At 35.9% G+C, this 44,829-nt stretch carries 47 protein-coding genes, 11 tRNA genes and 1 rRNA gene (2 of these 59 only partly in view); 50 read left to right on the forward strand and 9 right to left on the reverse strand.

The annotated features are described in order from the left end of the window. Both NLJ82_RS01200 and NLJ82_RS01205 read left to right on the forward strand, forming a co-directional pair. Positions 1-677 carry the 3' portion of a DMT family transporter gene (locus NLJ82_RS01200; RefSeq protein ID WP_001225444.1) on the forward strand. 292 nt of this gene lie to the left of the window's left edge, so the window shows 677 of its 969 coding nt (coding positions 293-969); its start codon lies off the left edge, out of view; its stop codon occupies positions 675-677. 21 nt (positions 678-698) lie between these two features. Further along, complete coding sequence (locus NLJ82_RS01205; RefSeq protein WP_000894066.1) at positions 699-839, forward strand: YrzO family protein; 141 nt, start codon at positions 699-701, stop codon at positions 837-839. 60 nt (positions 840-899) lie between these two features. On the opposite strand, the gene NLJ82_RS01210 is transcribed toward NLJ82_RS01205, so the two are convergent. Next, complete coding sequence (locus tag NLJ82_RS01210; protein ID WP_001060007.1) at positions 900-995, reverse strand: DUF3948 family protein; 96 nt, start codon at positions 993-995, stop codon at positions 900-902. Positions 996-1,332: 337 nt separating this feature from the next. Here NLJ82_RS01210 and NLJ82_RS01215 point away from each other — a divergent pair, with 337 nt between their 5' ends. After that, positions 1,333-1,938, forward strand: coding sequence for a lysophospholipid acyltransferase family protein (locus NLJ82_RS01215; protein ID WP_000277774.1), 606 nt, complete (start codon positions 1,333-1,335; stop codon positions 1,936-1,938). A gap of 223 nt (positions 1,939-2,161) precedes the next feature. Here the strand turns inward: NLJ82_RS01215 and NLJ82_RS01220 are convergent, their stop codons facing one another. After that, positions 2,162-2,257 carry a DUF3948 family protein gene (locus NLJ82_RS01220; protein WP_001060001.1) on the reverse strand — a complete coding sequence of 32 codons (96 nt, stop codon included), beginning with the start codon at positions 2,255-2,257 and terminating at the stop codon, positions 2,162-2,164. Positions 2,258-2,562: 305 nt separating this feature from the next. Here NLJ82_RS01220 and NLJ82_RS01225 point away from each other — a divergent pair, with 305 nt between their 5' ends. The 5 genes from NLJ82_RS01225 (at position 2,563) to NLJ82_RS01245 (ending at position 6,979) form a co-directional block, all read left to right on the forward strand. Further along, positions 2,563-3,540 (forward strand): LacI family DNA-binding transcriptional regulator, encoded by a 978-nt coding sequence (locus NLJ82_RS01225; RefSeq protein WP_001273914.1) that lies wholly within the window; start codon positions 2,563-2,565, stop codon positions 3,538-3,540. Positions 3,541-3,688: 148 nt separating this feature from the next. Then, positions 3,689-4,018 carry a PH domain-containing protein gene (locus NLJ82_RS01230; RefSeq protein ID WP_001004211.1) on the forward strand — a complete coding sequence of 110 codons (330 nt, stop codon included), beginning with the start codon at positions 3,689-3,691 and terminating at the stop codon, positions 4,016-4,018. Between the two features lie 118 nt (positions 4,019-4,136). Further along, positions 4,137-4,973, forward strand: a complete 837-nt coding sequence (locus tag NLJ82_RS01235; RefSeq protein WP_000248047.1) for a YitT family protein — start codon at positions 4,137-4,139, stop codon at positions 4,971-4,973. Positions 4,974-5,112: 139 nt separating this feature from the next. After that, the gene (locus tag NLJ82_RS01240) at positions 5,113-5,469 is read left to right on the forward strand and encodes a YxeA family protein (protein ID WP_000728419.1); all 357 of its coding nucleotides are present in this window, start codon (positions 5,113-5,115) and stop codon (positions 5,467-5,469) included. A gap of 745 nt (positions 5,470-6,214) precedes the next feature. After that, a complete protein-coding gene (locus tag NLJ82_RS01245) occupies positions 6,215-6,979 on the forward strand; it encodes a TatD family hydrolase (protein ID WP_000871071.1) in 765 nt (254 codons plus the stop codon). A 140-nt stretch (positions 6,980-7,119) separates the two neighbouring features. Here the strand turns inward: NLJ82_RS01245 and NLJ82_RS01250 are convergent, their stop codons facing one another. Next, positions 7,120-8,769: a DUF2334 domain-containing protein gene (locus NLJ82_RS01250; protein WP_000759015.1), complete on the reverse strand. Its 1,650-nt coding sequence runs from the start codon at positions 8,767-8,769 to the stop codon at positions 7,120-7,122. A 251-nt stretch (positions 8,770-9,020) separates the two neighbouring features. Between NLJ82_RS01250 and NLJ82_RS01255 the strand changes: the two genes are divergently transcribed. Then, positions 9,021-9,554 carry a transglycosylase SLT domain-containing protein gene (locus tag NLJ82_RS01255; RefSeq protein ID WP_000713259.1) on the forward strand — a complete coding sequence of 178 codons (534 nt, stop codon included), beginning with the start codon at positions 9,021-9,023 and terminating at the stop codon, positions 9,552-9,554. Positions 9,555-9,565: 11 nt separating this feature from the next. Here the strand turns inward: NLJ82_RS01255 and NLJ82_RS01260 are convergent, their stop codons facing one another. Further along, positions 9,566-10,360 carry a DUF4931 domain-containing protein gene (locus tag NLJ82_RS01260; protein WP_000381034.1) on the reverse strand — a complete coding sequence of 265 codons (795 nt, stop codon included), beginning with the start codon at positions 10,358-10,360 and terminating at the stop codon, positions 9,566-9,568. Between the two features lie 134 nt (positions 10,361-10,494). Further along, positions 10,495-10,623, reverse strand: a complete 129-nt coding sequence (locus NLJ82_RS01265; RefSeq protein ID WP_002026849.1) for a hypothetical protein — start codon at positions 10,621-10,623, stop codon at positions 10,495-10,497. A 419-nt stretch (positions 10,624-11,042) separates the two neighbouring features. On the opposite strand from NLJ82_RS01265, the gene NLJ82_RS01270 reads away from it, so the two are divergent. After that, entirely contained in the window at positions 11,043-11,177 is a 135-nt protein-coding gene (locus NLJ82_RS01270; RefSeq protein WP_000830642.1) for an RAxF-45 family protein, read from the forward strand. A gap of 124 nt (positions 11,178-11,301) precedes the next feature. Next, complete coding sequence (gene abc-f / locus NLJ82_RS01275; RefSeq protein WP_000150892.1) at positions 11,302-13,182, forward strand: ribosomal protection-like ABC-F family protein; 1,881 nt, start codon at positions 11,302-11,304, stop codon at positions 13,180-13,182. 244 nt (positions 13,183-13,426) lie between these two features. Here abc-f and NLJ82_RS01280 read toward each other — a convergent pair whose 3' ends face one another. Beyond that, entirely contained in the window at positions 13,427-13,624 is a 198-nt protein-coding gene (locus tag NLJ82_RS01280) for a hypothetical protein (RefSeq protein ID WP_000369262.1), read from the reverse strand. Positions 13,625-13,861: 237 nt separating this feature from the next. Here NLJ82_RS01280 and NLJ82_RS01285 point away from each other — a divergent pair, with 237 nt between their 5' ends. The 6 genes from NLJ82_RS01285 to NLJ82_RS01310 all read left to right on the forward strand — a co-directional run bounded on the left by NLJ82_RS01285 (position 13,862) and on the right by NLJ82_RS01310 (position 21,481). After that, positions 13,862-15,562 (forward strand): ABC transporter substrate-binding protein, encoded by a 1,701-nt coding sequence (locus tag NLJ82_RS01285; protein ID WP_000799896.1) that lies wholly within the window; start codon positions 13,862-13,864, stop codon positions 15,560-15,562. 242 nt (positions 15,563-15,804) lie between these two features. Continuing rightward, on the forward strand, positions 15,805-17,532 hold the full coding sequence (locus NLJ82_RS01290; RefSeq protein WP_000730684.1) for an ABC transporter substrate-binding protein: 1,728 nt from the start codon (positions 15,805-15,807) through the stop codon (positions 17,530-17,532). A gap of 103 nt (positions 17,533-17,635) precedes the next feature. Continuing rightward, complete coding sequence (locus NLJ82_RS01295) at positions 17,636-18,592, forward strand: ABC transporter permease (protein WP_000860750.1); 957 nt, start codon at positions 17,636-17,638, stop codon at positions 18,590-18,592. 12 nt (positions 18,593-18,604) lie between these two features. Next, the gene (gene opp4C / locus NLJ82_RS01300; protein WP_000451073.1) at positions 18,605-19,528 is read left to right on the forward strand and encodes an oligopeptide ABC transporter permease; all 924 of its coding nucleotides are present in this window, start codon (positions 18,605-18,607) and stop codon (positions 19,526-19,528) included. Positions 19,529-19,538: 10 nt separating this feature from the next. After that, positions 19,539-20,519: an ABC transporter ATP-binding protein gene (locus tag NLJ82_RS01305; protein ID WP_000030788.1), complete on the forward strand. Its 981-nt coding sequence runs from the start codon at positions 19,539-19,541 to the stop codon at positions 20,517-20,519. Then, a complete protein-coding gene (locus NLJ82_RS01310; protein ID WP_001294512.1) occupies positions 20,516-21,481 on the forward strand; it encodes an ABC transporter ATP-binding protein in 966 nt (321 codons plus the stop codon). The genes NLJ82_RS01305 and NLJ82_RS01310 overlap by 4 nt, the downstream gene beginning before the upstream one ends. A gap of 37 nt (positions 21,482-21,518) precedes the next feature. Here NLJ82_RS01310 and NLJ82_RS01315 read toward each other — a convergent pair whose 3' ends face one another. Beyond that, complete coding sequence (locus tag NLJ82_RS01315) at positions 21,519-22,391, reverse strand: Cof-type HAD-IIB family hydrolase (protein WP_000766405.1); 873 nt, start codon at positions 22,389-22,391, stop codon at positions 21,519-21,521. A gap of 450 nt (positions 22,392-22,841) precedes the next feature. Between NLJ82_RS01315 and NLJ82_RS01320 the strand changes: the two genes are divergently transcribed. The 14 genes from NLJ82_RS01320 (at position 22,842) to uvsE (ending at position 36,014) form a co-directional block, all read left to right on the forward strand. Next, entirely contained in the window at positions 22,842-22,949 is a 108-nt protein-coding gene (locus NLJ82_RS01320; protein ID WP_000664237.1) for a DUF3948 family protein, read from the forward strand. Between the two features lie 42 nt (positions 22,950-22,991). Further along, positions 22,992-23,099: a DUF3948 family protein gene (locus tag NLJ82_RS01325; protein WP_000664237.1), complete on the forward strand. Its 108-nt coding sequence runs from the start codon at positions 22,992-22,994 to the stop codon at positions 23,097-23,099. Between the two features lie 42 nt (positions 23,100-23,141). Continuing rightward, entirely contained in the window at positions 23,142-23,249 is a 108-nt protein-coding gene (locus NLJ82_RS01330) for a DUF3948 family protein (RefSeq protein ID WP_000664237.1), read from the forward strand. Positions 23,250-23,288: 39 nt separating this feature from the next. Then, entirely contained in the window at positions 23,289-23,396 is a 108-nt protein-coding gene (locus NLJ82_RS01335; RefSeq protein ID WP_000664237.1) for a DUF3948 family protein, read from the forward strand. Between the two features lie 33 nt (positions 23,397-23,429). Further along, the gene (locus tag NLJ82_RS01340) at positions 23,430-23,549 is read left to right on the forward strand and encodes a DUF3948 family protein (protein WP_001993573.1); all 120 of its coding nucleotides are present in this window, start codon (positions 23,430-23,432) and stop codon (positions 23,547-23,549) included. Positions 23,550-23,858: 309 nt separating this feature from the next. Continuing rightward, entirely contained in the window at positions 23,859-24,977 is a 1,119-nt protein-coding gene (gene hppD, locus NLJ82_RS01345; protein WP_000810913.1) for a 4-hydroxyphenylpyruvate dioxygenase, read from the forward strand. Between the two features lie 66 nt (positions 24,978-25,043). Further along, positions 25,044-26,000 carry a fumarylacetoacetate hydrolase family protein gene (locus NLJ82_RS01350; protein WP_000674030.1) on the forward strand — a complete coding sequence of 319 codons (957 nt, stop codon included), beginning with the start codon at positions 25,044-25,046 and terminating at the stop codon, positions 25,998-26,000. Then, a complete protein-coding gene (locus tag NLJ82_RS01355; protein WP_000499916.1) occupies positions 25,966-27,138 on the forward strand; it encodes a homogentisate 1,2-dioxygenase in 1,173 nt (390 codons plus the stop codon). Before NLJ82_RS01350 ends, NLJ82_RS01355 begins: the two co-directional genes overlap by 35 nt. A 232-nt stretch (positions 27,139-27,370) precedes the next feature. Next, positions 27,371-28,786 (forward strand): branched-chain amino acid transporter BcaP, encoded by a 1,416-nt coding sequence (bcaP, locus tag NLJ82_RS01360; protein ID WP_000809368.1) that lies wholly within the window; start codon positions 27,371-27,373, stop codon positions 28,784-28,786. Between the two features lie 108 nt (positions 28,787-28,894). Next, on the forward strand, positions 28,895-30,166 hold the full coding sequence (locus NLJ82_RS01365) for an MDR family MFS transporter (protein WP_000799738.1): 1,272 nt from the start codon (positions 28,895-28,897) through the stop codon (positions 30,164-30,166). Between the two features lie 382 nt (positions 30,167-30,548). Beyond that, positions 30,549-31,634 carry a D-alanine--D-alanine ligase gene (locus NLJ82_RS01370; RefSeq protein ID WP_000161437.1) on the forward strand — a complete coding sequence of 362 codons (1,086 nt, stop codon included), beginning with the start codon at positions 30,549-30,551 and terminating at the stop codon, positions 31,632-31,634. Positions 31,635-31,695: 61 nt separating this feature from the next. After that, entirely contained in the window at positions 31,696-33,072 is a 1,377-nt protein-coding gene (gene murF / locus NLJ82_RS01375; protein WP_000610682.1) for a UDP-N-acetylmuramoyl-tripeptide--D-alanyl-D-alanine ligase, read from the forward strand. A gap of 305 nt (positions 33,073-33,377) precedes the next feature. Further along, complete coding sequence (gene cshA / locus NLJ82_RS01380) at positions 33,378-34,955, forward strand: degradosome RNA helicase CshA (RefSeq protein WP_000206582.1); 1,578 nt, start codon at positions 33,378-33,380, stop codon at positions 34,953-34,955. Between the two features lie 96 nt (positions 34,956-35,051). Then, a complete protein-coding gene (gene uvsE / locus NLJ82_RS01385) occupies positions 35,052-36,014 on the forward strand; it encodes a UV DNA damage repair endonuclease UvsE (protein WP_000961150.1) in 963 nt (320 codons plus the stop codon). Here uvsE and NLJ82_RS01390 read toward each other — a convergent pair. After that, positions 36,007-36,579 (reverse strand): rhomboid family intramembrane serine protease, encoded by a 573-nt coding sequence (locus tag NLJ82_RS01390; protein ID WP_001993582.1) that lies wholly within the window; start codon positions 36,577-36,579, stop codon positions 36,007-36,009. The genes uvsE and NLJ82_RS01390 overlap by 8 nt on opposite strands. A 92-nt stretch (positions 36,580-36,671) precedes the next feature. Between NLJ82_RS01390 and acpS the strand changes: the two genes are divergently transcribed. From acpS to NLJ82_RS01420, 6 genes are all read left to right on the forward strand, one after another. Next, complete coding sequence (acpS, locus tag NLJ82_RS01395) at positions 36,672-37,031, forward strand: holo-ACP synthase (protein ID WP_000635037.1); 360 nt, start codon at positions 36,672-36,674, stop codon at positions 37,029-37,031. Positions 37,032-37,124: 93 nt separating this feature from the next. Continuing rightward, entirely contained in the window at positions 37,125-38,138 is a 1,014-nt protein-coding gene (locus tag NLJ82_RS01400) for a LolA family protein (protein WP_000829109.1), read from the forward strand. Between the two features lie 118 nt (positions 38,139-38,256). Continuing rightward, on the forward strand, positions 38,257-39,426 hold the full coding sequence (gene alr / locus NLJ82_RS01405; protein ID WP_000390601.1) for an alanine racemase: 1,170 nt from the start codon (positions 38,257-38,259) through the stop codon (positions 39,424-39,426). Positions 39,427-39,725: 299 nt separating this feature from the next. Then, entirely contained in the window at positions 39,726-40,013 is a 288-nt protein-coding gene (locus tag NLJ82_RS01410) for an antitoxin EndoAI (protein ID WP_000004570.1), read from the forward strand. Between the two features lie 4 nt (positions 40,014-40,017). Further along, entirely contained in the window at positions 40,018-40,368 is a 351-nt protein-coding gene (ndoA, locus tag NLJ82_RS01415) for a type II toxin-antitoxin system endoribonuclease NdoA (RefSeq protein WP_000635963.1), read from the forward strand. A 67-nt stretch (positions 40,369-40,435) separates the two neighbouring features. Continuing rightward, positions 40,436-42,604, forward strand: a complete 2,169-nt coding sequence (locus tag NLJ82_RS01420) for a Tex family protein (RefSeq protein WP_000450602.1) — start codon at positions 40,436-40,438, stop codon at positions 42,602-42,604. A 57-nt stretch (positions 42,605-42,661) separates the two neighbouring features. On the opposite strand, the gene cmpA is transcribed toward NLJ82_RS01420, so the two are convergent. Further along, positions 42,662-42,778: a cortex morphogenetic protein CmpA gene (gene cmpA, locus NLJ82_RS01425; RefSeq protein ID WP_001143642.1), complete on the reverse strand. Its 117-nt coding sequence runs from the start codon at positions 42,776-42,778 to the stop codon at positions 42,662-42,664. A 195-nt stretch (positions 42,779-42,973) separates the two neighbouring features. Here cmpA and NLJ82_RS01430 point away from each other — a divergent pair, with 195 nt between their 5' ends. The 13 genes from NLJ82_RS01430 to NLJ82_RS01490 all read left to right on the forward strand — a co-directional run. Then, positions 42,974-43,432 carry a SprT family protein gene (locus NLJ82_RS01430; RefSeq protein ID WP_000344246.1) on the forward strand — a complete coding sequence of 153 codons (459 nt, stop codon included), beginning with the start codon at positions 42,974-42,976 and terminating at the stop codon, positions 43,430-43,432. A 114-nt stretch (positions 43,433-43,546) separates the two neighbouring features. Beyond that, positions 43,547-43,621, forward strand: a tRNA-Asn gene (locus NLJ82_RS01435). A gap of 3 nt (positions 43,622-43,624) precedes the next feature. Beyond that, positions 43,625-43,715 (forward strand) — tRNA-Ser (locus NLJ82_RS01440). 8 nt (positions 43,716-43,723) lie between these two features. Further along, positions 43,724-43,798: transfer RNA gene (locus NLJ82_RS01445), tRNA-Glu, on the forward strand. A gap of 4 nt (positions 43,799-43,802) precedes the next feature. Next, positions 43,803-43,878: transfer RNA gene (locus NLJ82_RS01450), tRNA-Val, on the forward strand. Between the two features lie 46 nt (positions 43,879-43,924). Continuing rightward, positions 43,925-44,000 (forward strand) — tRNA-Asp (locus NLJ82_RS01455). Between the two features lie 87 nt (positions 44,001-44,087). Beyond that, a tRNA-Gln gene (locus NLJ82_RS01460) sits at positions 44,088-44,162 on the forward strand. A gap of 5 nt (positions 44,163-44,167) precedes the next feature. Beyond that, positions 44,168-44,240, forward strand: a tRNA-Lys gene (locus tag NLJ82_RS01465). Between the two features lie 17 nt (positions 44,241-44,257). Then, positions 44,258-44,340 (forward strand) — tRNA-Leu (locus NLJ82_RS01470). 97 nt (positions 44,341-44,437) lie between these two features. After that, positions 44,438-44,514, forward strand: a tRNA-Arg gene (locus tag NLJ82_RS01475). A 4-nt stretch (positions 44,515-44,518) separates the two neighbouring features. Then, positions 44,519-44,595: transfer RNA gene (locus NLJ82_RS01480), tRNA-Pro, on the forward strand. A 1-nt stretch (position 44,596) separates the two neighbouring features. Continuing rightward, positions 44,597-44,667: transfer RNA gene (locus tag NLJ82_RS01485), tRNA-Gly, on the forward strand. A gap of 76 nt (positions 44,668-44,743) precedes the next feature. Next, positions 44,744-44,829 (forward strand): 16S ribosomal RNA (locus NLJ82_RS01490); it runs 1,465 nt beyond the window's last position.

The following is a 44,829-nucleotide window of genomic DNA, read 5'->3' on the forward strand; positions in this document are numbered from 1 at the left end:
CAGGCGTGATGGTAGCCTCCATTATGGAAGCACTTATGCCGATGATTTCTATTTGTATCCTATGGGGATATAAGCGTGTAAAACCGAAAAAGTATATGATAACGAGCATGATTATCGCTTTTATAGGGGCTGTATTTGTTATTACAAAAGGTGATATGAGTTTCTTTTTAACATTGAAAGATAACATGTTTTCACTAGCATGTATATTTGTTGGAGTTGTAGGTTGGGTTATTTATACGATGGGTGGTCAAACGTGTAGCGATTGGTCGACATTACGTTACTCTACATTGACGTGTGTATTCGGTACAACCGTTACAGGAATTATAACGATAATTATAACGGCGTTTGGATATGTTTCAGTTCCGAGTATGGGAACGATTTTTATTGTGAAATACGATTTATTATTTATGATGACATTACCAGGAATAGTAGCGTTACTAGCTTGGAACTATGGTGTGAAAATTTTATCGTCCATTAATGGGATTTTATTTATTAATTTTGTACCAATTACAACTTTAGTTATTATGATGATGCAAGGATATCAAATAACAATGTTTGATATTGTAGGGACTTTACTTGTTATTGCGGCACTTATTCGTAATAATGTTTGTCAGAGGAAAGAAGAAAATATAAATAAGAAGATTTTACAAGAAGAGCAATTACGTCAAGCTGTTTAATAGGCAATTGGAGGATTTCACATGTTAGAAAGTTTATTGTTTTTCTTTGCCGTCGGAGTTGCTTGTGAGCTTGCAGCAATTAATCGAAATGGTCGTAAGAAGATAAAACAACAAGCTGAAATGATAGAGCTTTTAAAAGAGTTAAAAGAAAGAAACATTTAAAAAGACGACCGGGCATAGACGGTCGTCTTTTTCTATATAAAGGGGAAAGGGGACACAAAGTTATACAAGCGTAGCAGCGTAAATAAAAGCAGTAAGAAGAAGAGAGCCGCTAGCTAATCCTAAAAAATCTAATTTGTTAAAAGTAATGTTATTCATGATGCATTCTCCTTACTTATTTAATGTAGAAGCAACAGCTTTTGCATCGATAAGAGCGGAAAATACCATGCCCATTGTATTTAAAAGATTGTTCGTTTTCAGCTTGTTCATCATATTGATCCGCTCCTTTTCGAATAATGGTTGCCCTGTTTCTGACTTAATTGTATGAAATATCGCAAGAAGTAACTATCGAATTAGCTTACAAGAAAATTACACTTTTGTAAGAATTGAAATTTAACAATTAATACTCATTTTTATTACCAACTCCTATAACTTAGTGTTATAATTGAGGTAAGAAAATGACTATACTTCGGATGTTCAGAAAGGAACGAAACCAATGTATAAACCAATTACATTTTTGTTGAAATATATATTTAAAACAGCTGGGAAAGTAGAAGTGCAAGGAAGAGAAAAGCTACCAGAAGGTGGCCCGTATGTTGTTGCGTGTACACATACAAGTTTTATGGATGTATTAATGTTAGCTACAGGGATGTACCCAACAGAGATTCATTACATGGCCAAAAAAGAATTATTTGAAGGGAAATTCAAAAATTGGTTCTTTAAAAATGTAAATGCATTCCCTGTAGATCGTGCAAATCCAGGACCGAGTACACTTAAAATTCCATCACGCTTATTAAAAGAAGGAAAAGTGGTAGGGATTTTCCCGAGTGGAACGAGATCGACAGAAGATGTTTCGTTAAAAGCTGGTGCTGTGACAATTGCGATGCGTTCTAACGTTCCATTAATACCAGCAGCTTATGTTGGTCCATCAAGTGTAAAAGAATTAATAAAGGGGAAAAAGGCACAATTGATTTTTGGAGATCCGATTCAAATTGATGCTGAAGAACAAATAGATCGGAAAACAGCTATGAAAATGATGACAGACCAATTAAATGAGAAATTTGAGGAGCTAAAGGAAGCTTTGGAATCAAATCAAAAGTAAGAAAAGACGACCGGGCATAGACGGTCGTCTTTTCTATTACTATTTATAATAAAGTGAAACTTTAATCAGTGGGGGGTCTTCATCCCCCACTGATTATTAGTTGAACCAATCGGACTTTAATGGGCAGCCCGACCCCTACCTAACTTCTTTGCTTTCGTTGAATTTTGAGGTGGGGGTCTTACTGCCCATTAAAGTGGGATAAAGGGGAAAGGGGACACAAAATTTATACAAGCGTAGTGGCGTAAATAAAAGCAGTAAGAAGAATCGAGCCACTAGCCAGTCCTAAAAAATCTAATTTGTTAAAAGTGATGTTATTCATAATATATTCTCCTTACTTGTTTAATGTAGAAGCAACAGCTTTTGCATCGATAAGAGCGGAAAATACCATGCTCATTGTATTTAAAAAATTGTTTGATTTCATTTTGTTCATCATATAAATCCGCTCCTTTTCGAATAATGGTTGCCCTGTTTCTGACTTAATTGTATGAAATATCGCAAGAAGTAACTATCGAATTAGCTTACAGGAAAATTACACTTTTGTAAGAAAAATGAATGAAGGTGTAATGATGAGAAGGTTTGACATATGTTCATGGAATTTATTAATTTAAAAGTAGAGGTGAATGTATGGCTAATATTAAAGATATTGCAAAGATGGCGGGAGTTTCAGTTACGACTGTTTCGAGAGTATTGAATGATCATCCGTATGTAAGTGAAGAAAAAAGGAAAGCGGTTATAGAGATAGTTGAGAAGTTGAATTACTCACAAAACGCAAATGCTGTTCATTTATCAAAAGGAAAGACGAATATTGTTGGTGTAATTCTCCCTTACATTAATCACCCGAGCTTCGATGCAATGGTAGGGGGAATGATGGAGGGAGCGTTAACTCATAACTACAGGGTGCTACTTTGCCAAACAAACTATAATAAAAAAGAAGAAATGAAAAGTTTACATATGTTAAAAACGAAACAATTAGATGGCCTTATTATTTGTTCACGTGCAAATGATTGGGAAATGATAGAACCGTATGCTTCATACGGCACAATCATTGCTTGTGAAGACAATGATATTTCAAATATCTCAAGTGTATATACAAATCATTCGGCAGCTTTCCAGCTAGGAATGAATCACCTTATTGAAAAAGGTTATAAAAAAATTGGTTATTGCACGGGGAGAAAGCTAGGACCGAGTAGTCAAAAGCGTTTTGATGTGTATAAGCGTCAATTGCAATCTATAGATGAAGAAGTGAATGAAGAATGGATTTTCACAGAATGTTTTACGTTAGAAGATGGTGTGAGAGTGGCTCATAAATTAAAGGAGATGCAGCATCTTCCTGAAGCATTAATAGTAGCAGGAGATGAAGTTGCGATTGGGGTTATGACAGAAGCTGAAAAATTAGGTATTCAAGTTCCTGAGGATTTAGCGATTATTGGCTTTGATAATCAACCTATCTCGCAAGTGTTACAACTTACAACTATTGATCAAAATTTAAAGGAAATAGGTAAAAAAGCCTTTGAAATGTTTTATCGGCAAACAAATGCTGAAAGTTCTAAACAAGAAAAGGTGGAAATTCCATATGAACTTGTGGAGCGATCTACAGTGTAGTTTTAATCCGTTATGTGTATAAGTGCATAACGGATTACTTTTTTGAAATACCTTTGACAGGAAACGCGTTTCATACTTTATAAAGGGGTTAAACCGGTTTGTAACAATCCATGGATTCTTTTCAAAAATAGTATTTGGAGGGAAATGCATGAATGAACTTTTATTAAGTATAAAAAAGTTTCTAGGGAATGACGAAAATGTTTTAGCCTTTGTGGTGGGGGTTTTTGAGAAGGATCATTTCACGTTATGTTATCAACATGGGATTTTTGTTGCGACTACTGGACGTCTCCTGTTTTACGGAAAATTTCCATACTATCCTTCAACATTTAAAGAGTACTCATATTTGCATATAGATAGCATAGTTTTTCGCCCGTATTTCGAATTTATTTGTAATCATGAAACCATCCGAGCTAAGTATATTCAGAAGGGGAATGTAGAGCAATTTGTCCGTATAGTTAGAGCATATGTGAATAATTAATCACCCCTCTGTTTAAACATAATATCCTGGTCTTTATGAGGAAAAATGCTGAATAAAAACAACTTCTAAACCTCTAGGAGATAGTGATACAATGTCAAATGGGGGGAGGGTATGAACTATGGTTAATCAACGTATAAAGGAAATAACACTAATTACAATTGGTTCATTATTATTCGCAATTGGTATTAATTACTTTGCAATTCCAAACCGTCTATCAGAGGGTGGAATTATTGGTTTAACGGTTGTTACGTACTATTTATTTGATTGGTCGCCGGGGATTGTGAATTTTGCTATAAATGCAATTTTACTAGCTGTTGGTTATAAATTTTTTGATAAGAAAACGATGGTTTATACAATTTTAGGGATTGTAGAAACATCTTTGTTTTTATATGTTACGGAACATATTGAGTATCATGTAAATAGTGATACGTTATTAGCGGCACTATTTGCTGGTGTATTTGTCGGTATCGGATTAGGCTGTATGTTCAAAGCTGGAGGTACATCAGGGGGATCGGCAATTTTAGCACGGTTAGCAAATCAATATTTAGGTTGGAGCGTCGGTAAAGGTGTACTTATTATTGATATCGTTGTAATTGCTGGTTCCGTATTTATAATAGGGCAAGAAAAAGCGATGTACACACTTGTTGCAGTATTCATCGGAGCGAAAGTAATTGATTTCATTGTAGAAGGAATGGACACAAAAACGGCTGTTACAATTATTTCAAATCAACCAGAGTTAATACGTGAGGCTATTACGAAAAACATGACACGCGGCGTTACTGTATTAGAAGGGCGCGGCGGATATACTGGTAAAAATAAAGAAGTTTTATATGTTGTTATTAATAAACAAGAGCTTGTTAAGTTAAAGCAAGTTATTAGTCGAGTAGATGACGATGCTTTCGTCGTTATCCATGATGTACGTGATGTACTTGGTGGGGGCTTTAAAGCGAGCTAAAAGGTGAACGAGTAAATTCGTTCACCTTTTTTTAATTCTTACAAAAATGTAAGTGTAATGTAATGAGATTCAATAGTAGATTGTATTCCTTCTTTTTAAAATGGATGTATATATATCCTGCAGAGGAGGAATGTTTATTATGAAGAAAAAAATGATCACTACTATAATAGCGATGATAGTCATAGTAATAATGTTACTACCTACGAAACTTGGACCGGTTATCGATAAATATAATCCATTTTATAAGACGAAAGAATACTATACGGTTGTGAATACAATTGGTCAGCATATTGGCGATGAGTGGTATGAATATGAATTTATTGCATTTGACGAACGTGGAAGAGAACAAAAAATAAAGAAGACTGTTAAGCATATGTTAAAGAGAGATGAAACATTAAAAGTGTACGCAAAAGGACGCTACGGCGAGTCAATTGAAGAAATTGAAGCTGTAAATATTCCTATTAATGCAAAGAGTAAACTTTTAGCGATGAGATAGCGAATTATACCCCCACCTATTTTTTGTCGAAAATAAAAATACTAGGTAGGGGTATTTTGGTGTGTGCAAAAAAAGCCTTAGTCCATATGGACTAAGGCTTTTTTTAATATATAAAGGGGAAGGGGGTACATTGTAGTAGCATGAGTGAAAGGTATAAGAAGAGTAGCTACTAGCAATGTAATTTGGTTATGTGAGTGTTCTTCTTATTTGGCCTACTTGCTAACTTTATTGTACGAGATGTCAGTAAGAGAAACTATCGAATTACATTACACATAGCTTACAAACATGTAAGTCTTCTGTAATGTAATTCGATGGTTAAAAGATAGTGAATTTTATATAGTGTAATTAGAAAGTCTCACTGTATTACTTTCTGTTTGTAATATGAATGAAGAATGAAAAACCAACTCCTTTTTAATAGCCTCATCTGTATGGAGATGAGGCCCTTTTTATAAACCTTACAACATTGTAAGGTTTACGTAAGTTAATTCGATAGTAAATTTGTCATATTTTTTGCATAATAAATACAAATAGATAAAAATAATTAGGGATATAGTAAGAAAGGAGAAGAATGGGATGCGTAAAGAAGAAGTAGTGAAGTTTCCAATTAAAGATTTCTGTAGCTACTTTACTGTTGCCGTAGTATGTATTGGGTTATTTGATATCATAACAAACTTAATTGTTAAATAATATAGATGACAAAACAAGAAGGGAGATCCTTTCTTGTTTTTTTTATGGGGGAATAAAGGTGAAGTGGATTGATAGTCATATACATGTTGATCAATATAAGGATGAAGAGAAAAGTAAATTACTTAAAGATGTGGAGCATAGTAAAGAGATAAAGGGGCTTATTGCAGTATCTATGAATTATCAATCATGTAAAGAAACTTTATCTTTAGCAAAACTATATCCTTTTGTACATCCAGCAATAGGTTTTCATCCGGAGCAACCGATTCATAAAGAAGAATGTGAGCAAATTTATAAATTAATTGAAGAGCATGTAGATGATATAGTTGCGATTGGTGAAGTTGGCTTACCGTATTATTTAAGAAAAGAAGATGAGCGCATTGCTATCAATTCGTATATATCAGTGTTACAACGGTTTGTTGAACTAGCTAGTAAATATGATTTACCAATTATATTGCATGCAGTGTATGAAGACGCTGATATTGTATGTGATTTACTGGAGAAATATAAAGTTTCACGTGCACACTTTCATTGGTTTAAAGGAAGTGAAACAACAATGAAACGGATGATAAGGAATGGGTATTACATTTCTATCACGCCAGATGTTTTACATAAGGATAAGATTAGAAAAATTGTTTCGTATTATCCTCTTGAATATATGATGGTAGAAACAGATGGACCGTGGGAATTTCAAGAGGGTGTTATGACACATCCGAGAATGATTCGAGAAGTATTAAAGGAAATTAGTGTTATAAAAAACGTAGCTGTTGATAAGGTTGCAGAAACGATATATGAAAATACGATTCAATTTTATTTGAAAGGATAGAATTGTTATTTTAGCCCTTCTTATTATAGAGAAATAGAAGTTGAATTTATTTATGAACATAATCAATGGGTTATTAATAATATGCCACGTTTTGGTTTAAGTTAAAAAAACCACCAAGCATTTTGCTTGGTGGTTTTGTATTAGGATTCTAATTTTTTCGCACGTCTTAATAATAAGAGAAAGACAATGACGAGGAAACCGAGTATAAGGAAGAATCCATATTGTTTTATATAATCTATTATGTCACTTGCGCTTGTTGGTTTTTCAACGTGAATGCCGTCTTTATTAGTAGTGATATGAATATCTTTCATTTTCACTTCATTCGTTTCTTTTTGTAAATCAATCCATTCTATATTTGGAATACTTTCTAGATCCTTTAGTACTTCTTTTAATGGTTTTACACCTAAGTAAGGATGATAGAATGCACCAATAACTCCATCGGATAATTTGGCAACAGATACAGCATTTGCTTTCATTTTAGCAATAGCGTGTGGTTTATCTTCTTCGATAAATCCAACTGTTTCAGGCATTAATTTCATGCCATGTAAAAATGATGGTGTACTTCTGTATGCCGGAGAGTGCATAGATTTCCAAGTTGTGTCACTTAACTGTAGTTGTCCTACATAAGTTGAAAAGTATCTTGATAATATTTCATATCCTTTTTGAGACATCGTGTAATGAGGTGCTTCAAATGCGACCGGATATAGTTTGGCATCTACAAGTTCTTGAATGCCTTTTTCAATATGATCAGTCGTATATTTTTCTTCAAATTCTTCCCCTTTTTTTACGTATGTATTATATGCCTCTATATTAGGGAAATCATCTTTTGTTTTTGGTTTTTCATGCTTCGGTTGACGAATTGGTTGGTCTGTTTTTACGTCCCAAAATTCAAAACCTTCACCAGTTTCACTATCATAAAATTGGTGAGTATAACCATGCATAATAATTGCTGCACCATCATCTTGCATAGAGCCTAAAAGATCGACTAGTTCGGGTTTATCTTTTAAATGTAGTGTTTTACCTGTTTCTGGATCCGTATATACAGGTATAACAGTGATCATGTATGGCATCTTTTTCTCTTTTAGTAATTCAGCAATTTCTTTTAATTGATTTATATCTGCGGCTGGATGAACGTCCTCCAGACGTAAATAAGCTTCCACTTTATTTGTCGTTGGTTTTTGTCCAAAGTAAGAAAATAGGCTTTCGCCAATATAATAAGATATCCAATCAAAGAGGTTAGAAGTTGCAATATAATAAGAATTATTTTGTTGCACAATTAATGGATAAGTAGTACTTCCTTTTAAAGCATTGGCAAGAATTTTTCCATTTGTATCAAGGTTTTTAATGGATCGTTCTTCTTCTAATGTATTCTTTAGTTTACGTGTTGGATATTCAATTGTATCAGAGTTTATATCTTCATTTTTTAGTGTGATAAATGAAAAACGATTGGATAATTGTTCTATATTTTGACCTAAAACTAGTAGTGGCCCTGAGAAACTTTCTAGAAATTCTTTTGTTTCAGTAGAAAGTTCTTCTTGTTTTTCACCTAAGTAAATAACATGTGTATATGAAGATTTATCAGTTATTTCAGCTAACTGTTTTATGTTTTTGATTGTTATGTTATTAGTAAAATGTCCTACTTGTGTATTAAGTATTTGGGTATCATTTGTAATTTGATCATCGTTCGAACTGTATAAAATAAGGACTTTTGGATTTTCGTTTTTTTGTGCGGAAATAGGGACAGGAATTAATAGTAGTAAACTGAATAAGAGTAGCAACCATTTTTTCATATTATTATTCTCCTAGTTTATATTTGGAATTCAGCTTACAATTATATACAAAAAATGCGTTTCAGTCTATGAAAGTTACATTTTTGCACGTATTTACCAGCTGTTTTTTCACAAAATCAGTCTAAAGCATGATGATAATATGTATAGTTATTTGCTATGATAAAAGAGTAAGAGAATGATAGAATGTGGGTAATTGTAAAGGGAAGAAGGCTGAAAGGGGACAAATTTCAGCGGAGAAAGAGGTAGAGGTAGTGAAGAAATTCTTTGTAGGATTTTTAGTTGTTCTTGGAGTGTACTTATACTTCCAAGGAAAGTCTGAAGGAATGGGGAAATTAGTAAATGAGACAAGCTATGTTGACTCAGAAGAAGCAAAACAGATGAAACAAATTATTATAGAGGAAGCAAAGAAAGTCAATCTTCCAGAATGGATACCTCTTACAATTGCCGAACATGAAAGTCGATTAAATCCAAGAAGTGTTGGAGATAACGGAACTTCATTCGGATTGTTTCAATTGCATCGCGGTGGTGGACTTGCACCGGATCATTTAACTGATGACGAGCTGAAAGATCCACGTACAAATGCGCAAATTGCAATGCCGCATTTAATGAAAGGATATAAGCGCGGGGTGCAAAAAGGTTTGACGGATTTTGCATTATTAAAATATATAGCAAATACATCTGGATGGCCAGGGAATTTAGGGCCAGAGTGGACGGATAATAATATGAAGTATAACATCGGATTAGAAGATGTGTACTATCGAAATAAAGGTGTAATTAAAGAGTAGGTTTTTGATACCTACTCTATTTTTTTGTGGATAATCGCGTCGTTTTGTTTTGTGAAATACGCTGCTAGTTGTATTTTTACGTCTTCTAGTTTGGTGGAAACTTGCGGTATTTTATATCCTACATATAACGGTGAAACGACAAATCTAGGAACAACTTTACAAATGATTTTTCCGTTTAAGTAATAGAAGAATAAGTTATAACTACTACATCCTTTATGGAAATCTGTCAGTATGTAACGTACAGTTTGCTGAATATAATTTGCTAGTTCATCTATGCATCCAATATCTTCAATGATGATATTAAATTCAGTAAAACCGATAATAGGACGATCTGAAATATTGAGTTCAATGTGCTCGTTTTTTTGAACAATTACGCCTTGGAAGTTGTCCTGTTCTACGTTATTGAGGTAGTCTACATATTTCATTCCAATAATCTGCATGTGCGCATGATGCAAACTTCCACCTGAGAATGGACCATGATTTTTGTATAAAATTACAGATGTGAATTCTTTATTTTTCTGTAAATCTAACCAATGTTTAATGGAGAAACGAATTAGCGATTTCATATGTTCTTCTGTATATGTCGCAATATGGTCTTCACAATTATCTGTTTCGATTAGCACCGTTTGAAATGTATCTTTTAATGTAGGAAATTTGTTTTTTAGCCAAATAATTGAGCCCTCAATTGCTAAAATATCCGTTAAATTTTCTCTGTCACAAAAAGGACATGCAGCGCTTCTATTCCGGATGCTTTCTGGTTTTTGTTTGCCAATATCGTTTAAAAAGTATAGTTGTTGTGTATCCATTTGTATATATGCCCCTTTAAAATATGTGTAAAAATCCCGCTTAATACATTCGGGATAAGGAGAAGAAAATCCTTTAAAGGGAATATAAAAAATAAAAGACAAGATATCCTCATTAAGATAGGGTACCTTGTCTTTTATTTTTTCTTTAATAATGTGTATGGATAATATAGATTGTTTTTATTATGCTTCTTTTCTCTATTTTTTATTGTGTATAAGGCAATTGCTGTACTTGCGATTACAAAAATGGCTTTCTTCATATTCACATACCCCTTTTTATTGTTGGTTTAATTCTTGGCTAACTGCTTTTGCATCAACTAGAGCGTGTAAAATCATTTTTACCATGTTCATCATATTCTTTCACTCCTTTTTATAGTTCATTTAGTTCTTTTACAACTGCTTGTCCGTTCACTAATACCTCAAAGATTGCTTTTACGATTTCTTTCATCATGATTGTTTCCTCCTTTTGTTGTCTCTCTTGTTTACATCTTTATTGTATAGGGAGGCATCTTTTCGTACTATCGCTTTCCATTACGTGAACATAACAGTTTTGTAAGATTTGATGTCACTTATTGAAATGTTTAGTCTATCTTCATTATTTTCAGAAAAATGACTATTCAAACATGAAATGGGAAAGTATAATAAAGAAGTAAGTATTAAATTCCGTACGAAAGAGGTGAATGAGATGAAACGTTCTTTAGCTGCACGTGCCAAATTTTTAGATTTTATCTATTTTTGTCGTGCGATTTTTCATGATGTAGTTGTTAACGGGATACGTCTGTCCTTTTTTAACAATTGCATAGTAGCTATAGAACGATAGAAATCTCTTCACCCATTTTTAATAAACGTGTGAAAAGGGAGCTATTTAGCTTCCTTTTTCTATGCCGAAAACCATGGGGAATGTTTCTTTCTCATGGTTTTTTATATTGAAAGGAGTACGGAAAATGACAATTTGTAGTGTAAATAATGTAACGAAATCTTTTGGTGGAAACATCATATTTGAAAATATATCGCTTGAAATAAAGAATGGTGAACGTGTTGGATTAGTTGGTCGTAACGGTAGTGGGAAGACAACAATCTTTCAGCTTTTAACTGGAATGGAAGGTTTGGATGCAGGGGCCATTCATATGAAGAAAGGTACACGTATTGGTCATGTGGCACAAATTCCGAAATTTGATGAGAGTATGACTGTATATGAAGTATTGAGTTCCGCTTTTAAAATAGAAAAGGAATTAGAAAGAGAAATGCGTACTTTAGAAAAACATATGGCGGAAGAACAGGAAACTTCTGTTTTACAAAAATTAATGGAGAGATACGGAATCATCCAAGAAAAGTTTGCGTTTCTTGGTGGTTATGAAATCGAAGCGAACATTATGAAGGTAGCAAATGGTTTACAGGTGACAGAACTATTCCCACGATCATTTGTGGAGATAAGTGGTGGGGAGCAAACAAAAGTAAGCCTTGCATACATGCTGTTGCAGAAACCAGATTTACTTTTATTAGATGAACCAACCAATCATTTAGATTTATTTGCAGTCGAATGGTTAGAGCAATTTTTAAAAGAATACAACGGAACAGTTATGGTTATTTCACATGATCGCTATTTCCTTGATGAAGTTGTAACGAAGATCTTTGATTTAGAAGATGGAGAGATTCACGTGTATCATACAAACTATTCTCGGTTTGTTGAAGAGAAGGAAGAAAGGTTGCTTCAGGAGTTTCAGGCTTATCAAGAACAGCAAAAGAAAATAAAGAAAATGAAAGAAGCAATTAAGCGACTGCGTGAATGGGCAAATCAGGCGAATCCTCCGAATGAAGGATTGCATAAGAGAGCGAGAAGTATGGAACGTGCACTGGAACGTATGGAAAAACTAAAGAAACCTATTTTAGAACGAAAACAAATGGGACTTCAGTTTGAAGGGCAAGAGAGAAGTGGAAAAGATGTTGTTGTAATGAAAGAAGTGAGTAAAGGGTTTGCGGAACATCTTTTATTTAACGAAGCAAACTTACATGTTCGTTTTCAAGAGCGTGCAGCTATCGTTGGTCGTAATGGTACAGGAAAGACAACGCTATTAAAGTTATTATTAGAAGAAATAGAACCAGACGCTGGAGAAATTCGAATTGGAAGTAGTGTGAAAATCGGTTATTTATCCCAGCATGCGTACGGAAATATGAAGAGTAATGTATTGGAGGCTTTCAGGGAATGTGTAGCTGTAACAGAGGGAGAAGCGAGACATATATTAGCTAAATTTTTATTTTATGGTCCAGCGGTGTTTAAGAAAGTAACGCAACTGAGCGGTGGAGAAAAAATGAGGTTAAGACTTGCACAACTTATGTATCAAGATATCAATTTTTTAATTTTAGATGAGCCGACAAATCATCTCGACATTGAATCAAGGGAAGTTTTAGAGGAAGCTCTTGAACAATATAATGGGACAATTTTAGCTGTTTCACATGATCGTTATTTTTTAAATAAGTTATTTGAAAAGACGTATTGGATTGATGAGCGTAAATTATTTGAGTTTGCAGGGAACTATGCATGGGCGCGTCAAAAGTGGGAGGAAAAGTTCGAGACGCAAGTGATAAAGCAGCAACGCCAAGGAAGAAAAAATATTGAAACAGTCCCTGTAAAAAAGAAAGAAGTTAGGAATATTGAGGAGATTGAAACCGAGTTAATGCATGTTGAAGAAGATATATATACGCTTGAGTGTAAGATGGAACAAGTAGTTGATGTTGAAATGCTTGAACAATTGTATGAAGAAAAAACGAAGAAAGAGTTGTTACGAGCGGAGTTATATAATGAGTTAGAGAATATTGTGGAGTGAAAATTAAAAAGCGAATCCCTTTCAGTTTTACTGAAGGGATTCGCTTTTTTATACTGCTGTTTTGCTTTAAGAGATAAATAAAAGTTGTGTTTCACGTGAAACAGCAAATTTAATAAATCTTTGTTTCGTAACTTGCATAGATTGTGAAACATAAATCGTATTAGGAGCTTTTTAGATCGGTTAATTATTTCCCGAGACATAAGTATGTGTAACGGCAAAGCATGATTGAAAACAAAAAACAGAGTTACAGCTTTACACGCTGAACTCTGTTTTCTTTTTGTGTCGTATCTTCCCTTGTTGAAATGATAATAGCGATCCCGAGCATCATAAAAAAAGCTAAAAAGAGGACGAACTTTGGGAAGAACGGGAATAGTAATAGCGCCCCGACTATCATAATTGTTAATAATACGTAGTGAAGGACGTATTGGAATAGGTTGTCCATGTTTTCGCCCCCTTTTTGGTAATTGGTTATTAGTATTCTATGTTTCATACGGAACGAATAGAAGTGAATTTTTAATTTTTTAATACGAAATAAAAAAGAACGGTTGACATGTTTAAAGGAAAGGAATAATCTTGAAATTAATTCATACTATTTTTATAGGAATAATGAATATAGTTGCAGGAAGGAGTCCTATGTTCCTACATCGTTAAAAATTAGGAAGGTAAAGGTGATAGTGCAATGAAAAATGTTTTTAAAGGAGCAATTGCTACATTTTTGAGTGTATCAGTATTACTAGCCGGATGTGGTCAAGAGGAAGCGAGTACAAACGAGGCCAGGAACGTCCCGAAAGTAAAAGATGAATTTATTCAGGCAAGCGACAAAGCAAAAAGTCCCGTAAAAGCAAAAGAAAGAAAAGATACTTTTGTAGTTGGAATGCCGAGTCCTGGAGGGATATTCCTTCCGCACTTTATGGAGAATGGATGGGATGGTAATATAACGCAAGCTATCTTTGCACCTCTTGTTGGACTCGATAAGGAAGGAAAACCAATTCCAATTTTAGCGAAGAAGTGGGATATTTCGGAGGATCAGCTTACATACACGTTCTATTTGAAAGATGGTTTAAAGTTTAGTGATGGATCACCACTAACTGCAGATGACGTAGCATTTACATTAACGCTATTACACGATCCAACTTATAGTGGAGCGACTGATATAAGTCAAACAGCAATAAAGGGTGGGCAAGCGTATAAAGAAGGAAAGGCAACCTTTATTGAGGGAATTCAAGTCATTGATCCGAAAACAATTACGATTACGACTGAAAAGGTAAATGCTCAAACACTATCATTAATCGGTGGAGAAGTTATATCTAAAGCTTATTACGGGAAAGAGTATAAACAAGGGCACCTAGAGTATTTAAAAGAGTTGTATGGAAAACCGATGGGAGCAGGAGCTTATAAGTTAGATAAATATATTCCTGGTCAAGAGGTTCGATTTGTAGCTAATGAAAATTATTTTGAAGGAAAACCGAAGATTGAGCACTTTATTTATAAAATTTCAAAAGGTGATACAAAGCTACAACAATTTCAAGCCGGGGAAGTAGATTATGATGGTTTTACGACAAACACGGAGATGATTGAACAGTTAAAGGATTTAGGTTTTGCCAATATTAATGTATATACAGGAAGCTCTTATGGTTACATTAAAATGAATTATAAGAAACCATACTTTAAAGATAAGCGTGTCCGCCAAGCATTTATTTACGGATTAGAGCGTCAAAAAGTTATTGATACGTATTTCCAAGGTTATGCTTCACTCGTTAATGTACCGATTACGCCAGTTTCTTGGGCGTATACAGAAGAAGGGATTAATAAATATGAGTATAACTTAGAGAAAGCAAAGAAATTATTGGATGAGGCTGGATGGAAAGCTGGTTCAGATGGAATTCGCGAAAAAGATGGCCAAAAATTGAAGGTAAGTTATTTTGCTTCTTCTGCAAGTAAAATAAATGATGTAATGATCCCGGTGATGAAAGAGAATTATAAAAAGCTTGGTGTAGAGTTTAACCCAGAATATATGGACTTTAATACGATGATTTCAAAAGTGATAAAAGGTGATTATGATTTAGCGATGGTATCTACGCCAATGATTGATGATCCGAGTGGAACAATTGAGGAGTTTGTTTCGACAAGTAAACGAAACTATGATGGGTACCATAATCCGAAAGTAGATGAATTAGCGAAGCAGGCACTAGAAACATTAGATATTGAAAAACGAAAAGAAATTTATAAAAAGTTGTACCAGGAGTTGAGTGAAGATCCGCCTGTAATCTTCTTAAATAATAGTAAAGTTGTGTCTGCACATCATGCACGCATTCAAGGGTTACAAGAAGATAACTATAACGGTATTTTGTTAAGTTTACCTAAATTAAAGATAGAATAATAATTTTTGAAAAATTTTAAAAATATTTATTTAGAAAGAATTGACAAAATATAACGGAAGATATAAGCTAATAACCATAAAGTCTACCGGAAAGGTCGGAATAGGATTGTTACCCCTCAAAAACATCTATTTTTTTACGATTAAAACCGACTTTTCCGATTGGCTATAAATGTTGCTGTGGGAGGCATACATAAGGTAATAAGTTCAAAGGGTATCACTATTAAAAAGTTAGGGTGGGGACAATGAAGAAAAAGACAAAAAAATGGGCTGGTGTATTTTCGGTATTACTGAGTAGTTCGCTTGTGTTATCTGCTTGTGGGGGACAGGAAGATACTGCTTCTACAGAACCGGTTAAACAGCAGGATTTAAAAAATATAAAAGTTGAAAAAATTGCGGCTACAGATAAGACGAAAGTACCTGATAAGGCGAAAAATAGAAAAGATACGTTTATTTCTGGTATCTCAAAGCCGGGGGGAGTTTTCCTACCTTACTTTCAAGAGAACGGTTGGGATGGCAATGTGACATCGGTTATTTTCGCCTCTCTTGTTACAACAGATAAACAAGGGAAACCTATACCAGATCTTGCCGAGAAATGGGATGTCTCTTCAGACCAATTAACATATACATTTCATTTACGCAAAGACTTGAAATTTAGTGATGGATCGCCATTAACTGCTGACGATGTAGCATTTACATTATCACTTCTACATGATAAAGCTTATGAAGGTGGCGATGATATTTCACAATATGCAATTAAAGGTGGTAAGGAATATAAAGAAGGAAAAGCGACGTCTATTGAAGGGATTCAAGTTGTTGATCCACAAACAATTAAAGTTACGACTGAAAAAGTTAACTCACAAGCGCTAATTGCTTTAGGTGGTCCAGTATTATCAAAAGCTTATTATGGAAAAGAATATAAGCAAAATACTAGTTTAGATTATTTAAAAGAGTTATATGGGAAACCGATAGCTGCGGGACCATATAAGTTTGAAAAATATATTCCAGGACAGGAAGTTCGTTTTACAGCAAATGAAAATTATTATGCAGGTAAACCAAAAATTCAAAACTTTATTTATAAGATTACTTCACCAGATACAAAATTCCAATTATTCCAAACAGGTGAGATAGATTATACAGGAGTAGGTTACGGGGATGAAATTTTAGAACAAGTGAAGAGTTTGCAGTTTGCAAATGTTGAAATAGAGACGGCTTCTTCATTTAGTTATATAAGAATGAATAGTAAAAAACCGTATTTAAAAGATAAGAAAGTTCGTCAAGCTCTTATTTATGGTTTGGATCGTAAAAAATATGTAGATACAGCTTTCAAAGGATACGGTACAGTAGCTAATGTTCCAATTCATCCAACATCTTGGGCTTATACAGAAGAGGGGATTAATAAGTACGAATATAACTTAGATAAGGCGAAGAAATTATTAGATGAAGCTGGATGGAAAGCTGGTTCAGACGGAATTCGTGAAAAAGATGGTCAAAAGCTTAAATTAACGTATTATGGTGCAAGTTCAGCAAAAGACGGTGATTTGTTTATTCCGATAGCAAAAGAGAACTATAAAGAATTAGGTGTTGAGTTCAATCCTGAATTTATGGATTTCAATACGATGCTGTCAAAAGTGAAAAAAGGCGATTATGATTTAGCTTCAGTTGCAACACCAATTACAACAGATCCAAGTGAAACTGTAAGTGGTTACTCCTCAGAAGGTGATGATAATACCTTAGGTTATAAAAATGAAAAAGTAGATGCATTAATTAAAAAAGGAATTGAAACTGTAGATATTGAGAAACGTAAACCAATTTACAAAGAACTGTACAAAGAACTAAGCGATGATCCGCCAGTAATTTTATTGAATTATCGCAGAGTCATCACAGCTTACAATGGAAACATTAAAGGGATTGATCCTGAGAAGTATGACAGTATTAGTTCGAACTCACCAGTATTATCTATTGAGAAATAACGAGAAGAATGTATAAGTAGAAGACATTTTTTCATTCGGCTAGTAATATGCTGATTCGAAAAAATGTTCTTCTATTTTAAGCATAAGATTGGAGAGAAAAAGGGTGAAAACGTATATCGTTCGTAGGTTGTTACAAATGATTCCTACACTTTTGGGAACGTCAGTTGTTATTTTCTTCCTGTTCGCACTTCTTCCAGGGGATTATATTGATTCGAATCCTAAGATTACACCGCAAAGGGCGGAAGAGCTTCGGGAATTGTACGGATTAAATAAGCCAATTGTTGAACGCTATTTTCACTGGCTAGGTAATGCGTTACAAGGAGACTTTGGTTTTTCGCTTCAATATCAAGAACCTGTAACATCACTATTAAATAAATTTATTTGGAACTCTTTTATTGTAGCAATTGTTGCATTGTTTTTTATTTGGCTAATCGCACTTATTATCGGTGTATTTTCAGCGACGAAGCAACATTCTTTATTCGATAAGCTTGTAACAATTGGTATCTTTGCAGCAATGTCATTTCCTTCATTTTTTATAGGTCTATTTCTAATTAAGGTGTTCGCAGTAGATCTTAATTTATTGCCAATAGGTGGAATGATTGATGTTGGTAGTAATTCAACTGGATTCGCTTATGTGATAGAAGTTGCAAAGCATATGGTTTTACCGGTATTTATTTTGACTCTTCTTGGTGTGGGCTCATTAACTCGCTACTTTAGAACGAGTATGTTAGAGGTTGTAAGACAAGATTACATACGAACGGCACGAGCAAAAGGGTTAAAAGAGAAGACTGTTATTTATAAACATGCATTAAAAAACGCCATTTTACCGGCTATTACATTGCTTGCGTTTGAGTTACCTGGATTGTTTTCTGGAGCGATTATTATTGAACAAATTTTTAACTGGCCAGGGATTGGCGGTATTCAATTGGAAGCACTAAATTTCCGTGATTATACAGTATTGATGGCATTTACGATGTTTCTTTCTTGTTTAACAATCGTTTCAAACTTTTTCGCAGATATCGTATATGCAGTTGTTGATCCGCGAATTCGGTTGAAGTAAGGGGGGAATGAGATGGAAACTGTTACAGTAATTAAAGAGAAGAAAGAAAAAAATAGAAGAAAAAATGAATCATCGCCATGGCGACAAGCTCTTAAAAAGATAAAAAGAAATAAGATGGCGCTCGTAGGATTGTATGCATTAATTTTTATGTTTATATTTTGTTTTATCGGTCCGTTCTTTTCGCCGTATGCATCAGGAAAAATACAAGTTACGTTAATTAACAAACCACCTAGTTTTTCTCATTGGCTCGGTACAGATCAATTGGGAAGAGATATTTTAACGAGGCTTATGCAAGCGGGACGAATCTCATTAACGATTGGCCTAGCTTCTATGGTTTTATCAGTGATATTAGGAGCTGTATTAGGGGCTATTGCAGGATTTTATCGCGGCATCGTTGATAATATTATTATGCGTCTTGCCGATATTTTAATGTCGATGCCAGGATTACCATTACTTATTATAATGGGAGCGATTTTATCAGAGTGGAAAGTACCATCTGATTATCGTCTATATGTCATTATGATTATTTTAAGTTTAGTAGGTTGGCCGGGGCTTGCGCGTCTTGTAAGAGGTCAAATTTTATCACTTAGAGAGCAAGCGTTTATGCAAGCTGCTGATGTGTTAGGGATAAAAGATTACCGGAAAATTATCTATCACTTAATTCCTAATGTTTTACCAATATTAATTGTTGTATCCACATTAGGCGTTGCAGGTTCTATTTTAGGAGAGTCCGCACTAAGCTACTTAGGTCTCGGCGTTGTCCCACCTACACCATCATGGGGGAATATGATTAGCGCAGCGAACTCATTAATTGATTTTCAAAAGCGCCCATGGTTATGGATTCCGCCTGGTTTTGCAATCTTTATAACAGTTGTATCCATTAATTTACTTGGTGATGCACTTCGTGATGCGTTAGATCCAAAGATGAGACGGTAGGTGAGGGAATATGAGTAAAGCAGTAGTAGAGCTGAAAGATTTACAAACACACTTTCAGACAGAAGAAGGAACAGTAAAAGCTGTGAATCATGTTAGTTTTTCTGTTCGAGAAGGTGAAACTGTTTGTGTTGTAGGTGAATCTGGTTGCGGGAAAAGTGTAACGGCTTTATCTATTATGGGACTTATTGCTGAATCAGGTAGTGTAGTAGGCGGAGACATTTTATATGAAGGAAAAAGTCTTTTAGGAATGAAAGAAAAAGAGCTTCGTAGTTTACGAGGGAATGATATTGCGATGATTTTCCAAGAACCGATGACATCGCTAAATCCAGTCTTTACTGTAGGGGAACAAATTGTAGAGACGTTAAGGGAGCATGAACTGCTTAGTAAAAATGAAGCATATAAGAAGGCGATTGAGTTAATTCGTAAAGTCGGCATAGCTCGTGCGGATGAAATCGTCCATTCTTATCCACACGAACTGAGCGGTGGTATGTTACAACGAATTATGATTGCTGTTGCACTTAGTTGTAATCCTAAGTTATTAATTGCGGATGAACCAACAACGGCTCTTGATGTTACGATTCAAGCTCAAATATTAGATTTATTAAGACAAGTAAAAGAGGAATTTAAAACATCCATTTTATTAATTACACATGATTTAGGCGTTGTAGCAGAAATGGCGGATTACGTTGTCGTTATGTATGGCGGGAAAGTTATTGAAGAAGCACCAGTACTAGAAATATTCCAAAATCCGAAACACCCGTATACGAAAGGTTTGTTAAAATCAAAACCAGTGATGGGAAAACGAATAGATAAACTATATTCTATTCCAGGGCAAGTTCCTAATTTAGTTGGTTTGGATGAGTTTTGCTACTTTAGCGGCCGTTGTGAGCATTGTATGGAAATATGTAAAGAAGAAGCGCCAAGTTTGAATGTACATGATGAGAATCATAAAGTTGCTTGCTGGTTATATGAGGAGCGTGCGAAACAATGAGTGAACCATTATTAGAAGTAAAAAACTTAAAAACATATTTTCCAATTAAAGGCGGCATATTTAGTAGAACGGTTGGACATGTAAAAGCAGTTGATGGAGTAAGTTTTACTATTAATAAAGGTGAAGTATTCGGCCTCGTTGGTGAATCGGGAAGCGGAAAAACGACGATAGGAAAAACAATTTTACGTCTCGTCCAAAAAACGGAAGGGGAAGTGAAGTTTAAAGGGCAAGATGTTCACTCTTTATCTAAGGAAGAATTGAGAAAACATCGTCCTAATATGCAACTTGTCTTCCAAGATCCATTTAGCTCATTAAATCCGAGAATGAGAATTGGGGAAGCGCTTGGTGAACCGATGTTAGCTCACGGATTAGCGACGAAAGAAAATGTTCGTGAAAAAGTGACAGAAGTATTAGAGTTATGTGGCTTAGCCCCATATCATATTGATCGGTACCCTCATGAATTTTCGGGTGGACAACGCCAACGTATCGTTATTGCAAGAGCTATGGTATTAAACCCAGAATTTATTGTAGCTGACGAACCTGTGGCAGCATTAGATGTATCTATTCAAGCACAGATCATTAATTTATTTAGTGAGCTACAGGAGAAAAAGGGATTATCTTATTTGTTCATTTCACATGATTTAAGCGTAGTAGAGCACTTATGTACGAAGATTGGAATTATGTATTTAGGAACGATTGTGGAAACAGCGCCGCGTGATGAGTTATTTACGAATCCACTTCATCCGTATACGAAAGCATTGTTATCCGCTGTTCCAATACCAGATCCAACAGTGAAGCGAGAGAGAATCATACTAGAGGGTGACATTCCAAGTCCAGCGAATCCACCTTCGGGGTGTCGTTTTCATACACGTTGCCCGTTTGCAACAGATATTTGTAAACAAACGGTACCTGAATTTCGTAATGTTGGTGAGGAGCATTTTGTTGCTTGTCATCATGTATAAAAGAGAAGGACTCTTTCAAATAGAAAGAGTCCTTTTTTTATTTACTAGATGAAGTTTGTTTCAATACAAATTGTTCGATTGCATGAGCAACACCATGTTCATTGTTTGTTAATGTTACAACGTCACATAGTTTTTTTACATCTTCTTCAGCGTTTCCCATTGCAACTGATAAACCAGCTGCTTCTAACATGGGTACATCGTTAAAATTGTCACCGATAGCAACTGTATCTTCAATTGGTATATTAAAATGGGCTGCCATTTGTTTCAGTCCATTTCCTTTATGTCCATTCTTGTCCATAATTTCTAAATTAGTAGGAGCAGATGCTGTAACCATAATATCAGTATCTTCTTGTAACATACTTAATAGCTGTGCGCGATGCACTGCGTTAAATGTCAAAATAAAGAATTTAGATATTTCTAATTCTGGATTATTTACAACATCTTCTATTTTTTGGAAATCAGTAATTAAGTTTGATTTCTTTTGTTTTTCTGTAATTCTTTCAAGTTCCTCAAGCGTAACATCTAGTGCATGCTTGTTTTCTTCGAACGCTTGCATAACTTGATCTTGCCATGTATATGGAGAATAAACTCCTTTATTTGTATATAGCTTATAAGGAAAGCCTTCAGATTCTAGTAATTTTGCAAGTTTGTACACTTTGTCGTTTTGTATACAACGCGAGTTAATTACTTCTCCATCCACATAAACAATTGCCCCATTGCTTGCTCCAACTGGAAGAGATAGTTTATACTCTTCCAATAATTTCAAAGCATCCTCTTTTGCACGGCCAGAACAAATCATGACAATATGACCAGCCTCTTTTGCAGTTTGGATAGCTTGTAAGTTCTCTTTGGAGATTTCAAGATTAGATGATAGTAGTGTACCATCCATATCTAATGCGATTAATTTCAAAATGACCACCTCTTTGTTCTTATTATACATAGTTATATAAAGGAAACATATAAACTTATCTTGGAAAGATTGTATTTTATCTCTCATGAACTATCAGTAAGAATTTGATAGATTCCACTTTATTAATGAAAGATTTATCTTACTTTGTAACAAAAGTAGAGGTAGGTATAGGGATGTTTCGTTATATGACTGTAATATTACATGAATGTTACAAATATGGATTTAGTAGAAAATGCATTAAATCAAGGTTTTTGAAGGTGTTTATAAAAAAACGTAAAAAAAGTGTAATAAAATTTACGTAATTATATTGCAACGTAACAATAGTTATGTTACATTAATGTTACAAACGTTACGTTATTAAATTTAATGTAACGTCAACATAAAAACTATGAAATAAACATTTCTTAGAAATTACATATAGATAACTTATTAAAAAGGAGGATACATAATATGAAAGAGCAAGTATTACAAGTAACAAAAGGTGACTTCGTAGGATCAGCAAGTGGAGCGGTAGTATTAACAGCATTAATCGTATTTCTATCAAGCGTGTTAGTATAATAAAAACTTTGTAACAAAAGAAAAAAGAGAGGAGAATGCAAAATGAAAGAGCAAGTATTACAAGTAACAAAAGGTGACTTCGTAGGATCAGCAAGTGGAGCAGTAGTATTAACAGCATTAATCGTATTTCTATCAAGCGTGTTAGTATAATAAAAACTTTGTAACAAAAGAAAAAAGAGAGGAGAATGCAAAATGAAAGAGCAAGTATTACAAGTAACAAAAGGTGACTTCGTAGGATCAGCAAGTGGAGCAGTAGTATTAACAGCATTAATCGTATTCTTATCAAGCGTATTAGTATAATAGAAGTTTTGTAAAAAGAAAAAGAGAGGAGAATGCAAAATGAAAGAGCAAGTATTACAAGTAACAAAAGGTGACTTCGTAGGATCAGCAAGTGGAGCGGTAGTATTAACAGCATTAATCGTATTTCTATCAAGTGTATTAGTATAATAGAAGTTTTACATTATACAAAATGAAAGGAGAATGAGGAATATGAACGGTGAGCAAGTGTTACAAGTAACAAAAACAGATTTATTAGGATCATTAGGTGGAGCGGTAGTATTAACATCATTTATTCTATTCCTTGCAAAAGTATTAGTATGAGACATATAAATACAATCATTCAAAAAAAATAAAGACTCTAGCATATTAGTAAGTAATTAATATGTTGGAGTCTTTTTTATTTTTCTTCTATATATCCCTTCAAGTATGAATAGCCCCCTTTATTTTAAAGAGAAAAAAGTCGAATTTTATATGTAAGAAAAAAAGAGGAATTTGACAGAAAAGATAGAAAATTTTAAAGGTCAGAATTTGTTAGCTTGCTAACTAATTTCTATCAATTAACGTTGGAAGCGTTTTCGGTTGGTTTTAAGTATGAACCATTTAATCTATTTACAGGGGGATGAGGATTTTATGAAACAAAAATCTATGGATACGCTAGCTGCACAAATGGAGGACTTTTTTCCAGTACGTGATGTAGATCATTTGGAGTTTTACGTAGGAAATGCAAAGCAATCAAGTTACTATCTTGCGAGAGCATTCGGATTCAAAATTGTGGCTTACTCTGGATTAGAAACTGGTAATCGTGAAAAAGTATCTTATGTTCTTGTGCAAAAAAATATGCGTTTCGTTGTGTCTGGGGCTTTAAGTAGTGACAATCGTATTGCAGAGTTTGTAAAGACTCATGGTGATGGCGTGAAAGATGTGGCATTACTTGTTGATGATGTTGATAAAGCATACTCAGAAGCGGTGAAACGTGGTGCCGTCGCAATTGCTCCGCCTGTAGAGTTAACAGATGAGAACGGTACATTGAAAAAAGCAGTTATTGGTACGTATGGTGATACAATTCATACGCTTGTAGAGCGTAAAAATTATAAAGGGACATTTATGCCAGGATTCCAAAAGGCTGAGTTTGATATTCCATTTGAAGAGTCAGGTTTAATTGCTGTAGACCATGTAGTTGGTAATGTTGAAAAGATGGAAGAGTGGGTTAGTTATTACGAGAACGTTATGGGCTTTAAACAAATGATCCATTTTGATGATGATGATATTAGTACAGAGTATTCAGCATTAATGTCGAAGGTTATGACAAATGGAAGTCGTATTAAGTTCCCTATTAACGAGCCAGCGGATGGAAAGAGAAAATCACAAATTCAAGAATATCTAGAGTTTTATAATGGAGCAGGTGTACAGCATCTTGCTTTACTAACAAATGACATTGTTAAAACAGTAGAAGCGCTACGTGCAAATGGTGTGGAGTTTTTAGATACACCAGATACTTATTATGATGAGTTAACTGCACGAGTTGGAAAAATTGATGAGGAAATTGATAAGTTGAAAGAATTAAAGATTTTAGTAGATCGCGATGATGAAGGATACTTACTACAAATCTTTACGAAACCAATTGTAGATCGTCCAACTTTATTTATTGAAATCATTCAGCGTAAAGGTTCTCGTGGATTTGGAGAAGGAAACTTTAAAGCGTTATTCGAATCAATTGAAAGAGAACAAGAGCGTCGCGGGAATTTATAAAATTTATATCCACCAGCAATCATTCTTTTGCTGGTGGAAATTTCATTTTCATAAGGAGGAATCATGATGAAATTTGTTACATTTCGTCTTCCTTCAAAAGAAATGCGAGCTGGATGGCTTGAAGGTGACAAAGTAATCGATATGAATCTTGCTAGTGGTGGAAAATTACCTTCTTCTATGTTCGCCTTTTTAGAGAAAGCGGATGAGTATGTAGAAGTGTTGCGTAATATTAATAATCCGGAAAAGGGCATATATTCTTTAGAGGAAGTGCAATTAGCAGCAGCGATTCCTAATCCGAGTAGTATTAGGGATTTTTATGCATTTGAACAGCACGTAAAAACGGCACGTAGCCGAAGAGGGTTAGATGTTGTACCTGAATGGTACGATATTCCGGTTTTTTATTTTACGAACCATCGTGCTGTAATTGGTCCAGATGATGTTGTAATTAGTCCGAAGAAATCTAAAAAACTTGATTATGAGTTAGAGATTGCTTGCGTAATTGGGAAAGAAGGAAGAAATATTTCTCGTGAGCAAGCAGAGGAATACATTTTTGGTTATTGTATTATGAATGATTGGAGTGCAAGGGACTTACAAGCAACAGAAATGAAGGTAGGACTTGGTCCAGCGAAAGGAAAAGATTTTGCAACTTCATTAGGAGCGTACCTTGTTACGAAAGAGGAACTAGATATTTATCGTAATGGTGACCGTTATGAGTTAGAGATGACTGCTCATGTAAATGGAAAGCTATTATCAAAAGGGAACTTCCGAGATATTTACTATACATTTGCTGAAATGATTGAACGTGCTTCGGAAGACGTTACGTTATATCCAGGCGATGTGATTGGTTCTGGAACAGTAGGAACAGGTTGCATTTTAGAACTAGGCACAGAAGAGTGGCTACAAGATGGTGATGTGGTAGAACTTACGATTACTGGTTTAGGTACATTACGTAATACGGTCAAAATAGAAAGGGAAGCAGGTGATGGGCATGTTTTATCGTCACATGGGGGAGCTACCTCATAAACGACATGTACAATTCCGTAAAAAAGATGGGTCGCTTTATCGTGAGCAGGTAATGGGAACAAAAGGTTTTTCTGGTACGCAATCTATTTTGTACCATCATTATATGCCAACGGAAGTAGGGCATGCGGCATTATCTCATTCTTGTCAGTTGCAGTATGAAGAAGATGTTGCTCTTTCTCATCGTCACTTTCGCACGAAAGAAAATAAAAAAAGTGGTGATGCAGTAAGCGGAAGAAACTTTATACTTGGGAATGAGGATTTATTAATCGGAGTAGTGAGCCCAACAGAAAAAATGGACTATTTCTACCGTAATGGTGATGGCGATGAAATGTTGTTTGTCCATTACGGAACAGGAAAAATTGAAACGATGTTTGGAACGATTCATTATCGAAAAGGCGATTATGTAACAATTCCAATTGGAACGATTTATCGTGTTATTCCGGATGAAGGAGAGACTAAGTTTCTTGTTGTAGAGGCAAATAGTCAAATTACAACACCGCGTCGCTATCGTAATGAATATGGACAATTGCTAGAGCATAGTCCGTTTTGTGAGAGAGATATTCGTGGTCCTGAAAAATTAGAGACGTATGATGAAAAAGGTGAGTTTGTCGTAATGACAAAGTCGAGGGGATATATGCATAAACATGTTTTAGGACATCATCCGTTAGATGTTGTTGGTTGGGATGGCTATTTATATCCGTGGGTCTTTAATGTAGAGGACTTTGAACCAATTACAGGTCGTATTCATCAGCCACCTCCAGTACATCAAACGTTCGAGGGTCACAATTTCGTTATTTGTTCTTTTGTACCACGTTTATATGACTATCATCCAGAATCTATTCCGGCACCGTATTATCATAGTAACGTGAATAGTGATGAAGTACTGTACTATGTAGAAGGTAACTTTATGAGCCGAAAAGGTGTGGAGGAAGGGTCTATTACACTTCATCCGAGCGGCATTCCTCACGGGCCACATCCTGGGAAAACAGAGGCGAGTATAGGGAAAAAAGAAACGCTTGAATTAGCTGTTATGATAGATACATTCCGTCCGCTTCGTATTGTAAAACAAGCACATGAAACAGAAGATGAAAAATATATGTATAGCTGGATTGAAGAGGGATCATATACTGTGAAATAAGTAAAAAAAAGGCATGCTCAATAACAGAGCATGCCTTTTTCATGGAATCGACATGTATAATAATACCAAAAAAAGTTATAGAAAGATATATAGAAAGAATGATAAAAATCGTGCATATTCATAAGAGTTTCTACTTATTTCGACAAAAGTATTGACTGGAAAAAGTACTATGAGTAAAATGAAAAAGCGAATTAAAAATTTTCAGAAAATTTAAAACTTGGAGGAGCATGCTATGAAGCAAATTTTTCAAAAGAAGCCTATTGCAAAGTTAATGCAAGAGAGTAAACAAAAGACGTTAGCAAGAACATTGGGCGCACTAGATTTAACGATGCTTGGAATCGGGGCAATTGTTGGAACGGGTATTTTTGTTCTAACGGGCGTGGTAGCAGCGAAACATTCTGGACCAGCTATTATATTATCATTTGCGATAGCCGCGTTAGCATGTGCCTTTGCTGCATTTTGTTATGCTGAATTTGCTTCTTCAGTTCCTGTCTCAGGCAGTGTGTACACGTACACATATGCGACGATGGGAGAAGTATTCGCATTTTTAATTGGATGGGACTTAATGCTTGAGTATTTACTTGCAACCTCTGCTGTGGCAAATGGTTGGTCCGCGTACTTCCAATCTTTATTAAAGGGATTTGGAATTCATATTCCTACCATTCTTTCCTCAGCCCCTGGTACAGGAAAGGGTGGAATAATTGATTTGCCAGCAGTTCTAATTATTTTAGTGATGACGGTTCTTTTATCTAGGGGTGTTCGTGAAAGTGCACGTGTAAATAATATTATGGTATTTATTAAACTAGCGGTTGTTCTTATTTTTATCTTTGCTGGTTTTAATTATGTGAAACCTGAAAACTGGACGCCTTTTATGCCATTTGGCTTAGATGGTGTAATGGCTGGAGCTGCTACAGTGTTCTTTGCATTTATAGGGTTTGATGCAGTTTCAACGGCAGCAGAAGAAGTGAAACGTCCACAACGTGATTTACCAATTGGTATTATTGCATCTTTATTAATTTGTACGGCTCTTTATATTATCGTTTCGCTTATTTTGACAGGAATTGTTCCATACGGGCAGTTGAATATATCAGATCCAGTCGCTTTTGCACTTCAATTTATTGGACAAGATAGTTTAGCGGGAGTAATTTCAGTAGGCGCAATTACAGGAATCACAACAGTAATGTTAGTTATGATGTATGGGCAAGTACGAGTTTCATATGCAATGAGTAGAGATGGATTGTTGCCGAAACGTCTTGCTAAAGTTCACCCGAAATTTAAAACACCGTTTTTAAATACGTGGACAACGGGAATTATTGCAGCACTTATTTCAGGATTAATAGATTTAAATGTGTTAGCGCATCTTGTAAATATGGGGACATTGTCAGCCTTTGCACTTGTAGCTGTTGCTGTTATTGTAATGAGAAGAACGCATCCTGATTTACCAAGAGCATTTAAGGCGCCGCTTGTACCATTTTTACCAGCGTTAACGGTAATTTTTTGTTTATACTTAATGCTTCAATTATCCGGGACGGCTTGGATTAGTTTTGGTGTATGGATGATTATCGGTATTGCGGTTTACTTCTTATATAGCCGAAAACATAGTGCTTTAAATAATAGTAAAGAAGAAGACGACGCAGCCAATTTATAAGTAGAAAAATCCATTCTAATTCTGTTAGAATGGATTTTTAATTTTGAAAATTTACATTCTTCTGAACTTGTTATAAGATAATTATTGTTGAACAAAAGGGGTGAAATAATGAAAAATACGTGGCGTGAGTTAAGGGAGATGGACCGTAACGTATGGATTCGGTTTATTGGTGAGACGTTAAATGGAATTGCAATGATGATGTTGATGCCTTTTTTTGCATTATATTTAAAAGATAAGGTAGATTCATTATTACAGGTCGGAGTGATTATGGCACTGTCTCCAATTGCTGCAAGCTTTGGATCAATTATAGGGGGAAGAATTGCTGATATATATGGAAGAAAACCGATTATGATATTTTCGATGGCGAGCAATGCAGTATTCATGCTCGGTTTTTTATTTATAGAAGGATTTATTCCATATGCGATTTTATCTGTTTTTTTAGGATTAAGTAATTCGTTATTTCATCCAGCTGCATCAGCGATGGTTGCGGATGTAACGGCGCCAGAAAAAAGAACAGAAGCATATGGTTTATTGCGAATGGGGCACAATATAGGTGCTGCAATTGGTCCGATAATGGGGGCTTCAGTAGTTATGTTATCGAAGAACCTTGTGTTTATTATTGCCGCATCTACGATGTTATTTTATGCATTGCTTGTATTCGTCCTTATTCAAGAGACAATGCCAAAGAGTACGAATAAAGAAGGTGATACAGAAAAAGAATCAGGAGCAGTGTGGAAAATTGTATTGCGAGATAAGGCACTCATGATTTATTTATTAGCAGGTATCATTATTTCGATGGGATTTTCTCAAACAGAAGGCATGTTGCCACTGCACTTTGACAATGAAATGAAAGGTATTTTTGGAACTAACAATCCATATCCATATTTAATGGCTTTAAATGGACTATTAGTTGTGTTGTTCCAATTTCAAATTTCAAAATGGGTCACAGATAAACCTGTTGGAAAGACGATGTTATATGGTGCATGTTTGTTTGGGATTGGGTTATTTTTTATAGGGTGGTTACCGAAGTGGTTTGGAGGACTTGATACAAATGCTACGATTATTTTAATAACGTTACAGTTTGTATATGCCATATATACGTTAGGTGAGATGATTATGTCGCCTGTACAGATGACGTTTGTAGCGAATTTGGCTCCTGAGCATTTGAGGGGGACTTATATGGGAGCTGCAAGTTTGCAGTGGATTACAGGAAGTGCATTCGGCCCACTTCTTGGAGGTTTTTTATTAGACCGATTACTTGGCCACTTTTTATTTACAATTTTAGCTGTCGGTTGTGTAGTTGCAGGTATTGTATATATTTCTTTAGACCGTCTCGTTGAACAAAGGCAAAAAAGTACACTAACCAAACAATCTTCTTAATAATTAGATGACATACACAAAAAGGGAATTTCTACATATTTTAGGTACATAACCAGGTTGGATTGCAATTTTATCCCACTTTAATGGGCAGTAAGACCCCCACCTCAAAATTCAGCGAAAGCAAGGAATTTAGGTGGGGGTCGGGCTGCCCATAAAAGTCCGATTGGTTCAACTAATAATCAGTAGGGGATGAAGCCCCCCACTGATTAAAGTTTCACTTTATATATTTATCAAGAAAGTTAAGTGGAAAAAGTATAGAAAACCAATAAGTGGTGTCATTTAATTATTTGTGGAAGTTGCATTTTATTTCAAATAGGAACTACCTATTTTTATAAAAAGTGCTAAAATAGAAAAATGAAAACAATTGGTTAGGGTGATTTCAGTGACAAAAATTAAATTAGGTTTATTATATGGTGGAAAATCAGCTGAGCATCAAGTTTCGCTACAAACGGCTCTTGCTGCTATTAAAGCATTAAATCAAGATAAATTCGAGATTCATCCAATTTATATTACAGAACAAGGTCAATGGGTACGCGGTGAGCGTATTGAAGGTGAAGTAACAGATGTTGAAATTCTAAAAATGAGCGGTGCAGAAAATGCAATTTCTCCGCTATCATTAAGCACAGAAATCATTCCATCTGCAAATGCTGAGGAAAATGCTATCGACGTTATTTTCCCATTACTACATGGACCAAATGGTGAAGATGGAACGGTACAAGGATTATTAGAATTAATGAATATTCCTTATGTAGGAAATGGTGTTCTAGCATCTGCTGCTGGTATGGATAAAGTTGTTATGAAAAACATTTTCGCAGAAGCTGGATTAAAACAAGCGAAATATGCATCATTCATTCGTAGCGGATGGGAAAAAGATCGTGAAACAGCATATGAAAAAGTAGAAGAAGTATTAGGATACCCTTGCTTCGTAAAACCAGCAAACCTTGGTTCAAGTGTTGGGATTAATAAGTGTAAAAATCGTGAAGAACTTGAGAATGCATTTGAAGAGGCATTCCAATTTGACCGTAAAATTATTGTGGAAGAAAATATCGTTGGACGTGAAGTAGAAGTTGGTGTACTAGGTAATGATGAACCGAAATGTTCAGTTGTAGGTGAAATCGTACCTAAAAAAGACTTCTATGATTATAAGTCGAAATACATCGATGGTGATACAGCGTTAATTATTCCAGCTGAAATGACAGAAGAAGAGTCTAATGTTATTAAGAGAGATGCGATTGTTGCATTCCAATCGTTAGATGGTGCTGGCTTAACGCGAGCTGATTTCTTCTTAACGAAAGATGGAGAAGTATACATTAACGAAGTGAATACGATGCCAGGATTTACGCCGTTTAGTATGTTCCCTCTACTATGGCAACATACTGGATTACCGTATCCGGAATTAATTGAAGAGCTAATTCGTTTAGCAATGGAGCGTCACGAAGAAAAACAAAAAATTAAATATACAATCTAACAAAAAAAGGAGGAGGCACTATTCGAAGGAATAGTGCTTCCTCTATGTAAGGAGTGTTTTTATGATAAATCGAACGTTAAAACAAGTAGAACAAATGACAAATGGTACGGGATTAGCAGAGCAGTATGAGGGAATTACTATACAAGGAGTGTCTATTGATACGAGAAAAATCGAAAAAGGAAACTTATATGTTCCGATTCAAGGTGAACGTTTCGATGGACATGCTTTTGTAGATAAAGCTGTTGAAAATGGAGCTGTGGCGACATTATGGATGAAAGATGTAGCAAATCCACCTGAGAATCTTCCGGTTATTTTTGTAGAAGACACGCTATCAGCATTACAAATGTTAGCAAAAAACTATCGCGACCAATTGGATGTTAAAGTGATTGGTGTGACAGGTAGTAACGGTAAAACATCTACAAAAGATATTGTAACAAGTCTTCTTGCGACTAAATTCAAAGTTCAAAAAACAGAAGGAAACTTCAATAATCATATCGGGCTACCTCTTACTATTTTAAACTTAGAAGAAAATACAGAAGTAGCTGTATTAGAAATGGGAATGTCAAGCCGTGGGGAAATTGAATTCTTATCTAAGTTAGCTCGTCCAAATGCAGCTATCATTACGAACATTGGTGAAGCGCATTTAATGGACTTAGGCTCTCGCGAGGCAATTGCTGAAGCGAAATTAGAAATTGTGACAGGATTACAAGAAGGTGGAGTGTTCGTATATAACGGAGATGAGCCATTATTAACGAATCGTGTTCCTGAAATGAATTTAATAGCTGAAACAGTTACGTTTGGTGATGCTAGAGCAAATGATTACTATCCAACGACTGTAACGTTACAAGCAACTGGGACACACTTTAAAATGAATAGAGAAGAAAACATTTCATTCTATCTACCGGTATTAGGGAAACACAATGTGTATAATACGCTTGCTTCTATGGCAATTGCGAAACATTTTGGTGTAACGTGGGAAGAGATGAAAGAAGGTTTAGTAACACTTCAAATGACAGGCATGCGTATGGAAATTGTAAAAACAAATAGTGGATTAACAATTATCAACGATGCTTATAATGCAAGTCCAACAGCTATGGAAGCAGCATTCCACCTAATGAATGGTTTAGATGGATTCTCTAAAAAAATTGTTGTTCTCGGCGATATGTTAGAGCTTGGAGATCAAGAAGTACAGTTTCATTATGAGGTAGGTAAATTAATCGATCCAGCAAAAATCTCCTATGTGTTCACATATGGTAAATTAGGAGCTCAAATTGCTGAAGGAGCGAAAATTAATTTCCCTAACGAACGTGTAAAGGCTTATGATAATAAAGAAGAGTTAGTAAAAGAGTTGCAAGCAGTAGTCGATGCGAAAGATGTTGTATTAATAAAAGCATCTCGCGGTATGAAATTGGAAGAAGTAATTACGATGTTGAAATAATTGGTGTATATAAATAGGGATGATAGCAACGAAAAAAGAAGAAACTTATAATAAGCGCTTACAGTAAATATAAAAAAATAAAAGTGAAGAAAAAACCTCTGAATATGAAAATAAGGTAACAGTTGGGTTTGCTTTTTACACATACAAAACTTATAATTGATAAAGTGTAATAACGTTTAGAAGTATTTTCGTGAAGAATATACGCCCGTTTATATACGTGAGCATTCAGGAAAAGGGCTTTTCCGCAAATTCGGAAAACGCCTTTTTTTAAATGATAAGTATAGGATAGAAAAGGAGAAGTAACATTGACAACATTTCGAGAATTAGGATTAAGTGATTCTTTACTGCAATCTGTTGAAAGTATGGGCTTTGAAGAGGCTACGCCAATTCAAGCTGAAACAATTCCACATGCATTGCAAGGTAAGGATATTATTGGGCAAGCACAAACAGGTACAGGGAAAACAGCAGCATTCGGATTACCACTATTAGATAAAGTGGATACACATAAAGAATCGGTTCAAGGTATTGTTATCGCGCCAACGCGTGAATTAGCAATTCAAGTTGGAGAAGAGCTATACAAAATTGGTAAACATAAACGCGTTCGTATCTTACCAATTTACGGTGGTCAAGATATTAACCGCCAAATTCGTGCTCTAAAAAAACACCCACACATTATTGTTGGTACGCCGGGTCGTATTTTAGATCATATTAACCGTAAAACACTTCGCTTACAAAACGTAGAGACAGTTGTTCTCGATGAAGCGGATGAAATGTTAAACATGGGCTTCATTGAAGATATTGAAGCAATTTTAACAGATGTGCCAGAAACACACCAAACATTACTATTCTCAGCGACAATGCCGGATCCAATCCGTCGTATTGCTGAGCGTTTCATGACTGAGCCTCAACACATTAAAGTAAAAGCAAAAGAAGTAACAATGCCAAACATTCAGCAGTTCTATTTAGAAGTGCAAGAAAAGAAAAAGTTTGATGTATTGACACGCTTATTAGACATTCAATCTCCAGAGCTTGCGATTGTATTCGGTCGTACAAAGCGTCGTGTTGATGAATTATCAGAAGCATTAAATTTACGTGGTTATGCTGCGGAAGGTATCCATGGTGATTTAACTCAGGCGAAACGTATGTCTGTATTACGTAAGTTCAAAGAAGGTTCTATTGAAGTTCTTGTTGCAACAGACGTTGCTGCACGTGGTCTTGATATTTCAGGTGTAACACACGTATACAACTTCGATATTCCACAAGATCCAGAATCATACGTTCACCGTATTGGCCGTACTGGTCGTGCAGGTAAAAAAGGTATTGCAATGCTATTTGTAACACCACGTGAATCTGGACAATTAAAAAATATCGAGCGTACAACAAAACGTAAAATGGACCGCATGGATGCACCAACACTTGATGAGGCACTAGAAGGTCAACAACGTTTAATCGCTGAAAAACTTCAAAACACAATTGAAAATGAAAACTTAGCATACTACAAGCGTATTGCGGAAGAAATGTTAGAAGAGAACGACTCTGTAACAGTAGTAGCTGCTGCTTTAAAAATGATGACAAAAGAGCCAGATACAACTCCAATCGCTTTAACATCAGAACCACCAGTTGTTGCAAGAGGTGGCGGTTCTAAAAAACGCGGCGGTAACGGAGGCGGATACCGTGATGGTAACCGTAATCGTAGTCGTGATGGACGCGGTGGCGATGGTCGTAACCGTGACCGCAATCGTGATGGTCGTAATCGTGACGGTAACCGTGATCGCAATCGTGATGGCGGCAACCGTGGTCGTCGTGGCGAAGGTCAAGGACGCCCAGGATCTTCAAACGGACGCGGCGAAAGAAAACATCATAGCCGTAAGCCACAAGCTTAATAATGAAAAAAGAGAATGCCCTTTGCCGGCATTCTCTTTTTTTATTTTTGTAATTGTACATACTACATAATAACTTATGTAGAAATGAGGTGCCGCATGCTTGTAAGGCTTGGCTATGTCGCGATGAGTGTACATTTGAAAAACGCATCTCCATCTCAAACGATGACGTACGCGCAGTTTCAAAAAATAGATGATCGGGAAGCGGCGATTCGTAAACTTGAAAGAATTGCTAATTCGAATTTGGAAAACTGTTTACGATTATTAAAGCATAATAAAGGACATGACATATCGTTCTTTCGACTTAGTTCCAAGCTGATTCCTTTAGCGAATCATGAGGAGTTGTTAGATTGGAATTATATTCGCCCTTTAAAAGAAAATTTAAAAGTGCTAGGTGATTACGCTATTCGAATGAATATGCGTATTGATTTTCATCCAGATCATTTTGTTGTACTTAATTCACCCGAGGAGAATATTTTTAAACAATCTGTCAAGACATTACAAATGCATAGAAAATTATTAAAAGGTATGGGAATTGAACATAAGCAACGATGTGTAATGCATGTTGGGGGCGGATATAAAGATAAAGAGCTCGCATTAGAGCGTTTTATAGAGAATTGGTCTAACGTCCCAAGAGGTATTCAGGAAATGATTATGTTAGAAAATGATGATACAACTTTTACGCTCGAGGACACATTATATTTAGGAGAAAAGTTGGACATTCCCGTTGTATTTGATTTACATCATCATATGATGAATCATGATCGAGAAGATTGGCATGAAGATTGGGCGCGTGTTGTACATACGTGGAAATCGTCTTTGTTACCGGTGAAAATGCACATTTCTAGTCCTAGAGAGGGAAAAGACCCAAGGGCACATGCAGACTTTATTAATGTAGATACTTTTTTATCTTTTTTAAAAAAGATAAAAGGAAGTGTTCCGCAAATTGATTGTATGATTGAAGCGAAGAAGAAGGATGAGTCTTTATTTCAACTCATGAGAGATTTAAGTGAACAAACAGATGTGGAAATTGTCGATGGTGCGAGCTTTTATATTAAATGAGCTCTGCACCATCGAGTTTTTTTATTAATAGAGGAGTGCAAATACCACCAATGATCAATCCTGTTAAATGGCTGATAGGGTTGGCAGAGGGATTGAAGAAAGTGAATAGTAGTAATATACATATAATAATTGAAAAAATAGCGATGTCTCTTGGATTGGAAGAACGATATCGGCTATACAATAGAAATAACTGTGCACCTAGCAATCCGAAAATGCCACCAGATGCCCCGGCATGAATATATTCATGAGGCATAATAAGATAAGAGGACATATTTCCGAGAATGCCAGAAAGGAAAAAAATAATGATGAAAGAAAAGTGGCCTAGTTGTTTTTCAATAGAAGAGCCAAGGATGAATAAACAAATACTATTAAAAAGAAAATGTTGTAAGTCTACATGTACGAGCAGGGAAGTTAGGAGACGCCACCATTCTCCTTTAGCGATATATTCATTAGAAGCTGCCATAGAGAAGAGGGGGAAATCACCTAATATAATCATGATTAATTGTATGAGAAGTAAAGCAATGGTGATTGGTTGTAAGGAAATGCGGGCGGATGGTATTAGCATGTTGTGAGTATCACTCCTTTTGCATCAGAAAGATTCTCTGTTATTCTTACAATATGAAAAAAGAAAGCTAAATAGAAGAAGGGGATTTTGAAATGATTGTAGGGATTGGAATCGATATTATTGAATTGAATCGAATTGAAAAAATGATAGATGGAAAGCTTAAATTTATGGAACGTATTTTAACTGAAAGTGAACGTAATGTTGCTAAGGGGCTGAAGGGAAGCCGCCTTACAGAGTTTGTAGCTGGAAGATTTGCAGCGAAAGAGGCGTATTCAAAAGCGGTAGGAACTGGTATTGGGAAAGAAGTGAGTTTTTTAGATATTGAAGTGAGAAATGATGATAGAGGGAAGCCGATTCTTATTACAAGTACAGAACATATTGTTCATTTATCAATTAGTCATAGTAAGGAATTTGCTGTTGCTCAAGTTGTTTTAGAAAGCTCGTCACGCTAGTCTGCATATTTTATATCTTTGTCTCATATATTTGTGGTAGCGATAAGGAAGGTACATCTTCCATTCATTTATAGGGGCAAAGGGGCTGAAGTGATGAAAAGGCGTCTGTTTTTAGTTCTTGTCGGTTTATTAACCGTTTTTGTGTTGGCCGGTTGTATGGAAAAGAAACAAGATGATGTTGTGAGAGATTTAGAGGCGAAAGTAAAAGGGTTGAAAAGCTATCAAGCTGAAGCGAAATTATCTATTAAAACAGGGAATGAGCCTCAGGAGTATAAGGTAGAGATATGGCATAAGGAACCTTCTTTTTATCGTGTGAATTTGCAGAATGCGAAAAAAGATCAAAGTCAAATTATTTTAAGGAATGAAGAAGGTGTATTTGTATTAACGCCAGCGCTTAATAAGAGTTTCCGTTTCCAAAGTGATTGGCCGCAAAATAGTAGCCAGGCTTATTTATACGAATCTCTTGTGAGGGATATTTTGCAGGATAAGAAAAACCTTACTTTTGAAAAAACAGATAAGTATTATATCTTTAAAACAAAAACAAACTATCAGCATCAAAACATGTTGCCGAGACAAGAGATTACATTGAAGAAAAGTGATTTAACACCAGTTTCGGTGAAGTTAATGGATAATGATCAAAATGTTCTTGTGAAAGTAGATTTCTCTAAAGTGAAATTTGATGCGAAATTTGATAAAGGTGCATTTGATACGAAACAAAATATGTCTAGAGCGCAAGTAGATGTTCAAACGACAGCGAAAGAAGACAAACCATTTGCTATTTTGTATCCGCGTGATACGCCGCAAGGTATGACTTTGAAAGATGAAAAAGAGTTGAAGACAGACAGTGGCAAGCGTGCGATACTCACATACACTGGAAGTAAGAAATCCTTTACTTTAATACAAGAAAAGGCAAAAGTTGCAGAGGCTTCGTCAGCGATAAGTGTGAGCGGGGAATTGGTTGATCTTGGCTTTACAATTGGAGCATTGACGAAAGACTCTTTAACGTGGTCGCATAACGGAGTAGAATATATGCTCGTGTCTAAAGGTTTAGAGCCGAAGGAGCTGTTAATGGTTGCTCGTTCAGTTACAGAGAAGCAAGTGAAGTAAACTTCTTAGACGTGGTGATATATGTGCACCACGTCTTTTCTTAGTTTGAAGGGTGGATTTCATAAAAGAAGCATATAAAAGAATAAGCTTCGCATATCGTGTATAAGGAAGTGTGTTTATGGAAGAAGCGCCATTTTACCGTGACACTTGGGTGGAAGTGGATTTAGATGCCATTTATAACAACGTTACACATATTAAAGAATTTATCCCGAGTGATGTAGAAATTTTTGCCGTTGTTAAAGGGAATGCATATGGGCACGATTATGTACCGGTGGCTAAAACAGCATTAGAAGCGGGGGCGACAAGGTTAGCAGTTGCGTTCTTAGATGAAGCTTTAGTGCTTCGAAGAGCTGGTATTACTGCGCCGATTTTAGTGTTAGGTCCTTCTCCTCCTCGTGATATAAATGTAGCTGCTGAAAATGATGTAGCATTAACTGTTTTTCAAAAGGAGTGGGTAGATGAAGCAATCAAACTTTGGGATGGTTCGTCTACGATGAAATACCATATTAATTTCGATAGTGGTATGGGGAGAATTGGAATACGTGAACGTAAAGAATTAAAAGGATTTTTAAAAAGCTTAGAAGGTGCACCATTCTTAGAATTGGAAGGAGTTTATACGCATTTTGCAACGGCAGATGAGGTGGAGACTTCTTACTTTGATAAGCAATATAACACATTTTTGGAGCAGTTAAGTTGGTTGAAAGAATTCGGAGTGGATCCTAAGTTTGTTCATACAGCTAATAGTGCTGCAACGCTACGTTTTCAAGGGATTACATTTAATGCAGTACGAATTGGTATTGCGATGTATGGGTTATCTCCATCTGTAGAAATACGCCCTTTTTTACCGTTTAAATTAGAACCAGCGCTATCATTGCATACGAAAGTTGCTCATATTAAACAGGTGATTAAAGGGGATGGAATTAGTTATAACGTCACTTATCGAACAAAGACGGAAGAATGGATTGCGACCGTTGCAATTGGTTATGCAGATGGCTGGCTTAGAAGATTACAAGGATTTGAAGTGCTTGTAAATGGTAAAAGGGTACCGATTGTAGGGCGAGTAACAATGGATCAATTCATGATTCACCTTCCTTGTAAAGTGCCTCTTGGTACGAAAGTTACACTCATTGGAAGGCAAGGAGATGAATATATTAGCGCTACAGAGGTTGCGGAATATTCAGGGACTATTAATTATGAAATTATTACAACGATTAGTTTCCGTGTGCCGAGAATATTTATACGGAACGGTAAAGTTGTGGAAGTAATCAATTATTTGAATGATATATAGAAGGTAGTATGATTTGCTTCTTGTCATGTGAGAGGACTTTTCGTTGGCTAAGAATAAGTTCGTTTTTTGACGAGAAGCTTTTTACTTATCATTACTTTTAACATAATTTAACGTGGAAACTCTTCCGTTTCTTGTTGTAATGAGATAAAAAATAAAAGAATATGAATGTTTTGTTTGTGAATTGGAAAACATAAGCAAGGAATAAGGAAGTCTTTGCAACAGGCTCCATACAATGGTATTATTACAATAGGTGTCATATATATATTTGGGTGTGTAGTTGACGGTGGAGGTGTATTTTTGTGTCCGAATCAAGTGTAACTACTGAAATCGTGGTTCGGTTGCCAAAGCAAATGGTAACGGAATTGGACGGAATTGGAAAACAAGAGAATAAGAATCGCCATGAACTAATTTGCCAGGCAACACAACTGTTATTGCGTCAACATAAGACGAAGAAACGCTACCAACATGAATCAATGCGACGTGGGTACATTGAAATGGGAAAAATTAATCTTGGTATTGCATCTGAAGCTTTCTTAGCAGAGTATGAAGCAGCTCATACAGTAGAACGCTTAGTTAGCGGGGGGTAATATTTTGATTGTAAAACGCGGCGACGTGTATTTTGCAGACCTTTCCCCAGTTGTTGGTTCTGAGCAAGGAGGCGTTCGTCCGGTTCTTGTCATTCAAAATGACATCGGAAATCGTTTTAGTCCAACGGTGATTGTAGCGGCTATTACTGCACAGATTCAAAAAGCGAAATTACCCACTCATGTGGAAATTGATGCGAAAAAGTACGGTTTTGAGAGAGATTCTGTTATTTTACTTGAGCAGATTCGAACAATCGATAAGCAGCGCTTAACGGACAAAATCACTCACTTAGATGAAGTGATGATGATTCGTGTAGATGAAGCGCTACAAATTAGTTTAGGACTAATAGATTTTTAAATCGGCAGTTTAAGTTGCTCTCTTTGAAGGGCAACTTTTTTTATTATAGAGGAGGTTGCGGTTGTATATGGAAACGGTAGATAATCGACAAGCGTTAATGAAAATGTTAGTGAAGGAATTAGGCTTTACCGAAAAGCAAGTTCGTCATGTTATTCAATTAACAGAAGAAGGTAACACAGTTCCATTTATTGCTCGTTACCGAAAAGAATGGACAGGCTCTTTAGATGAAGTGCAAATTCGTACAATTTTAGAGAGATGGCAATATATAATGCAGCTTGAAGATAGAAAAGAAGAGGTTCTTCGTCTTATTGATGAGAAGGGGAAACTGACAGGAGAATTACGTCAGCAAATTGTGAAAGCTACAAAGTTGCAAGAAGTAGAAGATTTATATCGTCCATATAAAGAGAAGAGAAGAACGAAAGCAACGATTGCGAAAGAAAAAGGACTAGAGCCATTAGCTGAATGGTTATTGTTATATACGAAAGAAGATCCGAATCAGAAGGCAATGGAGTTTATAAATGCCGAGAAAGAAGTGCAATCTGCAGAAGAGGCATTACAAGGTGCTCAAGATATTATTGCAGAAATCGTTTCAGATGAAGCAGCATATCGTAGTTGGATTCGGAATGTTACTTTTAGAAAAGGTGTTATGTCTTCGGCTGTAAAAGATGAAGAGAAAGATGAAAAAAATATATATGAAATGTATTACGATTATGAAGAGCCGTTGCAGAAAGTCGTGCCGCATCGTGTATTAGCGATGAATCGCGGTGAGAAAGAAGATATATTGAGAGTTTCTGTTGTTCCGCCAGTAGATGAGATAGTAACTTTCTTATATAAGAAAGTAATTCGTGATAACGGTTCAAAAAGTGCACAGTATGTAAAGTTAGCAATTGAGGATGGTTATAAACGATTAATTCAATCCTCTATTGAAAGGGAGATTCGAAAAGAATTAACAGAAACAGCTGAGGAACAAGCAATACATATTTTTTCTGAGAACTTACGTAATTTGTTATTACAACCTCCAATGAAAGGAAAGGTTGTGTTAGCTGTAGACCCTGCATATAGAACGGGTTGTAAATTAGCTATCGTAGACGATACGGGGAAAGTTCTATATATTGATGTTATTTATCCGCATCCACCAGTGCGTAAATATGAAGATGCAAAAGCGAAAGTTCTTTCTATTATAGATAAATATCAGGTTGAAATGATTGCGATTGGGAATGGTACAGCTTCTAGAGAATCAGAAGAATTTATAGTTGATGTATTACAACATGTGAAACGAGAAGTCTTCTATATTATTGTGAACGAAGCTGGTGCGAGTGTGTATTCGGCTTCTGATTTAGCCCGTGAGGAATTCCCAGATTTACAGGTTGAAGAAAGAAGTGCGGTTTCTATCGGTAGACGTCTGCAAGATCCACTTGCTGAACTTGTAAAGATTGATCCTAAATCAGTTGGGGTTGGACAATATCAACATGATGTGTCTCAAAAAAGATTAAATGAATCATTAACGTTTGTAGTAGAGACAGCAGTTAACCAAGTCGGTGTGAATGTAAATACAGCTTCCGTTGCGTTGTTGCAATATGTTTCAGGCTTATCAAAAACTGTTGCGAAAAATATTGTAGCAAAGCGTGAAGAAGAAGGGAAATTTACAAAACGAACAGACTTAAAGAAAATACCACGTCTAGGTGCGAAGACATATGAACAATGTATAGGTTTCTTACGTATATTAGAAGGGGCAAATCCGTTAGACCGTACAGGTATTCACCCAGAACAATATAAAAATGTTGAATTGTTATTAAAGAATCTAGGTTTATCAAAAGATGACGTAGGGCAACCACAATTACAAAAGAGTTTAGAAGAAGTAGAGATTTCTAAGTTGTCGCAAGAAACGGGAGTTGGAGAACCAACATTAGTTGATATTATAGATGCACTCATTAGTCCAGAGCGAGACATGAGGGATGAGTTGCCTAAACCGCTTCTGAAAAAAGGGATTTTGAAATTAGAAGATTTAAAACGTGGTATGGAACTGGAAGGAACAGTTCGTAACGTTGTTGATTTCGGTGCTTTCGTTGATGTAGGTGTGAAACAAGATGGGTTAGTACATATTTCTAAACTAAGCAAACAATACGTGAAGCATCCGTTAGATGTTGTATCTGTCGGACAAATCGTCAAAGTATGGGTAGATGATATTGATACGAAAAAAGGTCGCGTTGCATTATCTATGTTGCCGGTTGAATAGTAAGAGAAGAGAGCAGATGAAACTGCTCTTTTTTTATAGGATAAAACGTGTAATGGATTAGGAACTTTGATGTATTTTGCTATAATAAAACCAGCATTCATTTAGTAATTTAATTTGATACCGGTTTTTTTCAAAATATGCGCGTTGCATTTGTTTTTTGAGCCATGTAGGCATAGGAATCCCTCCTTGTTTAATCCTACTCTCATAAATGTAAAGTACTATTGATGAGAGGTTGGTGAGTGGATTTCTATTTTTGCTATGTTTTTAGAAACCACGCTTCTTGAATGAGGATGGGTATATGTACTATTTAATATATGTATAAGAGAGGAGAAAAGTGTAAAAATATTTTTTTGTTTAGGAGGAATGAAAATGGATGAGCAAGAAATACAGCGGCTAGTGGAAGAAGTATCACTACAATATTTCGGAATGCCGTTTTTACATAAAGCAATGTTTAATAGTAGGTTGCGTACAACTGGTGGACGTTATCTGTTGAATACACATAATATTGAACTGAATTATCGATATTATGAAATGTATGGGAAAGAAGAATTAGTTGGGATTGTTAAACATGAACTTTGTCATTATCACTTACATATTGCGGGAAGAGGGTATAAGCATCGGGATAAGGATTTTCGAGAATTATTAAAGGCAGTTGATGCACCACGCTTTTGTAAACGAATGATAAATGAAGAGAAGGGAAAAAAGGTTTATATGTATGAATGTATGGAATGCTCACTTCAATATGTAAGGAGGCGTCAAATAAATACAAAAAGATATGTCTGCGGAAAGTGTAAAGGGAAACTAATCTTGATAAAGAAAACATCTTGACAGTGAAAACGCAATCCAGTATATTATAAACATGTCACGTTTGTACAAGATGTTGTGAAAAAACTTCTTGACTTACGATGAGAATTTTTATAAGATACAAATTGTCTTTATTATTCCGCAGTAGCTCAGTGGTAGAGCTATCGGCTGTTAACCGATCGGTCGTAGGTTCGAGTCCTACCTGCGGAGCCATACAGAGAAGTACCCAAGTGGCTCAAGGGGCTCCCCTGCTAAGGGAGTAGATCGCGAACGCGGTGCGAGGGTTCGAATCCCTTCTTCTCTGCCATTTATATTGGCCCGTTGGTCAAGTGGTTAAGACACCGCCCTTTCACGGCGGTAACACGGGTTCGAATCCCGTACGGGTCACCACTTCGGAGGATTAGCTCAGCTGGGAGAGCACCTGCCTTACAAGCAGGGGGTCGGCGGTTCGATCCCGTCATCCTCCACCATAATATTATAATGAAAAGTAAAATGACATTAATGTAAAGATTAAATGGTCCCGTGGTGTAGTGGTTAACATGCCTGCCTGTCACGCAGGAGATCGCCGGTTCGACCCCGGTCGGGACCGCCATTTTAACTTCTGCTAATTGGCAGTTGTTTTTTATTGGTCATTATGGTACAATAACATTTGTCTTTGAAAATAAGATAAGTATTTCGATGGGCTATAGCCAAGCGGTAAGGCAACGGACTTTGACTCCGTCATGCGCTGGTTCGAATCCAGCTAGCCCAGCCATTTACGAGCCATTAGCTCAGTTGGTAGAGCATCTGACTTTTAATCAGAGGGTCGAAGGTTCGAGTCCTTCATGGCTCACTTTTGTTTTTTTTCGCGCGGTCGTGGCGGAACGGCAGACGCGCTAGGTTGAGGGCCTAGTGGGGGAAACCCCGTGGAGGTTCAAGTCCTCTCGGCCGCATCAAAAATCTTTTAAAAAAAGTACTTGCATTTGAAAATGTAGTATGATAAGATAATTGAGTCGCCAAAATACAACGACGAAAAAACATCATGAATAAGCGCCCGTAGCTCAATTGGATAGAGCGTTTGACTACGGATCAAGAGGTTAGGGGTTCGACTCCTCTCGGGCGCGCCAATTACGGGAAGTGGCTCAGCTTGGTAGAGCACCTGGTTTGGGACCAGGGGGTCGCAGGTTCAAATCCTGTCTTCCCGACCACGCGGGTGTAGTTTAGTGGTAAAACAAGAGCCTTCCAAGCTCTGGTCGAGAGTTCGATTCTCTTCACCCGCTTTTAGTTCTTTGAAAACTGAACGAAACAAACAACGTGAAACGTCAATTTTTATTTTAGATGCTAGACAAACTAACTTTATTGGAGAGTTTGATCCTGGCTCAGGATGAACGCTGGCGGCGTGCCTAATACATGCAAGTCGAGCGAATGGATTAAGAGCTTGC

It is taken from the genome of Bacillus paranthracis (assembly GCF_024296885.1).
Classification (GTDB): Bacteria; Bacillota; Bacilli; order Bacillales; family Bacillaceae_G; genus Bacillus_A; species Bacillus_A paranthracis.

Bases quoted from the DNA above. Each gene is read 5' to 3' on its own strand.
- NLJ82_RS01210 (WP_001060007.1), bottom strand. From the start codon at position 995: ATGAATAACATTACTTTTAACAAATTAGATTTTTTAGGATTAGCTAGC.
- NLJ82_RS01290 (WP_000730684.1), top strand. From the start codon at position 15,805: ATGAAGAAAAAGACAAAAAAATGGGCTGGTGTATTTTCGGTATTACTG.
- NLJ82_RS01230 (WP_001004211.1), top strand. From the start codon at position 3,689: ATGAATGAACTTTTATTAAGTATAAAAAAGTTTCTAGGGAATGACGAA.
- NLJ82_RS01205 (WP_000894066.1), top strand. From the start codon at position 699: ATGTTAGAAAGTTTATTGTTTTTCTTTGCCGTCGGAGTTGCTTGTGAG.
- NLJ82_RS01400 (WP_000829109.1), top strand. From the start codon at position 37,125: ATGAAAAGGCGTCTGTTTTTAGTTCTTGTCGGTTTATTAACCGTTTTT.
- NLJ82_RS01355 (WP_000499916.1), top strand. From the start codon at position 25,966: ATGTTTTATCGTCACATGGGGGAGCTACCTCATAAACGACATGTACAA.
- opp4C (WP_000451073.1), top strand. From the start codon at position 18,605: ATGGAAACTGTTACAGTAATTAAAGAGAAGAAAGAAAAAAATAGAAGA.
- bcaP (WP_000809368.1), top strand. From the start codon at position 27,371: ATGAAGCAAATTTTTCAAAAGAAGCCTATTGCAAAGTTAATGCAAGAG.
- hppD (WP_000810913.1), top strand. From the start codon at position 23,859: ATGAAACAAAAATCTATGGATACGCTAGCTGCACAAATGGAGGACTTT.
- NLJ82_RS01310 (WP_001294512.1), top strand. From the start codon at position 20,516: ATGAGTGAACCATTATTAGAAGTAAAAAACTTAAAAACATATTTTCCA.
- cmpA (WP_001143642.1), bottom strand. From the start codon at position 42,778: ATGCCTACATGGCTCAAAAAACAAATGCAACGCGCATATTTTGAAAAA.
- NLJ82_RS01335 (WP_000664237.1), top strand. From the start codon at position 23,289: ATGAAAGAGCAAGTATTACAAGTAACAAAAGGTGACTTCGTAGGATCA.
- NLJ82_RS01215 (WP_000277774.1), top strand. From the start codon at position 1,333: ATGTATAAACCAATTACATTTTTGTTGAAATATATATTTAAAACAGCT.
- NLJ82_RS01320 (WP_000664237.1), top strand. From the start codon at position 22,842: ATGAAAGAGCAAGTATTACAAGTAACAAAAGGTGACTTCGTAGGATCA.
- NLJ82_RS01235 (WP_000248047.1), top strand. From the start codon at position 4,137: ATGGTTAATCAACGTATAAAGGAAATAACACTAATTACAATTGGTTCA.
- NLJ82_RS01270 (WP_000830642.1), top strand. From the start codon at position 11,043: ATGAAACGTTCTTTAGCTGCACGTGCCAAATTTTTAGATTTTATCTAT.
- NLJ82_RS01430 (WP_000344246.1), top strand. From the start codon at position 42,974: ATGGATGAGCAAGAAATACAGCGGCTAGTGGAAGAAGTATCACTACAA.
- NLJ82_RS01325 (WP_000664237.1), top strand. From the start codon at position 22,992: ATGAAAGAGCAAGTATTACAAGTAACAAAAGGTGACTTCGTAGGATCA.
- NLJ82_RS01280 (WP_000369262.1), bottom strand. From the start codon at position 13,624: ATGGACAACCTATTCCAATACGTCCTTCACTACGTATTATTAACAATT.
- NLJ82_RS01240 (WP_000728419.1), top strand. From the start codon at position 5,113: ATGAAGAAAAAAATGATCACTACTATAATAGCGATGATAGTCATAGTA.
- NLJ82_RS01250 (WP_000759015.1), bottom strand. From the start codon at position 8,769: ATGAAAAAATGGTTGCTACTCTTATTCAGTTTACTACTATTAATTCCT.
- uvsE (WP_000961150.1), top strand. From the start codon at position 35,052: ATGCTTGTAAGGCTTGGCTATGTCGCGATGAGTGTACATTTGAAAAAC.
- NLJ82_RS01220 (WP_001060001.1), bottom strand. From the start codon at position 2,257: ATGAATAACATCACTTTTAACAAATTAGATTTTTTAGGACTGGCTAGT.
- acpS (WP_000635037.1), top strand. From the start codon at position 36,672: ATGATTGTAGGGATTGGAATCGATATTATTGAATTGAATCGAATTGAA.
- alr (WP_000390601.1), top strand. From the start codon at position 38,257: ATGGAAGAAGCGCCATTTTACCGTGACACTTGGGTGGAAGTGGATTTA.
- NLJ82_RS01260 (WP_000381034.1), bottom strand. From the start codon at position 10,360: ATGGATACACAACAACTATACTTTTTAAACGATATTGGCAAACAAAAA.
- NLJ82_RS01305 (WP_000030788.1), top strand. From the start codon at position 19,539: ATGAGTAAAGCAGTAGTAGAGCTGAAAGATTTACAAACACACTTTCAG.
- NLJ82_RS01390 (WP_001993582.1), bottom strand. From the start codon at position 36,579: ATGCTAATACCATCCGCCCGCATTTCCTTACAACCAATCACCATTGCT.
- abc-f (WP_000150892.1), top strand. From the start codon at position 11,302: ATGACAATTTGTAGTGTAAATAATGTAACGAAATCTTTTGGTGGAAAC.
- NLJ82_RS01420 (WP_000450602.1), top strand. From the start codon at position 40,436: ATGGAAACGGTAGATAATCGACAAGCGTTAATGAAAATGTTAGTGAAG.
- NLJ82_RS01330 (WP_000664237.1), top strand. From the start codon at position 23,142: ATGAAAGAGCAAGTATTACAAGTAACAAAAGGTGACTTCGTAGGATCA.
- NLJ82_RS01350 (WP_000674030.1), top strand. From the start codon at position 25,044: ATGAAATTTGTTACATTTCGTCTTCCTTCAAAAGAAATGCGAGCTGGA.
- NLJ82_RS01285 (WP_000799896.1), top strand. From the start codon at position 13,862: ATGAAAAATGTTTTTAAAGGAGCAATTGCTACATTTTTGAGTGTATCA.
- NLJ82_RS01225 (WP_001273914.1), top strand. From the start codon at position 2,563: ATGGCTAATATTAAAGATATTGCAAAGATGGCGGGAGTTTCAGTTACG.
- NLJ82_RS01340 (WP_001993573.1), top strand. From the start codon at position 23,430: ATGAGGAATATGAACGGTGAGCAAGTGTTACAAGTAACAAAAACAGAT.
- murF (WP_000610682.1), top strand. From the start codon at position 31,696: ATGATAAATCGAACGTTAAAACAAGTAGAACAAATGACAAATGGTACG.
- NLJ82_RS01365 (WP_000799738.1), top strand. From the start codon at position 28,895: ATGAAAAATACGTGGCGTGAGTTAAGGGAGATGGACCGTAACGTATGG.